41 protein-coding genes (2 of these 41 running past the window's edge) are annotated in these 57,671 nt (G+C 70.1%); 32 read left to right on the top strand and 9 right to left on the bottom strand.

Annotated elements, in window-relative coordinates; genetic code table 11:
• A protein-coding gene (locus M1203_RS30565) for an IucA/IucC family siderophore biosynthesis protein (RefSeq protein WP_374404384.1) crosses the window boundary here: on the top strand, positions 1 to 1,816 show its 3' portion. The gene continues 107 nt to the left of window position 1, outside the view; the window shows 1,816 of its 1,923 coding nt (coding positions 108–1,923); its start codon lies beyond the left edge, outside the window; it ends in the stop codon at positions 1,814 to 1,816.
• 38 nt (positions 1,817 to 1,854) lie between these two features.
• Positions 1,855 to 3,825 (top strand): ATP-dependent DNA helicase, encoded by a 1,971-nt coding sequence (locus M1203_RS30560; RefSeq protein ID WP_249953066.1) that lies wholly within the window; start codon positions 1,855 to 1,857, stop codon positions 3,823 to 3,825.
• 123 nt (positions 3,826 to 3,948) lie between these two features.
• Here the strand turns inward: M1203_RS30560 and lexA are convergent, their stop codons facing one another.
• Positions 3,949 to 4,734 carry a transcriptional repressor LexA gene (lexA, locus tag M1203_RS30555; protein ID WP_030350125.1) on the bottom strand — a complete coding sequence of 262 codons (786 nt, stop codon included), beginning with the start codon at positions 4,732 to 4,734 and terminating at the stop codon, positions 3,949 to 3,951.
• Between the two features lie 502 nt (positions 4,735 to 5,236).
• Here lexA and nrdR point away from each other — a divergent pair.
• Both nrdR and M1203_RS30545 read left to right on the top strand, forming a co-directional pair.
• Positions 5,237 to 5,746 (top strand): transcriptional regulator NrdR, encoded by a 510-nt coding sequence (gene nrdR / locus M1203_RS30550; RefSeq protein ID WP_249953065.1) that lies wholly within the window; start codon positions 5,237 to 5,239, stop codon positions 5,744 to 5,746.
• A 144-nt stretch (positions 5,747 to 5,890) separates the two neighbouring features.
• Entirely contained in the window at positions 5,891 to 8,788 is a 2,898-nt protein-coding gene (locus M1203_RS30545) for a vitamin B12-dependent ribonucleotide reductase (protein WP_249953064.1), read from the top strand.
• 112 nt (positions 8,789 to 8,900) lie between these two features.
• Here the strand turns inward: M1203_RS30545 and M1203_RS30540 are convergent, their stop codons facing one another.
• A complete protein-coding gene (locus M1203_RS30540) occupies positions 8,901 to 9,425 on the bottom strand; it encodes a TerD family protein (protein ID WP_249953063.1) in 525 nt (174 codons plus the stop codon).
• Between the two features lie 225 nt (positions 9,426 to 9,650).
• Here M1203_RS30540 and M1203_RS30535 point away from each other — a divergent pair, with 225 nt between their 5' ends.
• The 6 genes from M1203_RS30535 (at position 9,651) to M1203_RS30510 (ending at position 15,518) form a co-directional block, all read left to right on the top strand.
• On the top strand, positions 9,651 to 10,256 hold the full coding sequence (locus tag M1203_RS30535; protein ID WP_249953062.1) for a YdbC family protein: 606 nt from the start codon (positions 9,651 to 9,653) through the stop codon (positions 10,254 to 10,256).
• An 80-nt stretch (positions 10,257 to 10,336) separates the two neighbouring features.
• A complete protein-coding gene (locus tag M1203_RS30530) occupies positions 10,337 to 10,996 on the top strand; it encodes a histidine phosphatase family protein (RefSeq protein WP_249953061.1) in 660 nt (219 codons plus the stop codon).
• Positions 10,997 to 11,074: 78 nt separating this feature from the next.
• A complete protein-coding gene (locus tag M1203_RS30525) occupies positions 11,075 to 11,986 on the top strand; it encodes an ADP-ribosylglycohydrolase family protein (RefSeq protein ID WP_249953060.1) in 912 nt (303 codons plus the stop codon).
• 198 nt (positions 11,987 to 12,184) lie between these two features.
• Positions 12,185 to 13,873, top strand: coding sequence for a DUF4173 domain-containing protein (locus tag M1203_RS30520; RefSeq protein WP_249953059.1), 1,689 nt, complete (start codon positions 12,185 to 12,187; stop codon positions 13,871 to 13,873).
• Between the two features lie 158 nt (positions 13,874 to 14,031).
• A complete protein-coding gene (locus tag M1203_RS30515) occupies positions 14,032 to 14,742 on the top strand; it encodes a ribonuclease HII (protein WP_249953058.1) in 711 nt (236 codons plus the stop codon).
• 137 nt (positions 14,743 to 14,879) lie between these two features.
• Positions 14,880 to 15,518, top strand: coding sequence for a hypothetical protein (locus M1203_RS30510; RefSeq protein WP_249953057.1), 639 nt, complete (start codon positions 14,880 to 14,882; stop codon positions 15,516 to 15,518).
• 96 nt (positions 15,519 to 15,614) lie between these two features.
• On the opposite strand, the gene M1203_RS30505 is transcribed toward M1203_RS30510, so the two are convergent.
• On the bottom strand, positions 15,615 to 16,244 hold the full coding sequence (locus M1203_RS30505) for a hypothetical protein (protein ID WP_249953056.1): 630 nt from the start codon (positions 16,242 to 16,244) through the stop codon (positions 15,615 to 15,617).
• A 216-nt stretch (positions 16,245 to 16,460) separates the two neighbouring features.
• A complete protein-coding gene (locus M1203_RS30500; protein ID WP_249953055.1) occupies positions 16,461 to 18,632 on the bottom strand; it encodes a RecQ family ATP-dependent DNA helicase in 2,172 nt (723 codons plus the stop codon).
• A 110-nt stretch (positions 18,633 to 18,742) separates the two neighbouring features.
• On the opposite strand from M1203_RS30500, the gene M1203_RS30495 reads away from it, so the two are divergent.
• The 7 genes from M1203_RS30495 (at position 18,743) to M1203_RS30465 (ending at position 29,010) form a co-directional block, all read left to right on the top strand.
• A complete protein-coding gene (locus M1203_RS30495) occupies positions 18,743 to 20,035 on the top strand; it encodes a DUF4192 domain-containing protein (protein ID WP_249953054.1) in 1,293 nt (430 codons plus the stop codon).
• 115 nt (positions 20,036 to 20,150) lie between these two features.
• The gene (locus M1203_RS30490; RefSeq protein WP_249953053.1) at positions 20,151 to 22,211 is read left to right on the top strand and encodes a glycogen debranching N-terminal domain-containing protein; all 2,061 of its coding nucleotides are present in this window, start codon (positions 20,151 to 20,153) and stop codon (positions 22,209 to 22,211) included.
• 131 nt (positions 22,212 to 22,342) lie between these two features.
• Positions 22,343 to 23,107 carry an NUDIX domain-containing protein gene (locus tag M1203_RS30485; protein ID WP_249953052.1) on the top strand — a complete coding sequence of 255 codons (765 nt, stop codon included), beginning with the start codon at positions 22,343 to 22,345 and terminating at the stop codon, positions 23,105 to 23,107.
• A gap of 127 nt (positions 23,108 to 23,234) precedes the next feature.
• The gene (locus tag M1203_RS30480) at positions 23,235 to 25,073 is read left to right on the top strand and encodes an ATP-binding cassette domain-containing protein (RefSeq protein ID WP_249953051.1); all 1,839 of its coding nucleotides are present in this window, start codon (positions 23,235 to 23,237) and stop codon (positions 25,071 to 25,073) included.
• Positions 25,074 to 25,233: 160 nt separating this feature from the next.
• On the top strand, positions 25,234 to 26,121 hold the full coding sequence (locus tag M1203_RS30475; protein WP_249953050.1) for an FCD domain-containing protein: 888 nt from the start codon (positions 25,234 to 25,236) through the stop codon (positions 26,119 to 26,121).
• Positions 26,122 to 26,461: 340 nt separating this feature from the next.
• Positions 26,462 to 28,012, top strand: coding sequence for an RNA polymerase sigma factor (locus M1203_RS30470; protein ID WP_249953049.1), 1,551 nt, complete (start codon positions 26,462 to 26,464; stop codon positions 28,010 to 28,012).
• Positions 28,013 to 28,161: 149 nt separating this feature from the next.
• Positions 28,162 to 29,010 carry a serine protease gene (locus tag M1203_RS30465; RefSeq protein ID WP_249953048.1) on the top strand — a complete coding sequence of 283 codons (849 nt, stop codon included), beginning with the start codon at positions 28,162 to 28,164 and terminating at the stop codon, positions 29,008 to 29,010.
• 193 nt (positions 29,011 to 29,203) lie between these two features.
• Here the strand turns inward: M1203_RS30465 and M1203_RS30460 are convergent, their stop codons facing one another.
• A complete protein-coding gene (locus M1203_RS30460) occupies positions 29,204 to 29,434 on the bottom strand; it encodes a hypothetical protein (RefSeq protein ID WP_030350144.1) in 231 nt (76 codons plus the stop codon).
• Between the two features lie 455 nt (positions 29,435 to 29,889).
• On the opposite strand from M1203_RS30460, the gene M1203_RS30455 reads away from it, so the two are divergent.
• The 6 genes from M1203_RS30455 (at position 29,890) to M1203_RS30430 (ending at position 36,707) form a co-directional block, all read left to right on the top strand.
• Positions 29,890 to 32,013, top strand: coding sequence for a DNA topoisomerase IV subunit B (locus tag M1203_RS30455; RefSeq protein WP_249953047.1), 2,124 nt, complete (start codon positions 29,890 to 29,892; stop codon positions 32,011 to 32,013).
• A 149-nt stretch (positions 32,014 to 32,162) separates the two neighbouring features.
• A complete protein-coding gene (locus M1203_RS30450; protein ID WP_249953046.1) occupies positions 32,163 to 32,672 on the top strand; it encodes a CcdC protein domain-containing protein in 510 nt (169 codons plus the stop codon).
• Entirely contained in the window at positions 32,669 to 33,853 is a 1,185-nt protein-coding gene (locus M1203_RS30445; protein ID WP_249953045.1) for a histidine kinase, read from the top strand. Before M1203_RS30450 ends, M1203_RS30445 begins: the two co-directional genes overlap by 4 nt.
• Positions 33,850 to 34,518 (top strand): response regulator transcription factor, encoded by a 669-nt coding sequence (locus tag M1203_RS30440; RefSeq protein WP_249953044.1) that lies wholly within the window; start codon positions 33,850 to 33,852, stop codon positions 34,516 to 34,518. The genes M1203_RS30445 and M1203_RS30440 overlap by 4 nt, the downstream gene beginning before the upstream one ends.
• A 99-nt stretch (positions 34,519 to 34,617) precedes the next feature.
• Positions 34,618 to 35,121 carry a DUF485 domain-containing protein gene (locus M1203_RS30435; protein WP_249953043.1) on the top strand — a complete coding sequence of 168 codons (504 nt, stop codon included), beginning with the start codon at positions 34,618 to 34,620 and terminating at the stop codon, positions 35,119 to 35,121.
• Entirely contained in the window at positions 35,118 to 36,707 is a 1,590-nt protein-coding gene (locus M1203_RS30430; protein WP_249953042.1) for a cation acetate symporter, read from the top strand. The genes M1203_RS30435 and M1203_RS30430 overlap by 4 nt, the downstream gene beginning before the upstream one ends.
• A 73-nt stretch (positions 36,708 to 36,780) precedes the next feature.
• Here the strand turns inward: M1203_RS30430 and M1203_RS30425 are convergent, their stop codons facing one another.
• Both M1203_RS30425 and M1203_RS30420 read right to left on the bottom strand, forming a co-directional pair.
• Positions 36,781 to 37,458 carry a response regulator gene (locus tag M1203_RS30425; protein WP_249953041.1) on the bottom strand — a complete coding sequence of 226 codons (678 nt, stop codon included), beginning with the start codon at positions 37,456 to 37,458 and terminating at the stop codon, positions 36,781 to 36,783.
• On the bottom strand, positions 37,455 to 39,164 hold the full coding sequence (locus M1203_RS30420) for a sensor histidine kinase (RefSeq protein ID WP_249953040.1): 1,710 nt from the start codon (positions 39,162 to 39,164) through the stop codon (positions 37,455 to 37,457). Before M1203_RS30420 ends, M1203_RS30425 begins: the two co-directional genes overlap by 4 nt.
• Positions 39,165 to 39,484: 320 nt before the next feature.
• On the opposite strand from M1203_RS30420, the gene M1203_RS30415 reads away from it, so the two are divergent.
• The 6 genes from M1203_RS30415 (at position 39,485) to M1203_RS30390 (ending at position 50,047) form a co-directional block, all read left to right on the top strand.
• Positions 39,485 to 43,774 carry a discoidin domain-containing protein gene (locus M1203_RS30415; RefSeq protein WP_249953039.1) on the top strand — a complete coding sequence of 1,430 codons (4,290 nt, stop codon included), beginning with the start codon at positions 39,485 to 39,487 and terminating at the stop codon, positions 43,772 to 43,774.
• Positions 43,775 to 43,914: 140 nt separating this feature from the next.
• Positions 43,915 to 44,925 (top strand): LacI family DNA-binding transcriptional regulator, encoded by a 1,011-nt coding sequence (locus tag M1203_RS30410; protein ID WP_249953038.1) that lies wholly within the window; start codon positions 43,915 to 43,917, stop codon positions 44,923 to 44,925.
• A gap of 227 nt (positions 44,926 to 45,152) precedes the next feature.
• Positions 45,153 to 46,502, top strand: coding sequence for an ABC transporter substrate-binding protein (locus M1203_RS30405; RefSeq protein ID WP_249953037.1), 1,350 nt, complete (start codon positions 45,153 to 45,155; stop codon positions 46,500 to 46,502).
• A 7-nt stretch (positions 46,503 to 46,509) separates the two neighbouring features.
• Positions 46,510 to 47,466, top strand: a complete 957-nt coding sequence (locus M1203_RS30400) for a carbohydrate ABC transporter permease (RefSeq protein ID WP_249953036.1) — start codon at positions 46,510 to 46,512, stop codon at positions 47,464 to 47,466.
• A gap of 16 nt (positions 47,467 to 47,482) precedes the next feature.
• The gene (locus tag M1203_RS30395) at positions 47,483 to 48,403 is read left to right on the top strand and encodes a carbohydrate ABC transporter permease (protein WP_249953035.1); all 921 of its coding nucleotides are present in this window, start codon (positions 47,483 to 47,485) and stop codon (positions 48,401 to 48,403) included.
• Positions 48,404 to 48,442: 39 nt separating this feature from the next.
• Positions 48,443 to 50,047 carry a glycoside hydrolase family 13 protein gene (locus M1203_RS30390; protein WP_249953034.1) on the top strand — a complete coding sequence of 535 codons (1,605 nt, stop codon included), beginning with the start codon at positions 48,443 to 48,445 and terminating at the stop codon, positions 50,045 to 50,047.
• A 106-nt stretch (positions 50,048 to 50,153) separates the two neighbouring features.
• Here the strand turns inward: M1203_RS30390 and M1203_RS30385 are convergent, their stop codons facing one another.
• Positions 50,154 to 51,377 (bottom strand): citrate synthase, encoded by a 1,224-nt coding sequence (locus M1203_RS30385; RefSeq protein WP_249953033.1) that lies wholly within the window; start codon positions 51,375 to 51,377, stop codon positions 50,154 to 50,156.
• 86 nt (positions 51,378 to 51,463) lie between these two features.
• On the opposite strand from M1203_RS30385, the gene M1203_RS30380 reads away from it, so the two are divergent.
• Positions 51,464 to 52,711 carry a citrate synthase gene (locus M1203_RS30380; RefSeq protein ID WP_249953032.1) on the top strand — a complete coding sequence of 416 codons (1,248 nt, stop codon included), beginning with the start codon at positions 51,464 to 51,466 and terminating at the stop codon, positions 52,709 to 52,711.
• 36 nt (positions 52,712 to 52,747) lie between these two features.
• Positions 52,748 to 53,905, top strand: coding sequence for a GTP-binding protein (locus M1203_RS30375; RefSeq protein ID WP_249953031.1), 1,158 nt, complete (start codon positions 52,748 to 52,750; stop codon positions 53,903 to 53,905).
• A 12-nt stretch (positions 53,906 to 53,917) separates the two neighbouring features.
• Here M1203_RS30375 and M1203_RS30370 read toward each other — a convergent pair whose 3' ends face one another.
• A complete protein-coding gene (locus M1203_RS30370) occupies positions 53,918 to 56,368 on the bottom strand; it encodes a DNA topoisomerase (ATP-hydrolyzing) subunit A (protein ID WP_249953030.1) in 2,451 nt (816 codons plus the stop codon).
• A 201-nt stretch (positions 56,369 to 56,569) separates the two neighbouring features.
• On the opposite strand from M1203_RS30370, the gene M1203_RS30365 reads away from it, so the two are divergent.
• Positions 56,570 to 57,671, top strand: partial view of a pitrilysin family protein gene (locus M1203_RS30365; protein ID WP_249953111.1) — the 5' portion only. The gene runs 266 nt beyond the window's last position; only the first 1,102 of its 1,368 coding nucleotides appear in the window; it begins with the start codon at positions 56,570 to 56,572; its stop codon lies beyond the right edge, outside the window.

The following is a 57,671-nucleotide window of genomic DNA, read 5'->3' as shown; positions in this document are numbered from 1 at the left end:
GCTGTTCTCGCCACCCGAGCTGAACGCCCCGACCTGGAAGCGGGCCGCGGCCCGACTTCTCGCCAAGCTGCTCGGTGAGTTCGCGTACGAGGAGATCATCGAGCCCGTGCCTGTCCCGTCGGCCGACCAGGCCGCCGAGGGCCGGGACGCCGCCACGGGTGGTCTCCCGTACACCCTCGCGCTCGACGAGGGGGAGACGCTCGCTTTCCGCGCGACGCGTGGTGCCTACGGCAGCTGGCGCGTCGATCCCGGCTCCCTCGCCTGCGACGGCCGGCCCTTCACCGATCCCCTGCGCTTTCTGCTGCTGTCCCGTCGGCTGCTCGCGCTCGACGGCGCGACCCTCGGTCATCTCGTACGTGAACTCACCACCACCATCGCGGCCGACGCCAAACTCGCGCACACCGCGCTCAGCGCCGGACGCCTCGCCGACCTCGGCTACGCCGAACTCGAAGGACACCAGACCGGCCACCCCTGGATCGTCCTCAACAAGGGCCGGGGCGGCTTCTCCGCCACCGACGCCGACCGGTGGGCGCCCGAGGCCCGCACATCGACCGAGCTTCCCTGGATCGCGGCCAGCACCTCACTCGCCACCTACCGGGGAGTCGGCTCGCTGGGCACGCCCGAACTGCTCTACGCCGGCGAACTCGACGACGCCGTCCGCGAGCGCTTCGACTCCATACTCCGCGACCGGGGGCTCGACCCGGCCGGCTATCTCTACCTTCCTGTGCACCCCTGGCAGTGGGACGAGGTGCTGCTCCAGCTCTACGCCCCCGCCATAGCCGAGGGAGCGATCGTCCCGCTCCCCACCGACGGTGACCTCCGGCTGCCGCAACAGTCCATCCGTACCTTCCTCAATCTCGGCCGGCCCGAGCGGCACACCGTCAAACTGCCGCTCTCCATCCTCAACACCCTTGTCTGGCGCGGTCTTCCCACGGAGCGCACGCTCGCGGCCCCCGCCGTCACCGCGTGGATGCACGGGGTGCGCGACGCGGACGCCTTCCTCCGCGACGACTGCGGGGTCATCCTGCTCGGTGAAGTCGCCTCCGTAACGGTTGAACACCCCCTCTATGACCATCTCCCCGAAGTTCCCTACCAGTACAAGGAACTGCTCGGCGCGATCTGGCGCGAGCCACTCCAGGCCCGCCTGACAGCCGGTGAGCGCGCTCGTACGCTCGCCTCGCTCATCCATACGGATCCGCACGGCCGGGCGTTCACCGCCGAACTCGTCGCCCGCTCGGGACTCACGCCCGCCGACTGGCTCCAGCGGCTCTTCGCCGCGCTGCTTCCGCCGCTGCTGCATTTCCTCTACCGCTACGGAACGGTCTTCTCTCCGCACGGCGAGAACGCCATCGTGGTCTTCGACGCCCAGGACGTGCCGGTACGGCTCGCGATCAAGGACTTCGTCGACGATGTGAACATCAGCGCGCGGCCGTTGCCCGAGCACGAGTCGATGCCCGAGGACGTGAGGAGCGTCCTTCTGACGGAAGAGCCGTCCTTCCTCACCCAGTTCATCCATTCAGGGCTCTTCGTCGGTGTGTTCCGCTATCTCGCGCCGCTGTGCCAGGATCAACTGGGCGTGTCCGAGGACGAGTTCTGGTCCCTCGTACGGGCGGAGATCCTGCGCTACCAGGGCCGGTTCCCGGAGCTGAAGGAGCGGTTCGAGATATTCGACCTGCTCACGCCCCGTATCGAGCGTCTGTGCCTCAACCGGAACCGGCTGCATCTCGACGGCTACCGGGACCGCTCCCACCGGCCGCACGCCGCCGTGCACGGTACGGTTCCCAATCCGCTCGCCGTCCGGCGGCCGGGCGAGTGACCTCCGTTGTCAGCGGCGCCCCGTAGGGTGGTCGGGCTATGACGAAGCCATCACTCCCCGAGCTCCTCCACGCCGCCGTCAGCTCCGTCGGCGGCGTGGAACGGCCAGGCCAGGTCACCATGGCCGAGGCCGTCGCCGACGCCATCGACACCACGTCCCATCTGCTCGTCCAGGCCGGCACCGGTACCGGTAAATCACTGGGCTATCTGGTGCCGGCCCTGGCCCACGGAGAGCGGGTCGTGGTGGCCACGGCCACCCTGGCGTTGCAGCGGCAGCTCGTGGAGCGAGATCTGCCGCGTACGGTCGACGCGCTGCATCCCCTGCTGCGGCGGCGGCCCGAGTTCGCCATGCTCAAGGGCCGCTCCAACTATCTCTGTCTGCACCGGTTGCGCGAAGGGGTGCCGCAGGACGAGGAGGACGGCCTCTTCGACCAGTTCGAGGCGGCCGCGCCCACCAGCAAGCTGGGCCAGGACCTGCTGCGGATGCGGGACTGGGCGGACGACACCGAGACGGGTGACCGCGACGATCTGACGCCCGGCGTCTCCGACCGCGCCTGGTCCCAGGTCTCCGTCTCGTCGCGGGAGTGCCTGGGTGCGACGAAATGCGCCTATGGCGCGGAGTGCTTCGCCGAGATGGCCCGTGAGCGCGCCAAGCTCGCCGAGGTCGTCGTCACCAACCACGCGCTCCTGGCGATCGACGCGATCGAGGGCGCCCCGGTGCTTCCGCAGCACGAGGTGCTGATCGTCGACGAGGCCCATGAGCTGGTTTCCCGGGTCACCGGAGTCGCCACAGGCGAGCTGACCCCGGGGCAGGTCCACCGGGCCGTGCGCCGCTCGGCGAAGCTGGTGAACGAGAAGGCGGCGGACGCCCTCCAGACGGCGGCCGAGACCTTCGAGCGACTGATGGAGCTGGCCCTCCCCGGGCGGCTCGAAGAGATCCCCGAGGACCTCGGCTACGCACTGATGTCGCTGCGCGACGCCGCCCGTACGGTCATCTCGGCGCTCGGCTCGACCCGCGACAAGTCCGTGCAGGACGAGGATGTCGTACGGAAGCAGGCGCTCGCCTCCGTCGAGTCCGTCCACAGCGTGGCCGAGCGGATCGCCAACGGTTCGGAGTGGGATGTCGTCTGGTACGAACGGCACGACCGGTTCGGCGCGTCCCTCCGCGTCGCCCCGCTCTCCGTGTCGGGACTGCTGCGGGAGAAGCTGTTCACCGACCGCTCGGTCGTGCTCACCTCCGCGACGCTGAAGCTCGGCGGCGACTTCAACGGCGTGGGCGCCTCGCTGGGCCTGGCGCCGGAGGGCACCGAGGGCGACGAGGTCCCGCAGTGGAAGGGCATCGATGTCGGCTCGCCCTTCGACTACCGCAAGCAGGGCATCCTCTATGTCGCGCGCCATCTGGCCACGCCGGGCCGGGAGGGCTCGCGCGGCGACATGATGGATGAGCTGGCGGAGCTGGTGGAGGCGGCGGGCGGTCGTACGCTCGGGCTCTTCTCTTCGATGCGGGCCGCCCAGGCGGCCGCCGAGGAGCTGCGGGGCAGGCTCGACACCCCGATCCTGCTCCAGGGGGAGGAGACGCTCGGCGAGCTGATCAAGGCGTTCGCCGCCGATCCGAAGACCTGTCTGTTCGGCACCCTCTCCCTGTGGCAGGGCGTTGATGTGCCGGGCCCGAGCTCCCAGCTCGTGGTGATGGACCGGATTCCCTTCCCCCGTCCCGACGATCCGCTGATGAGCGCGCGGCAGAAGGCGGTCGAGGAGGCCGGCGGCAATGGGTTCATGGCCGTGGCGGCGACGCATGCCGCCCTGCTGATGGCCCAGGGCGCAGGACGTCTGGTGCGGGCGAGCGGGGACCGAGGCGTTGTGGCCGTACTGGACCCCAGGCTGGCCAACGCGCGGTACGGCAGCTTTCTCCGTGCTTCACTGCCCGACTTCTGGTACACGACGGACCGTAATCAGGTACGGCGCTCCCTCGCGTCGATCGACGCGGTCGCACAGGCCGATGGACGCTGAGGGTCCCTCCGGGGTGGTGGGCGACAGGTCCTGGAGGCAGGCATAAGCCCTGGGAGCAGGCATAAAGCAGGGCCCCGGAACCGGCGCAGGGGTTCCGGGGCCCGGTCGGAGCCGGTGGAGTACTCACACCCGGCGCAGGACCGCCACCACCTTGCCGAGGATCGTCGCCTCGTCACCGGGGATGGGTTGGTACGCCGCGTTGTGCGGGAGCAGCCAGACATGGCCGTCCTCCCGCCGGAAGCGCTTGACCGTCGCCTCGCCGTCCAGCATCGCGGCGACGATGTCGCCGTTCTCCGCGACCGGCTGGCGGCGGACCGTCACCCAGTCGCCGTCGCAGATCGCGGCCTCGATCATCGAGTCACCGACGACCTTCAGCACGAACAGCTCTCCGTCACCCACCAGCTGGCGGGGGAGCGGGAAGACATCCTCGACGGACTCCTCCGCGAGGATCGGTCCGCCGGCCGCGATCCGGCCGACCAGCGGGACATACGAGGCGGCGGGCTTGCCGGTCGTGTCCGTCTGCTGGGTGCTCGGCTGGTCGGAGCCGCGTACCTCGTACGCCCTCGGCCGGTGCGGATCACGGCGCAGGAAGCCCTTGCGCTCCAGGGCCATCAGCTGATGGGCGACCGACGACGTGCTGGAGAGGCCCACGGCCTGGCCGATCTCCCGCATGGATGGCGGGTATCCGCGCCGTTGCACGGAGTCACGGATGACCTCGATGACCCTTCGCTGCCGGTCCGTGAGTCCGGAGCTGTCCGCCCTGATTCCTGGAGGCCGACCGGGCAACGAACGCGTGGGCTTGGCGCCCTCCGGGTTCGTGAGTACGTCATTCATGGCATGCACCGGCTCGAGTCGGCTCTGGGAGCGGTCCTGGGCAGTGATGGTGGCGCTGTCTGCGGTGGTGGTCACGTCGGCCCCTCTCGAAATGTTCTCCCTAGCTGGACAACGGTAGTAGCTTTCGAAAGGTTGCGCCAAACACACGTTCGAGTGAAAAATTGCGGAGAGTCCGCCTTGAGCATCTGACTGGGTGTATAGGCAGGCTCCATGGCCGCGGTACGGGGCCGCTCGCCACCGTACCCTCCGGCTCCCGGCCGCTGCTCTCCGTGGCGGGGACCAGTGTTCCACCGGGCGGCCCGGAAGGCCGCGCGCCGCGCCCTTCCCGTACTCTCGTGGCCGGTCCGAGAGGCCCGGGACGCTTGCCCCGGCACCCGCCTCGACACGCGACACGCGCTGGGGCATAGGATGCAGTCAAACCCCAGATCTAGTGGTTGGATTGTCGCAGCCACCCAGAAGTTGTGGTCCCCCCGCTTCCGGGGGTGAGGTCATCGCCTATGCTGGGGGTGCTTCGAAGGGCTCGTTTCCGGGCCCCGACGAGGCTATTCAGTCGCGCTGTGAAGGAGGGTAGGGAACCATGCACTGTCCCTTCTGCAGGCACTCCGACAGCCGAGTCGTCGACAGTCGCACCACCGACGACGGGACGTCGATCCGCCGCCGCCGTCAGTGCCCCGACTGCTCCCGCCGTTTCACCACGGTGGAGACCGCCTCACTGATGGTGATCAAGCGCAGCGGCGTGACCGAACCCTTCAGCCGTACCAAGGTCATCTCCGGCGTGCGCAAGGCGTGCCAGGGACGGCCGGTCACCGAGGACGCCCTCGCGCAGCTCGGCCAGCGGGTCGAGGAAGCGGTACGCGCCACCGGGAGCGCCGAGCTGACCACCCACGATGTGGGGCTGGCCATACTCGGCCCACTGCAGGAGCTCGACCTCGTCGCGTACCTGCGCTTCGCATCCGTGTACCGGGCGTTCAACTCGCTCGAAGACTTCGAGGCCGCCATCGCGGAACTGCGCGAGCGGCCCCCTTCAGAGGAAACCGGCGTCGACGGGGCCGGCCACGTCCCCGTGCCCGCCACCGCCGCGGACTGACCGGCCGGCTCGATCCTGGCCGCTCCGCGGTGGCAAAGACCTGTCACGGGTGCCCTGTGCGCACCCGAGGCATCAGACACACACGCCGTGCCACGGGAAGAACATGGCACGTCAGCGCGTTTTTGTACGTATATGGGAGGCGGCATGACAGAGACGGCGAGCGGCTCGGCACGAGGTTCCCGGGCCAAGGGGACCAAGGGCGGCAAGGGGCTGCGTATCGAGCGCATTCATACGAGCCCCGGCGTGCACCCGTACGACGAGGTGGTCTGGGAGCGCCGTGACGTCGTCATGACCAATTGGCGCGACGGCTCGGTCAATTTCGAGCAGCGTGGCGTCGAGTTCCCCGACTTCTGGTCTCTGAACGCGGTCAACATCGTCACCAGCAAGTACTTCCGCGGGGCCGTCGGCACCCCGCAGCGCGAGACCGGTCTCAAGCAGCTCATCGACCGGATCGTGAAGACGTACCGCAAGGCCGGTGAGGAGTACCAGTACTTCGCCTCGCCCGCGGACGCCGAGATCTTCGAGCACGAGCTGGCGTACGCCCTCCTGCACCAGGTCTTCAGCTTCAACTCGCCGGTGTGGTTCAACGTCGGCACGCCCCAGCCGCAGCAGGTCTCCGCCTGCTTCATCCTGTCCGTCGACGACTCCATGGACTCGATCCTCGACTGGTACAAGGAAGAGGGGATGATCTTCAAGGGGGGCTCGGGCGCCGGTCTGAACCTCTCCCGGATCCGTTCCTCCAAGGAGCTCCTCTCCTCCGGGGGCAATGCCTCGGGCCCGGTCTCCTTCATGCGCGGTGCCGATGCCTCCGCCGGAACGATCAAGTCCGGTGGTGCCACCCGCCGCGCGGCCAAGATGGTCATCCTCGATGTCGACCACCCCGACATCGAGGACTTCATCCAGACCAAGGTCAAGGAGGAGGAGAAGATCCGCGCCCTGCGTGACGCGGGCTTCGACATGGACCTGGGCGGCGACGACATCACGTCCGTCCAGTACCAGAACGCCAACAACTCGGTCCGGGTGAACGACGAGTTCATGAAGGCCGTCGAGGCGGGCGGCAAGTTCGGTCTGCGCGCCCGGATGACCGGCGAGGTCATCGAAGAGGTCGAGGCGAAGTCCCTCTTCCGCAAGATGGCCGAGGCGGCGTGGGCCTGTGCCGACCCGGGCATCCAGTACGACGACACCATCAACCGCTGGCACACCTGCCCGGAGTCCGGCCGGATCAACGGCTCGAACCCGTGCAGTGAGTACATGCACCTGGACAACACCTCGTGCAACCTGGCCTCGCTGAACCTGATGAAGTTCCTCAAGGACGACGGCAAGGGCAACCAGTCCTTCGAGTCCGAGCGCTTCGCCAAGGTCGTCGAGCTGGTCATCACCGCGATGGACATCTCCATCTGCTTCGCGGACTTCCCGACGCGGAAGATCGGTGAGAACACCCGCGCCTTCCGTCAGCTCGGCATCGGTTACGCCAACCTCGGCGCCCTGCTGATGGCGACGGGTCACGCGTACGACTCCGACGGCGGCCGTTCGCTGGCCGGGGCCATCACCTCACTGATGACCGGCACCTCGTACCGCCGCTCCGCCGAGCTGGCCGCGGTCGTCGGTCCGTACGACGGCTACGCCCGCAACGCCGAGCCGCACAAGCGCGTCATGAAGCAGCACTCCGACGCCAACGCCACCGCGCCCCGGGTCGACGACCTGGACACCCCGGTCTGGGCCGCGGCCACGGAGGCCTGGCAGGACGTTCTCCGGCTGGGCGAGAAGAACGGCTTCCGCAACGCGCAGGCCTCGGTCATCGCGCCCACCGGCACCATTGGTCTCGCGATGTCCTGCGACACCACCGGTCTGGAGCCCGACCTCGCGCTGGTCAAGTTCAAGAAGCTGGTCGGCGGCGGCTCGATGCAGATCGTCAACGGCACCGTCCCGCAGGCCCTGCGCCGGCTGGGCTACCAGGAGGAGCAGATCGAGGCGATCGTCGCCCACATCGCCGAGAACGGCAATGTGATCAACGCGCCGAGCCTGAAGACCGAGCACTACGAGGTCTTCGACTGCGCGATGGGCGAGCGCTCCATCTCCGCGATGGGCCATGTCCGCATGATGGCGGCGATCCAGCCGTGGATCAGCGGCGCGCTGTCCAAGACGGTGAACCTGCCGGAGACCGCCACCGTCGAGGACGTCGAGGAGGTCTACTTCGAGGCGTGGAAGATGGGCGTCAAGGCGCTCGCGATCTACCGCGACAACTGCAAGGTCGGCCAGCCGCTCTCCGCGAAGAAGAAGGACGAGAAGGTCGCGGAGAAGGCCGAGGAGACCATCCGCCAGGCGGTGGAGAAGGTCATTGAGTACCGCCCGGTCCGTAAGCGTCTCCCCAAGGGCCGTCCCGGTCTGACCACCTCCTTCACGGTGGGCGGCGCCGAGGGCTATATGACCGCCAACTCCTACCCCGACGACGGTCTCGGCGAGGTCTTCCTCAAGATGTCCAAGCAGGGCTCGACTCTCGCGGGCATGATGGACGCCTTCTCGATCGCGGTCTCGGTCGGTCTGCAGTACGGCGTCCCGCTGGAGACGTACGTATCGAAGTTCACCAACATGCGCTTCGAGCCGGCCGGTATGACAGACGACCCGGACGTACGGATGGCGCAGTCGATCGTCGACTACATCTTCCGCCGTCTCGCGCTGGACTTCCTCCCCTTCGAGACCCGCTCGGCCCTCGGCATCCACTCCGCCGAGGAGCGCCAGCGTCACCTGGACACCGGTTCGTACGAGCCGTCGATGGAGGATGACGGTATCGACATCGAGAATCTGGTCCAGTCGGCCCCGCGCCGGCAGGAGACGCTGAAGGCGGTGACCCCGACCCCCGCCGCGCCGGCGGCGGCCGTGGTCCCGGCGCCCAAGGAGGCGCACACCTCGGCCGAACTGGTGGAGATGCAGCTCGGCATCAGCGCCGACGCACCGCTCTGCTTCTCCTGCGGTACGAAGATGCAGCGGGCCGGGTCCTGCTACATCTGCGAGGGATGCGGCTCCACCAGCGGCTGCAGCTGAGCACTGGAGCGATAACCCCCGAGGGGCGGCGGCCCGAGTGACCGCCGCCCCTCGGGGCCGTAGGGCGAACGCCGCCCTCGGGGCATGGATCGGACGCCGCCCACGCCGTCGGTCAGGCGCCGCCCATCAGGGTGCCGAAGGACTGAAGCTCGGTGTCGAATCCGCGGACCGCCGACTGGAAGTGCCAGGCACCCGAGGAGTCCCGGGTGAACTCCGCGAACGTCGCCGCCGTGGAACCCGCTATCCCGGCGAAGCCATGGGCGGCCAGCTCCGTGTATCCCTCCCGGACGCGGGCCGCGGCATTGACTATGTCGCCGAACGTCCGCCGCCCGTCGCGCTGCTGAATGACCACGCCCACCACCACGCGGGTGAAAGACGGTGCCAGCCGCACCAGCTCCAGCGTCATCTCCTCGTCGGTGCCGTAGCCCTGGCCCGTCCGGCTCTGCCGGCTCAGCGTGATCGTGCCGTCCGGTGAACGGCTGTCGAAATGGACGAGATAGGCGGGGGCGCCGCTCGGGGTGCCGGAGGTGTACGTCGCGGCGACCAGGTCGAGATCGTGCGGAGGCGCGCCCAGCGGACTGGGGTCCCATTTGAGCGTGACCTCGATCTTCTCCACCCCTCTGTTGAGGCTGCTCACCAGTCTTCCCCTCTTTCCGAACCCGGGCCGGATCTCCGAGCCTTGGACACAAGGCTAGTCCCGGGCACCGACAACCCGCCTCGCGATCAGTCCAGTTGACGCCACGTTGGCCGATACTCGCCTCGTTCGAAGTCCGTTGCGCGTCCCTCCCACGCCTCTCCCATGTCTTTCCCCCGTCCACGACAGGCGTGACCGATGCCACGTTCCGCGCCGTACGATGGCGCGGTGCTGGTCAAGTGGATTCGCTGCACCGTGACCGACCGTCGAGGTTTCGAGCGCGGGCAGCGGAAATGGGCGGGGTTGCTCGGTGAGCCGGGGTTCAGGGGTCAGAGCGGAGGATGGAGCAGAGCGAGGCCGGGCGTCGCGCACGTCTTCTCGTTCTGGGAGAGCCGCGCGTTCTACGACTCGTTCATGGCGCGCTCACACGACCGGCTCGCCGCCGCACAGGTGGGGACGCACCGTGACATCCAGGTCAAACTCTTCGACTACCGCTTCGATGTGAAGACCGGTTTCGAGCCGCGTTTCACCGACGCAGATGTGGTGCGGGTCGCGCACTGCAAGGTGCACGAGGACCGGGTCGAGCATTTCGCGCTGATGCAGGAGAAGGTCTGGAACCCCGCGATGGCGGGGTCACCCGGGATGGTGCGGGGGCTGTTCGGGGAGGCGCCCGGCCAGGAGTTCATAGTGCTGTCCATGTGGCAGTCGGCGGCCGAGCACGGAAAGTACCGGGTCGAACGCGTGGAGCGGCTGACGCTGCGCGCGCAGACGGCCGCGGATGTGGCGGCGCTGGCGGGAGATGTCGTCGACCTCGAATCGACATGGACGGTCTGACGCCGCCGGGCCCCGTACGGCCCCCGCGGCCGGGCACGGCCTGTCGGGAGGGGCACCGGGAGGGGCACTAGGGTCTTGGCATGGCACGACCACGGCGCATCGTCCTCGTCCGGCACGGCGAGTCGGTAGGCAACGACGATGACACGGTGTACGAACGCGAGCCCGACCATGCCCTGAAGCTCACCGAGAAGGGGCGGCGGCAGGCCCTGGAGACCGGCGTTCGGCTGCGTGAGCTGTTCGGCCGGGAGCCGGTCAGCGTCTTCGTCTCGCCCTATCGCCGCACCCACGAGACGTTCGAGGCGTTCGGCCTCGATCCGGAGCTGGTGCGGATACGGGAGGAGCCCCGGCTGCGTGAGCAGGACTGGGGGAACTGGCAGGACCGCGAGGACGTACGGCTGCAGAAGGCCTACCGGGACGCGTACGGGCACTTCTTCTACCGGTTCGCGCAGGGCGAGTCGGGCGCCGATGTCTACGATCGGGTCGGCGCGTTCCTGGAGTCCCTGCACCGGAGCTTCGAGACGCCCGACTCGCCGGAGAACGTCCTGCTGGTGACCCATGGACTGACCATGCGGTTGTTCTGTATGCGGTGGTTCCACTGGTCGGTGGCGGAGTTCGAATCGCTGTCGAACCCGGGCAACGGGGAGACCAGAACACTGCTGCTCGGCGCGGACGGCAGATACACGCTGGACCGGCCGTTCGCGCGCTGGCGCACCCCCGAGCCCTACGGGCGAACTGGATAGAATGACCATGCGATGACCGCTGATTCCACACCCTCTGATTCCACCCCCGCTGAACCCGCGCCCCCTGGATCCGCAGCCATGGGATCCACCCCCGGCCGGTCCATCGATCCGCGCTACGCACGCGCCCTGGCGAGCCTGCGCGGACTGGCCGTGGGAGACGCCTTGGGCTCCCAGTTCTTCGTCCCCTCGAACTATCCGATGCTGAAACGGCGCGAGCTGCCGCCGGGGCTCTGGCAGTGGACCGACGACACCGAGATGGCCGCGTCGGTGCTGGCCGTACTGGCCGTCCATCACCGTATCGACCAGGACGCGCTGGCCCGGTCCTTCGCCGAGCACCATGACTTCGACCGCGGCTACGGCCCGGCCGTGAACCGCATGCTCCGGTTGATCCGGGAGGGCGGCGACTGGCGTGAACTGGCCGCCGCGTTGTTCAACGGGCAGGGCTCGTGGGGCAATGGGGCCGCCATGCGGATCGCACCGCTCGGTGCCTGGTACGCGGGCGATCCGGAGCAGGCCACGCATCAGGCCGAGATCTCCGCGTACACCACACACCAGCATCGCGAGGCCGTGGTGGGCGCCATGGCGGTGGCGGCGGCAGCGGCTCTCGCCGCGGATCCCTCGGGACCACCGGCGCCGGCGGCGCTGCTCGACGGAGTGGTGGCGCTGGTGCCGCGCAGCGCGGTCGGGGCGGGGCTGCGCCGGGCGCGGGACATGCTGGACTACGACGACGCGGGCACAGTGGCCGCGGTTCTCGGCTGCGGGCGGCGGACGAGTGCGCACGACACGGTGCCGTTCGCCCTCTGGTCGGCGGCGCGGGCTCTGGGCGATTTCGAAGCGGGGTTCTGGACCACGGCCCAGGTGGGCGGCGATGTGGACACGACATGTGCCATCGCCGGGGGAGTGATCTCCGCGGCGAGTACCGGGGCGCCGCCGGCGCGTTGGCTGGAACGGACAGAAGTGCTGCCGGGCTGGCTGTCGTCGCCGCTGTAGTCGCCATCGCTAGAGGTGTCACGGCTGTGGTTGTCACGGTCCTGCCACACCTGGCCCCGGAATCGGGGAGGGGCGGGAGCGCGCGGTTACTCTGTCCGCCACGCCGCCCCGGTGATCTTCGAGGGGCGTGCGCCGACGAGACGCCGGGCCGTGCGCGCCGCTCCACTGCCGCGAGGGACCCGGCCGGGAGGGGGTCCCGTGACAGATTCGGGCAGAACGCAGAGATCCGACGGAGAACGGGGGCAGGGGCAGGGGCAGGCGCGAGAGCGGGCCGGCAGCCACGGGCAGGGCGGCGCGCGAGGGCCGGGGGAACCCGCCCGTCGGTCCTCCGCCGGACCCGTACTCACCAAGCAGCGTCAGGGCGCACCGCCCCCGCCCGACTGGCAGCAGTGGCAGCCGCAGCGCAGCGAGCCGCCCCGCTGGCTCACCGAGATCCAGCCGCGCGCCGCTGCCCCGATCCGTGTCGCCACGCTCTGGTCGGTCCTGGCGTCCGCCCTGCTCAGCGCCCTGCTGCTGGGTGACGGACTCGGCCTGAATCTGCTGATCGTGGTGGTGCCACCGGCGCTCGCCGCCTACTTCGCGGCGCAGGCCGCCGGCCGTCGGCCGCGCGCCTGGACACTGGCCTGGGCTTTCGGTGGCATCGCGCTGCTCGCCGTCCCCGTGCTGCGGGACGCCGGACTGCCGACCTTCCTCGCGGTCGTCTCCGCGCTGGCGCTCGGCTCGCTCGCCCTGCATGGCTGCCGTACCTGGCCGGGGGTCGTGTTCGGCCCGCTGGGCCTGCTCGGTTCCCTCGGACCCGGCACGGTCTGGGGGTGGCGCGGCCTGCGGGCACGCGTCGGAGGATCGCGCGGTCGCTTGATGCCGGTCGTCCGCGCCGTGGGGGTCGCGGCCGTACTGCTGATCGTGTTCGGCACCCTCTTCGCGAACGCCGACGCGGCGTTCGCCGATCTGCTCGGCCAGTTGAGCCCCGATGTCTCGGTCGGCGACGGGCCCTGGCGGTTCCTGCTGTTCGTGATCGGGCTCGTCGGCGCGCTCGGCGCCGCCCACACCGCCGCCGCGCCGCTGCGCTGGGACCGGATCACCGTCCCCCCCGGGCGGGCCCGCGGCCGGATGGAATGGGCGCTTCCGCTCATCGTCCTCAATCTGCTGTTCGCGGCCTTCATCGCCATCCAGCTCGCCGTGCTCTTCGGTGGCTACGACAAGGTCCTGCGGGAGACCGGGCTGACGTACGCGGAGTACGCGCGCCAAGGCTTCTGGCAGTTGCTCTGGGCCACTGTGCTCGTCCTCCTGGTGATCGGGCTCGCCCGGCGATGGGCCCCGCGCGACGGAGCCGGTGACGCCACCCTGGTCAGGGCCGTGCTCGGTGTCCTCTGCGTGCTGACCCTCGTCGTGGTCGCCGCGGCGCTGCGCCGGATGGATCTGTATGTCGACGCCTACGGGCTCACCCGGCTGCGCGTCTCGGTGGCGGCGATGGAGCTGTGGCTCGGTGTGGTGATCGTCCTGATCCTGGTGGCCGGGGCTGTCGGCGGACGGTGGCTGCCGCGTGCCGTCGCCGCGAGCGCGGGCGCCGCCGTGCTGGCCTACGGTCTGATCTCGCCGGACGCGCTCGTCGCGGAGCGGAACGTGCAACGGTACGAGCGTTCGCACAAGATCGATATCGAGTACTTCCAGGAACTCTCGGCCGATGCCGCGCCGGCGCTCGACCGGCTGCCCGAACCGCTGCGTTCGTGCGCCCTGGCCGGTATCGCCCGGAATCTGGGGGACGCGTCGGAGCCCTGGTACGCGACGAGCTGGTCCGAGAGCAGGGCCCGCGAGATCGTGGCGACGCGGAAGATCGACCCGTCCTCCACCTGCTACGGGCTGGGGCGCCAACTCGACAGGCCCTGAACGTCGGTGGGTACGGGACGTCCCCTCCGAACGTCCCGTACCCGGCGTCCCGTACCGGCTGGACTTCCCGTACCCGGCGTCCCGATGTAACGGGCGGACACCACGGCCGGTACCCGGTCTGTCGCGCGGCGTCCGCGCGGCGTAACCTTGCTGGTGCCATGCCGTACGAACCACCCACGCACACCGTTGAGCGCTCGCTGCGCGCCACCACCGAAGCCAGGATCATCGCCGGCGTCGACGAGGTCGGGCGCGGAGCGTGGGCCGGTCCGGTCACGGTATGCGCGGCCGTCACGGGGTTGCGCAGACCACCGGCCGGCCTCACCGACTCCAAGCTGATCACCCCCAAGCGCCGTACGGAGCTGGCCGATGAGCTGGAGAGGTGGGTCACCTCGCACGCGCTGGGGCACGCCTCCCCGGAGGAGATCGACGCCCTCGGGATGACCGCGGCGCTCAGGCTCGCCGCCGTACGCGCCTTGGAGGCGCTGCCGGTACGGCCCGACGCGGTGATCCTCGACGGCAAGCACGACTATCTCGGAGGATCCTGGCTGGTGCGTACGGTCATCAAGGGCGATCAGTCCTGTGTCTCGGTGGCTGCCGCCTCGGTACTCGCCAAGGTGCGCAGGGACGCCATCATGGCCGAACTGGGCGCGTCGGCCCAGGAGTACGTTCCCTACGCGTTCGGCGCCAACGCGGGCTACCCCTCACCGGTGCACAAGGCGGCACTGGAGGAGTGGGGGCCCACACCGCACCACCGGCTCTCGTGGGCCTATCTTGACGCGCTGCCCCAGTGGCGGCACCTCAAGAAGGTCCGAATCTCCGTGGAGGCCGCGGCTATGGAAAGCGGGGGCCAGCTCGGCTTCGACTTCTGAACTGCCGATTTCTGGAAGGTCCCACTTCCGGAACTTCCGGTGAACCTTGGGTCTGTGTGGCTCGCGCCCGCAGACATGGGTACAAATATCCCCACCTGCCGATGCTTTTCGCACCGGTGTTTGATAGACATCCAGTCATGCCTCTCATCCCTCAGGAGCCTCAGATTCACGAGAGAGCCCAGGGTGCCAGCGCCACTCCGGCCACCGGCCGTACGGCGCCGACCCCTCGTCCTGTACCCGGTCCGCGTCCCGTCCCCGGGCCGCGCTCCGCGGCGACGCCGCGGCCCGGACGTCCGGGCCCCGGTCCCGCGAGGCCCGCGCCGCCGGCGCAGCGCTCGCACAACTCCGCCGGCCAGCCCCAGGCTTCCGGCACCACCACTCCTTCCGTCCCCCAGATCCAGCTGATTCCGGCTCCGGCCGGCGGTGCGCTCGACGCCGCAGAAGAGGCGGTCGATCTGCTGCTCGACTCGGGGCGGGCGCCGGGCGACATCCTGGTGCTCACCACCGGGGAACAGCATCCGTGGGCCACCCACGAGCTGTCGTTCGGCGAAGCCGCCTACTGGGCTCAGCACGACGCCCGCGAGGACGTGTTCTTCGCGGACGGCGGCGCGGCGGCCCGTGCTCAGTCGCGGCCTGTCGTGGTCGTCGCCGTCAACGGGGGCGGTGACGATGCCGTCGCTCGGGTGCTTCCCCTGGCCAGGGAGCGAGCCGCCGCGCTGCTCGTGGTGTGCGGTGACTCGAAGCGGATCAACACCGTGCTGGGCGCGGGCGTCTGAGCCGTACGACCGCCGGTCCGGCCGTGACCCGGCTGCCCGTTCAGGGGGCGGCCGGGCCGCTGTGACGTGCCCGGCGAGCGGTGGCCGCCCGGCTGCTCAACGGGCAACCGTGCGGCGCATTACCTCCACCGCTCCGCCGCCTCCATGCGTGGGCGGCGCTTCCGGATCGGCCAGTGTCTCGGCCAGAGCGGCAGGCGGTGACTCGGAGTTGGGCCGTCGGCCACCGCGGCCCTCGCCCAGCACCTGCCAGCCGCCACGGGTCAGCGTGATGTACGCGCCACAGCGCAGTCCATGGAGGGTGCAGGCGTCCCGCAGCCCCCACATCCAGGCCCCGTCCTCCTCCGTCCAGCGTTCGTCGCCCTCACGGCAGTAGAGCAGGACGGCGGTGCGCACCGGCGTACGACGGCGCAGGTCGTGCGGGATGACGCGGCGCAGATGTGCCAGCAGTGCGTTACGGAACTCCCAGCCGTCGACCGGCGCGGCTCGCGGTGCGAACGAGGCGCTGGCGGCGAGGCGTTCCTCATGGTCGAGTACGGCCACGACGGCGGTCGACAGGGTCGGCCGGTGCCTGCTGTGCAGACCGCTGACCACCTCACGGGGGTTGCGCAGCAGCGGTATGCCGGCTTCCGCCCATTCGGCGGGTTGGAGCATTCTGGCGAGGCGGCTGGCGGAATCGGCGGGCGTACTGACCGAAGTGGCTGCGGACGGAGCGAATCCGAAGGTCACGTTCCTCCCTTCGCATACGCGCCCACAGTGCGGGCTGGGTCGGACGGGGGCGACGCCGCGGCACGGCCTTGATGGGCCGCGTGGGGCCGTGCGGGGACGGTTCCAATTCTCGCTGGCGTATCGGCGTGCGGCAACGAGCAATTGACGCCGTCGTCCGCAATGCGGGTATATGCCTGCCATATCCCTGCCCGAACGCGCCACTGGTACAGCCCCATGTCACGTCTGAACGGCCAGGACCAGCGGAAACACCCCCTCCGCACCAGCCCTGCGCAGCAGCCGCGCCGCCACCGCGAGCGTCCAGCCACTGTCCGAGAGGTCGTCGACGAGCAGCACCGGGCCGCCCGCGGAGACCAACGCCTCGGCCAGCTCGGCCGGCACGGTCAGTGTCTCGTGCAGCGCCCGTACGCGCTGCGCGCTGTTGGTGCGCGAGATCCGCGAGTCGCCCGCCCCGGGCGCGTACGCGACCGTACCGAGCAGCGGCATCCTGCCGACCTCCGCGATCCGGCTGCCGAGCGAACCCACGAGCCGGGGTCTGCTGTGCGACGCCACGGTGACCACCCCGACGGGCCGGGGCGGCGCCTCGGGCTCGCCGGAGGCCCAACCACCGGGCCCCTTCGCCCAGTCGGCGAGCACACTCACCACGGCGGTCACCACATCGTCCGGTACCGGTCCGTCGTGTGCCTGTGCCGAGAGCATCGGCCGCAGCCGGTTGCCCCAGCCGATGTCCGACAGCCGTCCCAGCGCCCGGCCCGGGAAGTACTGCTCGCCTTGCGGGATACGGCCCTTGAGATCGACGCCGACCGCGGTGAGCCCGGTCGGCCACATCTTCCTGGGCTCGACCTCCACGCCCGGCCTGCCCAGCTCGCCGCGCGCCGCGTCGAGTGCGGCGGCGCTCACCTTGTCCTCGAACCGCGCCCCCGCGCAGTTGTCGCACCGCCCGCAGGGGACCGCCTCCTCGTCGTCCAACTGGCGCCGCAGGAACTCCATCCGGCACGCGGTCGCGGACGCGTAGTCGCGCATCGCCTGCTGCTCGGCCTCCCGCTGGCGCGCCACCCAGGCGTACCGCTCGGTGTCGTACACCCATGGCCGGCCGGTGGAGGTCCAGCCGCCCTTCACCCGGTGCACCGCCCCGTCCACATCGAGGACCTTGAGCATCGTCTCCAGCCGCGTACGCCGCAGCTCGACCAGCGGCTCCAGGGCCGGCAGCGACAGCGGCCGGTCCGCCCGGCCCAGCACATCGAGCGTGCGCCTGACCAGCTCCTCGGGCGGAAAGGCGACCGAGGCGAAGTACTTCCAGATCGCCTCATCCTCCCGGCCGGGCAGCAGCAGCACCTCGGCATGCTCCACCCCACGGCCCGCGCGCCCCACCTGCTGGTAGTAGGCGATGGGAGAGGAGGGCGAACCGAGATGCACCACGAATCCGAGGTCCGGCTTGTCGAACCCCATGCCCAGCGCGGACGTGGCGACCAGGGCCTTGACCCTGTTCGCCAGCAGATCGTCCTCGGCCTGCTGCCGGTCGGCGTTCTCGGTGCGGCCGGTGTACGAGGCGACCGTATGCCCGCACTGCCGCAGATACGCCGTGACCTCCTCGGCCGCGGCGACCGTCAGTGTGTAGATGATCCCGGAGCCGGGCAACTCGCCCAGATGGTCGGCGAGCCAGGCCAGCCGGTGCGCCGCGTCCGGCAGCTTGAGGACATGGAGGCTGAGACTCTCCCGGTCCAGCGGCCCGCGCAGCACCAGCGCGTCCGTCCCCGCCCCCGTCCCCAACTGCTCGGCCACATCAGCGGTCACCCGGGCGTTGGCCGTGGCGGTCGTGGCGAGCACGGGAACCCCCGCCGGCAGCTCGGCGAGCATCGTGCGCAATCGCCGGTAGTCGGGCCGGAAGTCATGGCCCCAGTCGGAGATGCAGTGTGCCTCGTCGACCACCAGCAGGCCCGTGGCCGCCGACAGCCGGGGCAGGACCTGATCGCGGAAGTCCGGATTGTTCAACCGCTCCGGACTGACCAGCAGGACATCGACATCGCCCGCGGCCACTTCTTCCTGGATCGTCTCCCACTCCTCCGCGTTGGAGGAGTTGATCGTCCTGGCCCGGATCCCGGCCCGCGCCGCCGCCTCCACCTGATTGCGCATCAGCGCGAGCAGCGGCGAGACGATCACGGTCGGGCCCGCGCCGAGCTCGCGCAGCAGGGAGGTCGCGACGAAATACACTGCCGACTTGCCCCAGCCCGTGCGCTGGACGACCAGCGCCCTGCGCTTGTCGGCGACGAGCGCCTCGATGGCCCGCCACTGGTCCTCGCGCAGCCGGGCGCTGCCGGTGGTGTCACCGACGAGGCGGGCGAGTACGGAGTCGGCCGAGGCGCGGAGAGCCGTGCGGTCTGCGTTGGTCATGCCCCCATGCAACCCGATGGCTCCGACAAACCGCGAATGCGCCGCCCAGCCTGTGGATAAAGTTATCCACAGGGGTCGCGGGATCTGGCCCGGCGCGGGACCGTCGAGCCATGAACACGCACCACGAACCGACCGGATCCGCCGACGAGCAGCAGATCACCCTGCGCAGTCCCGCGGAACTCGCCGACGCTCTCCCGTATTTGCTCGGATACCACCCCACCGATTCCATTGTGATGGTCGCGCTCCAGGGCGAGCGGGGACGCTTCGGCGGACGGCTCAGGCTCGGCATCCCGCGCGCGCCGATGGAATGGCCACCGGTGGCCGATCAGCTCGCCGAGTGCTTGATCGAGGGCAGCGAGCGGCGCGGCGGCCGACCCGAGGGAATCGTCGTCTTCCTCTGCCAGGACCCGGCGGCGGGGGAGACGGGCCGACAGGTGATGGAGCGGCTGCGCCCCCTGGCACAGCGGCTGCGCACCGCGTGCGGAAGCCTCGACGTTCCCGTGCACGAGGCGCTCTGTATCTCCGACGGGCGTTTCTGGTCCTACTGCTGCCCCGATGTCCGCTGCTGTCCGCCCGAGGGGACCGGGCTGGCCCTGCCCGGTACGTCGGTGATGGCCGCGGCCGCCGCGTACGCCGGAGTCCAGGTGCGGGGATCGCTGCGGGAGATGGAAGCCCGACTGGAGCCCTGGCGTACGCCGGCCGCTGAGGAACAGGAGCGGGCGCTGGACGACGCCGGCGCGGCGCTCGTACCCCGAATCCTGGGCGCCGGAAGCCGGGAGCGGGTCGGCGAGGAGACACTGCGGCTGGCGCGGACTCTGATCGGGCGGCTGAAAGACATGCCGAGCGGGGGACCGGCCGCCACGGACGCCGAGGACGACCGGCTCATCACCCACGAGGAGGCGGCCACCGTCATCCTCGGACTCCAGGACAGGGAGACCCGCGACCGCGCCGCGGAGTGGATGGAGGGACCCGAGGCCGCGCCGGCCCTGCGGCTCTGGCGCGCGTTGTCCCGGCGCTGTGTCGGTCCTTACGCCGAGCACGCGACCGCCCCGCTGACCCTGGCCGGCTGGGTCTCCTGGTCCACCGGCGACGAGCCCGGCGCGCGGGTCGCCCTGGGACTCGCGTTGCGACTCGATCCCCAGTATGTCTTCGCGCGATTGCTCCACCAGGCGTGCAACGAAGGGCTGGACCCCGAGACGCTGCGCCGCTGTCTGCGTGAGGAGCGCGGCGCACGGGCCCTCGGGGGCCCGCACGGGACGAGCGGGCGGCCCAAGCTCCGTCCGGTGCGCAGGCCCGTCCCCCGCAAGAGCCTCCCGCCCAAGGGGCCCGCGTCCGGTGCGCGGGCCGCGCACCGCCGAGGTGCCGGGCGCGGCGGCCGACGCGGGACCAGGAGTGGCCGATGAGAGCCGTGACCCGGTCACCCGGGCAGCCGTTCACCTCTGTGGCGAAGTCGTACGAGCCGCGTCGCCGTACACAGCGCGGCTCTCCGGAGCGCACAGAAGGCAGAGCAGATTCCCCATGGCCCTCACCGCCCTTCCCTCAGGCACCCCTGGCAGCTCGAACGGCGACACGTCGCATGCCGCACAGTCGCGTGCCGCACCGGCCGGGACCGTACGGAGCGGGACTCTCCCGCACGGCGAACTGCCCGATGTACACCGCGCCCTCCTGTGCGTCGCCCTGCCGCGTCTCGCCGTCTCGGCCGAGCACGGCCAACTCACCGGTCAAGGGCTTGAGGGCTTCTACCAGTCGGGCCGTCGGCTCCTCTCCCGCTGTCTGTTGCGCGTCGCCGGACGGGAGCCTCTCCCCTTGCAAGGCAGGCTGGTCGCGGCGGACCGGGCACGGTTCGGCGCGGTGGTCCGTACCCCTGCGGACGCCGGACCCGATCCCGAGATCAGTGTCGAACGGCTGCGGGACGCCGACGGCACCGAACGCATCACACTGCACAGCTCGGCCCGCGGAGTCCGCCGGTTCCCGGTGGAGATCTTTTTGGGCACGGATCTGGCGGAGCTGGCCGCGATCGCGGTCGGCCGCGGCGGCCCCGAACTCCCGGCGAGCGTGCACGCCGCGGGTCTGCGCTGGGCCGCGGCCGGCCGCGGACATGCCGTCGTCTCCGCCGACCCGGCACCGCAGGACGCCTTGGCCTCTGCCGGACTGCTCCGCTGGGACATGGAGCTGGCTCCCGGGACCTCCCGCACCATCGAGCTGCGGATCCGCGCCGACCGGGTGGCGCGGCCGACCGGCCGCACCGCCAGTAATCCCCTGCCGGAAGCGAGCGCTGAGGGCGACGACCCCCGGGTGCGCCCGCTGTTCGCCGCGAGCCTCGGTGATCTCAAGGCGCTTCTGCTGCGCGGGCCGGGCGGTTCCACGGATGTCCACCTCGCCGCCGGCGTGCCCTGGCGCTGTGGGCCACCGGCCGCGGAAGCGCTCTGGGCGGTACGGATGGCTCTCCCGCTCGGCACCCGGCTCGCCGTCGGCACGATGCTTACGCTCGCCCGCACCCAGTTCCGCGGCCCTGGACGCGACTTCGGGCGTATCCCCGGCCCCCTGCGGGACGCCGGGCCTCATGTGCCGCCGAGCTGTACGGGAGTTGAGGCGACGCTCGCCTTCCCCACGGTCCTCGCCGAAGCACGCCGCTGGGGGCTGCCCGAGGGTGACCTCGCCGAGCTGCTTCCCACGGCGGAGCGCTGTCTGCACTGGCTGCGCACCGCTCTTGGTGCCGATGGGCTGCTGGGGGAGCCGGGCCCCACCGGGCCCCGGCGCGTCGAGACCCAGGCCCACGCACACCGCGCCGCGCTGCTCGGTGCGGATCTGCTGGAGTCCTGCGGCAGGCCGGGAGCCGACGGCTGGCGGGAGTGGGCGAGCGCCCTGCGGATGCGATTCCGCCAGACGTTCTGGGCCGACGACTCCCACGGCGGGCGCCCGGCCGCGGCGCGGTGCGCCAACGGCCGACTGCTGCCCCACGCCGGCGCCAGCGCCGCCCATCTCCTGGACACGGGATTGCTCGGCGGCGGGAAGCGGGCCCCGGGACTGCTGGATACGTCGGAGACCGAGCGGCTGGTCGCCATGGTCGGGGGAGCGGACCTCGACTCGGGGTGGGGGCTGCGCGGCCTCGGAGCCAAGGAGCTCGGACACAATCCCTTCGGCCACCGCGCCGGGGCGGTACGGGTCCACGAGACGGCCGTCGCGATCGGGGGCCTGATCGCGGCCGGATACGACGAGGAGGCGGGCTCCCTGCTCAGGGGTCTGCTGGACGCGGCGGAGGCGTTCGGGCACCGGCTGCCCGAGATGTACGCGGGGGAGCGGCGCACCGCGGGCGGTGCTCCCGTACCGCACCCCGCGGCGTGCCGTCCGGCGGCCGTGGCCGCGGCCGCCGGGATCCATCTGCTCACCGCGCTCGCCGGTATCCGCCCGGACGCGCCCGCCCGCACCGTCGCGCTGCGCCCGGTCCGCGGCGCCCCGCTCGGGGCCGTGCAGCTCACCGGGCTGCGGGTGGCGGAGGAGCCCTTCTCCTTACGGGTCAGCGCGCTCGGGCTCGGCATGATCGAGGAGGCGGCCCCCGGCCTTCAACTGGGGGTCTGAGCCCGGGTGGGCGGGCGGGCGGGTGGGCCGGGGCCGGCTGGGGACGCGAAGATCGTGAAGATGGCGAAGAAGTAGGGAGCGCGAACGACGGAAGGAGTGTTTATCGTCAGGCAGACGACTAAGATCGCGGCATGTCGCCCTACGACCCGTCGGCCTTCCCCGCGTTCGCTGTCACCGTCGACCTGGTCGTGCTCACCGTGCGCCGCCACGCGCTCTGCGCGCTGGTGGTGCGGCGCGGGGAGCCGCCGTTCCAGGGCCGGTGGGCGCTGCCCGGCGGTTTCGTCAGGGCCGACGAGGACCTCGCCGGCGCCGCCGCGCGTGAACTCACCGAGGAGACCGGCCTCTGCGCCCACGACCCGGTCTCCCCGGCGCCCGGCAACGCGGCCCATCTCGAACAGCTCGCCACCTACGGGGATCCCGGGCGCGATCCCCGGATGCGGGTGGTCAGCGTGGCCCATCTGGCGCTCTCGCCCGACCTTCCCGCGCCCCGTGCCGGAGGTGATGCCAACAGCGCCCGCTGGGCCCCGGTGGACGCGCTGCTCAACCAGGAGGGCGGTTTCGCCCGCGAGGACGAACAGCCCGCCCAACTCGCCTTCGACCACGCCCGGATCCTCGCGGACGGGGTGGAGCGGGCCCGCTCCAAGATCGAGTACTCCTCGCTCGCCACCGCGTTCTGCCCGTCCGAGTTCACCGTCGGGGAGTTGCGCCGGGTGTACGAGGCGGTGTGGGGCGTGGCGCTCGATCCGCGCAACTTCCACCGGAAGGTGACCGGCACCCCGGGATTCCTCGTCCCGTCGGGCGGCACCACGACCCGGCAGGGAGGCAGGCCCGCCCAGTTGTTCCGGGCCGGCGGGGCGACCGTACTCAACCCGCCGATGCTGCGCCCGGAGGTCTGACGGGGCCACGTGCCGGACGTCTGACACCCGGGGGCGCCACCCTGCGCCACAAGTCGGACATGTCGCGTTATCTTGCTGCGGTAACGACCCTGCCGCCGAGCGGTCTCACCTCCCCGCGAGAGAAGCGATGCTCCAGGCCATCGGACTGACCAGCAACCCCCGTCGAGAATTCCCGCCCGCCGTGGACGATCTGACCTTCGAGGCGCGGCCCGGCTCCGTCACGGCGCTTCTCGGCGCCCCCGGCGCGGGCAAGACCACCGCGCTCCGGCTGATGCTCGAACTCGAACCAGGACGCGGCGTCACCTACTTCCGCGGTCGCCCCCTCCACCGAATCGCCCATCCCGCGCGCGAGATCGGGGTGCTGCTCGGCGATGTGCCAGGCCATCCCGCACGTTCCGTCAAAGGCCAGCTCCGGATGCTGTGCGCCGCCGCCGGAGTGCCCGCCTCGCGCGCCGACGAACTCATCGATGTCGTCGGCCTCGGCGCTCTGCGCGACGAACGGCTCGGCTCGCTCTCGCTCGGCATGGACCGCAGACTCGGGCTCGCCTCCGCGCTGTTGGGGGATCCGCACACCCTGCTGCTCGACGCGCCGTCCGTCGATCTGTCGCCCCGCGAGAGCGGCTGGCTGTTCGGACTGCTGCGCGCGCACGCGGAGCACGGAGGCACCGTCCTCTACACCACGCAGGACGCCAAAGAGGCCGCGCGCACCGCGGATCATGTCGTCACGATCGACGAGGGCCGGCTCGTCGCCGACCAGGACGCGGCCTCCTTCGCCCGTACCCGGCTGCGTCCCCGCGTCGCCGTCAGGACCCCGCACGCCGCACGTCTCGCCGACGCGCTCAGCCGCGAGGCCCGCGCCGGCCGGCGCTCCGTCGAAGTGGTCTCCGAGCCCGGTGTGGGCAGTCTGCTCACCGTCTACGGCAGCAGCTGCCCGGAGATCGGTGAGACCGCCTTCCGCAACGGCGTCCTTGTCCATCAGCTCGCCGACGAGTTCGGCGACACGGGTCCCACGCCGGTCTCCGTGCCCCTTTCCGTACCGGTACCGCTGCCCGCGCCTGCCCCCGCCTACGACGCCGCCCGCGATCCCGATGACGCGTACGGCTACGACGACGGCCTCGACCGCGGCTGCACGGACGGCGAGGCTCCGGATCACCACCGCGGTCCCCTCCCGGCGCCGCTGCCGACGGGGCCGGCCCGCAGTCCTCTCCGGCCGCTGCGCTACGAACTCCGCCGCACGTTCGGGATCCGTACCACGGCGGTGATCGCCGTCACCGTCCTCGTCGCGTCCGTGGCCCTCGCCGTGCCGCTCGCCCGCACCGGCGGGACTCCGCTCCCCGGTCTGCTCAGCGCCTGGCCCGCGCTCCTTCCCCTGCCGCCCGCGGCCCTCGGCGCCGGGCTGCTCGGCGCGTACTCGTTCGGCGACGAGTTCCGCTACCCCGCGCTCGCCGGTGCGCTGGGCACCGTCCCGCGCCGTCTCGGCCTGCTCCTCGCCAAGCTCGTCGTGACAGCCGCGGCGTCGCTGGCGCTCGCGTCGCTGACCGTGGCCGTCGACGCCGGGGTGCTGCGCCTGGTGTACGGCGCCGATGCCGTGCCCGTGCCGGGCAACTGGTTCGCGCTGAGCGCCGGTTGGGCCGGACTGACCGTCGGCTGCGCCTGGGCGGGGCTGCTGGCGGCCGGGGTCTTCCGGGTCACCGCCGCCGGGGCGGCCGCGGTCGTCGCCGTACCGACCCTGGTCGTACCGCTGATCCAGCGGGCGCTGGTCGGTCCGTCCGCGCGTTCGGTCGTCGGACTCCCGGGCCGGTTGCGCGAGCTGGCCTGGCTGGACTGGCCCCGTCAGGTCGACCACTGGCTGATGGCCACGTTCCGGCTCGTCGCCCAACCGGTCGCCGCTGCCCTGATGTTGTCGCTCTCGGCCCTGCTCTGCGCATATCTGCTCACCGGCCTTCGTCGTAGGGCCCGTTGGTGACCGCGCAACGACCGGACCGTTTCGCCGTGTTCGCAACTCCCCTGATAACGCCCACTTCTTTCCGATAAGGCGTCAATCGAAGGGCGGGCGCCGATCACCCTTTCGTGTGCTTTTCACCAAAGACCTCAAGGGTCGCGGGAGCAACGCCGACAAAGGATGCGTGAGTACCCTTGCGCACACCATGATGACCGCCGCCCGTTCCGTCGAGTCCGGCCTCGCCGAGCCGGGTGAACTCGACCGCTACCCCTTCGCGGAGGCGCCCGGCGCCGACCGCGTCGCCGCCCCCGTCTGGGACGGCGCAGACACCGACTTGGGCCGGGTGGGACGACGCACGACGAGCAGCCGCGGCCGCGGGCTGCACGGCCAACTCGTCCAGCAGCTCGGCCAGATGATCGTCTCCGGTGATCTGGGCGCCGACCGGCCGCTCGTACCCGAGGAGATCGGCCAGCGCTTCGAGGTCTCCCGCACCGTGGTGCGGGAGTCGCTGCGCGTGCTGGAGGCCAAGGGCCTGGTGAGCGCCCGGCCCAATGTCGGTACCCGTGTCCGTCCGGTGAGCGACTGGAATCTGCTCGACCCCGACATCATCGAATGGCGGGCTTTCGGGCCGCAGCGCGACGATCAGCGCCGCGAGCTGAGTGAGCTGCGCTGGACGATCGAGCCCCTCGCCGCGCGGCTGGCGGCCGGCCATGGCCGGGCGGATGTCCAGCAGCGGCTCACCGACATGGTGGGGATCATGAGCCACGCCCTCGCGCAGGGTGATTCGATCACCTTTTCGCGTGCGGACGCCGAATATCACTCCCTGCTGATCCAGCTCGCCGGCAACCGCATGCTGGAGCACCTCTCGGGGATCGTCTCGGCGGCCCTCCAGGTCTCCGGCGGCCCGGTCACCGGATGCGACAGGCCCACCGAGGCGTCGCTCTCCCATCACGCGCGGATCGTCGACGCCCTCGCCGCCGGTGACGCGCACGCCGCCGAATCGGCCATGCGTCAACTTCTCACCGTCCAGCCTGAAGTGGAGCGTGTCGTTCCGGCACCGCGCGAGCACTGAGCGCCGCCGAGGGGCGGGCGTACGGGGAGGTACGCGTCGTGTGTCGCCGGACCCGGGGGGTCCGGCGACGCGATTGTGGGGCCTTAAATCCGCCTTCTGGTTATTTTGTCGCAAATGGAGTGTGACTCGGGCCACGTGGAATGGGCGTAACACTCCTGGAGACAGCGCGATGACCTAAGAGGTGACAGCCGAGGAGGGAATACGTCCGCCACGCATGGCGCTGTATTCACCTCTGAGGCCCAAGCCCGCGCCGTCGGCACATCCCCAGCCGTCGGTCGTCGGCTCCGGTCCGATCCTGGGCGGGGCCGGAAGCCGTTTCCATCGTTCCGAGAGGTTGTTCGTGTCGGCCAGCACATCCCGTACGCTCCCGCCGGAGATCGCCGAGTCCGAGTCTGTGATGGCGCTCATCGAGCGGGGAAAGGCTGATGGGCAGATCGCCGGCGATGACGTGCGTCGGGCCTTCGAGGCCGACCAGATTCCGCCAACCCAGTGGAAGAATGTTCTGCGCAGCCTCAACCAGATCCTCGAGGAAGAGGGTGTGACGCTGATGGTCAGTGCCGCGGAGTCGCCGAAGCGCACCCGCAAGAGCGTCGCAGCGAAGAGCCCGGTCAAGCGCACCGCCACCAAGACCGTCGCGGCCAAGACGACCACGACGAAGACCGTCGCGGCCGCCACCTCGGCTCCGGCGGCAGAGATCGTGGAAGCCACGGCCGACGAGGCCGGCGCCCCCGCCAAGAAGGCGGCCGCGAAGAAGACGGTGGCCAAGAAGGCCACGGTCAAGAAGACCGCCGCGAAGAAGACGACCGCCAAGAAGGCCGTCGGCAAGAAGGACTCCGACGAGGCCGCCGAGGGCGAAGAGCCCATCGATGAGGTGCAGGCGGGCAAGGGCGAGGAGGAGGAGACCGAGGGCGAGAACAAGGGCTTCGTACTCTCCGACGACGACGAGGACGACGCGCCGGCCCAGCAGGTCGCCGTCGCCGGTGCCACCGCCGACCCGGTCAAGGACTATCTGAAGCAGATCGGCAAGGTCCCGCTCCTCAACGCGGAGCAGGAGGTCGAGCTGGCCAAGCGCATCGAGGCGGGTCTCTTCGCCGAGGACAAGCTGGCCAACTCCGACAAGCTCGCGCCGAAGCTCAAGCGCGAGCTGGAGATCATCGCCGAGGACGGCCGCCGGGCCAAGAACCACCTGCTGGAGGCCAACCTCCGACTGGTGGTCTCGCTGGCCAAGCGCTACACCGGCCGCGGCATGCTTTTCCTGGACCTGATCCAGGAGGGCAACCTCGGTCTGATCCGCGCGGTCGAGAAGTTCGACTACACCAAGGGCTACAAGTTCTCCACGTACGCCACCTGGTGGATCCGGCAGGCGATCACCCGCGCCATGGCCGACCAGGCCCGCACCATCCGTATCCCGGTGCACATGGTCGAGGTCATCAACAAGCTCGCGCGGGTGCAGCGCCAGATGCTCCAGGACCTGGGCCGCGAGCCCACCCCGGAGGAGCTGGCCAAGGAACTCGACATGACCCCCGAGAAGGTCATCGAGGTCCAGAAGTACGGCCGTGAGCCGATCTCGCTGCACACTCCGCTGGGCGAGGACGGCGACAGCGAGTTCGGAGACCTCATCGAGGACTCCGAGGCGGTCGTCCCTGCCGACGCCGTGAGCTTCACGCTCCTCCAGGAGCAGCTGCACTCGGTGCTCGACACCCTCTCCGAACGTGAGGCGGGCGTGGTCTCCATGCGCTTCGGTCTCACGGACGGCCAGCCCAAGACGCTGGACGAGATCGGCAAGGTCTACGGCGTGACGCGCGAGCGCATCCGTCAGATCGAGTCCAAGACGATGTCGAAGCTGCGCCACCCCTCGCGTTCGCAGGTTCTGCGCGACTACCTGGACTAGTCGCTGAGCCCCAGGGGGCGCGCGAAGCACGAGTGAAGGCCCGGATGCCACCGAGGATCCGGGCCTTCGCGTCGTGCGCGGGGGTGCGAGACTCGACCGGTGGGATGACTCTGGGTAGATCGGAGTCCACCGGAGAGTCAGGAGACTGTATGCGTCGTTCCGTTGCCCGAGTGCTGACCGGCGGACTGGCCGTGATCACCACCGGGGCGGTGCTGCCACTCGTCGCGGCTGTCCCCGCCGCTGCCGAACGGGTGATCGTCGGCGGTCAGGAGGTACGGATCGCCGACAGTCCATGGGTCGTGGCCCTGTCCAGTCGTGACCGTTTCGGGGGTACGCGTGCGGGCCAGTTCTGCGGAGGTGTGGTGGTGGCGCCGACGAAAGTGCTGACCGCCGCCCACTGTGTGGGCAGGGACGTCCTCGGGGCGGCCCCCAAGGACGTACCGGACCTCCGCGTCATCGCGGGCCGTGAACGGCTGCGCGGCTCCGGCGGGCGTGAGGTCGCCGTACGGTCCGTCCAGGTGGATCCGGCGTACGAGCCGCGTACCAACGCGTCGGACCTCGCCGTACTGACGCTCGCGCGGGCACTGCCCGAGGAGTACGCGATCCGGCCGGCGGAGCCGGGGGACCCGGCCGCGGCGCCGGGCACCGACGCGACGGTCTACGGCTGGGGTGATACCTCGGGAGACGCCGAGTACGCGCAGACGCTGCGCTCCGCGCGTGTGAAGGTGCTGCCGGACTCAAGCTGCGAGCGGGCGTACCCGGGCGGCTCAGGGGACCGTTACGAGCCTTCCACGATGCTCTGTGCGGGCGATCCCCAGGGCGGGCATGACGCGTGCCAGGGGGACAGCGGCGGGCCGCTGGTGGCCCAGGGGCGGCTTATCGGGCTCGTCTCCTGGGGGAGTGGCTGCGGGCGCGCCGACAGTCCGGGCGTCTACACCAGGATCACCATGGGCGCGCGTGCCGTCGCCGACGCGGTGGGCGCACGGGCCCGGCGGTGATCGGCGTCGGATTCCGGCCCTGACGCGGGGACCCGGGGTTCGCACGCCGACGTGCGGTCTCCACGTCGAACGGGACGGCCACGACGAAACGGGACGGCCACGACGACGAGAACGGGCGGTCACCCTGCGGTACAGGGGTGGCCGCCCGTCGGCCGGCTCGGGCCGGCCCTTGGCTCGTCGTGGATGCGAGGTGTCAGTGTTCCTCTTCACCGCCGCCGGCCGGTACGGCCGTCAGTCGGTCGGTCTCATCCTGTATTTCCGCGGCGATCTTCTTGAGTTCCGGCTCGAACTTGCGTCCGTGATGGGCGCAGAAGAGCAGTTCACCACCGCTGGACAGGAGGACGCGCAGATAGGCCTGGGCGCCGCACCGGTCGCAGCGATCAGCCGCGGTCAGCGGGCTCGCGGGGGTCAGAACAGTAGTCACGTCGCCTCTTCTCTAGCTCGACGAGCTGTCGTACCAGGGTCAACATCCAACCAGGCCGAAAACGTTCCCGCTCTCGGCTTTTCCTCGAAAGTTTCTTCCGTTGTGGCTGACTGCTGACGATTGGCGGCGAATGGGCCGTATTGCTCGCGGGGCTTCGCACTACGGGTTTCGCGTTGCTTGACGTCGCTTGTCAGGGTGATCGCCCTCGCCGGCCGGCTTGCCGGTTGTTGATGAGGACGTGCCCGGAGCCTAAATGGTTCATGCCTGGAAGGGAACGTGATGTGTGCTTCACTCCATCGAAGGATCGAACACCTATGCGACCTTGGACTAGCATGAGAATTCGCGAGGGTGGCGTGACAACGGCTCTACCAGGCCTCTGTACCCTCTGACCGGTGACAGACGCCGGGCCTTTACCCCACGGGGGCCCATCTCAAATTCAGCGAGGAGCGAACCGCGTGACCGCCGATACGTCCGTGCCGTCCACTGCGCTGCTGACAGCAGACCGTGACGGCTCCAACTACACCGCGCGGCACCTGCTCGTCCTTGAAGGGCTCGAAGCGGTCCGCAAACGCCCCGGAATGTATATCGGCTCGACCGACAGCCGCGGCCTGATGCACTGCCTCTGGGAGATCATCGACAACTCCGTCGACGAGGCCCTGGGCGGCTACTGCGACCACATCGAGGTGATCCTCCACGAGGACGGCTCGGTCGAGGTCAAGGACAACGGCCGGGGTATCCCCGTCGATGTCGAGCCCAAGACCGGTCTCTCCGGCATCGAGGTCGTGATGACCAAGCTGCACGCCGGCGGAAAGTTCGGCGGCGGCTCGTACGCCGCCTCGGGCGGCCTGCACGGCGTGGGCGCCTCCGTCGTCAACGCCCTCTCCGCCCGGCTGGACGTCGAGGTGGACCGCAACACCACGCACTCGATCAGCTTCCGCCGCGGTGTCCCCGGAATGTTCACCGAGCAGGGCCCCGACAGCCCCTTCGATCCCGCGAGCGGGCTCCGCAAGGGCAAGCGGGTGCCCAAGGGCCGCACCGGCACGCGCGTGCGCTACTGGGCCGACCGGCAGATCTTCCTCAAGGACGCCAAGCTCTCCCTGGAGACGCTCCACCAGCGTGCCCGGCAGACCGCCTTCCTGGTCCCCGGACTGACGATCGTCGTCAGGGACGAGCGGGGTCTGGGCGAGGGCGAGGACGGCGGCGTCAGCGAGGAGACGTTCCGGTTCGACGGCGGCATCAGTGAGTTCTGTGAATATCTCGCGCAGGACAAGGCCGTCTGCGATGTGCTGCGGCTGACCGGACAGGGCACCTTCAAGGAGACCGTGCCGGTCCTGGACGACCGCGGGCACATGACCCCCACCGAGGTCACCCGCGAGCTGGGCGTCGATGTCGCCCTGCGCTGGGGCACCGGATACGACACGATCGTCAAGTCGTTCGTGAACATCATCGCCACCCCCAAGGGCGGCACCCATGTGAGCGGATTCGAGCGTTCTCTGACCAAAACGGTCAATGAGGCGCTGCGCTCGACGAAGATGCTGCGCGTCGCGGAGGACGACGTCGTCAAGGACGACGCCCTGGAGGGCCTGACGGCCGTGGTCACGGTTCGGCTCGCCGAGCCGCAGTTCGAGGGCCAGACCAAGGAGGTCCTCGGTACGTCCGCGGCCAACCGGATCGTCGCCAATGTCATCGCCAAGGAGCTCAAGGCGTTCCTGACCTCGACGAAGCGCGACGCCAAGGCGCAGGCCCGCGCGGTGCTGGAGAAAACCGTCGCCGCGGCCCGTACGCGGATCGCGGCCCGTCAGCACAAGGAGGCGCAGCGCAGGAAGACGGCGCTGGAGACCTCCTCGCTGCCGGCCAAGCTCGCCGACTGCCGCAGTGACGATGTCGACCGCAGCGAGCTGTTCATCGTGGAGGGCGACTCCGCGCTCGGTACGGCCAAGCTCGCCAGGAACAGCGAGTTCCAGGCACTGCTGCCGATCCGGGGCAAGATCCTCAATGTCCAGAAGTCATCCGTCTCGGACATGCTCAAGAACGCCGAGTGCGGGGCGATCATCCAGGTCATAGGGGCCGGCTCGGGCCGGACGTTCGACATCGACGCGGCCCGTTACGGCAAGATCGTGCTGCTGGTCGACGCCGATGTCGACGGCGCCCATATCCGCTGTCTGCTGCTCACGCTCTTCCAGCGCTACATGCGGCCGATGGTGGAGGCGGGCCGGGTCTTCGCCGCCGTGCCGCCGCTGCACCGGATCGAGCTGGTCCAGCCCAAGAAGGGCCAGGACAAGTACGTCTACACGTACTCGGACAACGAGCTGCGGCAGACGCTGCTGGAGTTCCAGCGCAAGAACGTGCGCTTCAAGGACTCCATCCAGCGCTACAAGGGCCTCGGTGAGATGGACGCCGACCAGCTGGCGGAGACCACGATGGACCCCCGCCACCGCACCCTGCGGCGGATCAACATCGGGGACCTGGAGTCGTCCGAGCAGATCTTCGATCTGCTGATGGGCAATGAGGTGGCTCCCCGCAAGGAGTTCATCACCAGCTCCGCGGCGACGCTGGACCGCTCGCGCATCGACGCCTGACGCGGATGTCAGGGGCTTACGGGAGCATGGTCTCCACCCACGGGTGGAGACCGCGCCTCCACCCGCGATCAACCTCCGCGCTGATGCTCTGACCTGGTATTTCTCCGTAGCGTCGAAGTCGTTGAACTTCGTCGTCCCCGGAGGCCCTGATGTCCTTGCTCGTCAACGTGCTGGTGGTCGTCGCGGTGGTCGTCCTGATCGCCGCCCGCCAGCTCAAGCCCCAGCGGGTCACCGCCGACGGGCACCGCTGGCTGGTGCTGCCCGTCATCCTGGTCGTGATCGCGCTGCGCGAGCCCGGTCCTCTCGATCCCCGGGAACCGTCGCTGTCGGCGCTGCTGCTCGGCGCCGAGCTGGTCGTGGGGCTGCTGATGGGCTACGGCTGGGCCCGGACCAGCCGTATCTGGACCGAGCGGGACGGCTCGGTGTGGTCGAAGGGTACGAAGGCGACCGCCGGGGTCTGGGTCGCGGGGATCGCCCTGCGGCTGGGGCTCATGGGCGTCGGCGCGCTGCTCGGCGTCCACCAGGGCAGCGGAGCGGTGCTGCTCGCGCTCGCCGCCTCGGTGCTGGTCCGCAGGGGGCTGCTGGTGTGGTGGGCCCGCGCCGGCCGGCCGTCGTACGGTGACGACGTAGCCGCCGCAGCGTGGAAGGACCGTGTGTGACCCCCGAGGCCTGGAGCAACTGGCCTTCCCGGGAAGCTCTCTCCCGGGAAGGCCGCACCGATACCCGGCGATGGCTGTACCGCGGTGTACGTGTGCTGGCCCTCGGCGCCCTGCTGTGGGCCGTCTTCAGCGAGCGCCGGGTGACCGGCTGGGGCGCGGTCGCGGCTGTCGCCGCGGTGCTGTTCATCGGATTCCTCGCCTGGTGCTTCTTCCGCGCCACGCTGCGCAACGATCTCTGGTCGTCGGTCGGGCTGCTCGTGCTGCTGATGGGCGGGGCGGTCGTCGCGCGGCACGCCGGGTTCGCGGTCCCGGCCACGGTGCTGTGGTGGGGCTGCGCGGTCGTCGCCATGGCGCGGCTGCCGCTCGTCGCCGCGCTGCCCACCACCCTCGCGGCCCTCGGCGGCTTCGCGGCGTACAACCAGGACAGCTGGCTCACCACCACGATCACCACCGCCGGGCTGCTCCTCGCCGGGTACGTACGGCGGCTCGACGCGGAGGCGCGCGGCAACGGCCGGCGGCTGCTGGCCCAGGAACGCGCCGCCCTCGCCGCCGAGGCGGAGTCGGCCGCCCTCACGGAGCGCGCCAGGATCGCCCGGGACATCCATGACGTCCTGGCGCACAGCCTCTCGGCGCAGCTCGTCCATCTGGAGGCGGCGCGGTTGCGGATCGAGCGCGAGCCGCACGGCCCCTTCCGCGACCAGATCCTGGAACGGGTCGTCGCCGCCCGCTCCATGGCGCGCGAAGGGCTCGCCGAGACCCGTCAGGCGCTCTCCGCGCTGCGTGGCGATATGCCGCCCCTCGGCGACTACCTGCGTGAACTGGCCGCGATGGACGGTGCCGAGGTCGAGATCGCGGGCGAGCCCCGGCCGCTGCCCGCGGAGGCGTCCCAGACGGTGCGCCGGGTGGTGCAGGAGGCGCTGACCAACGTACGGAAACACGCCCCGGGCGCCCGGGTGCTGATCCGGCTCACGTACGGCGCGGACGAGGTGACGCTGGACGTACGGGACTCCGGCGGGAAGGGCGCGGCCCCGGCCGGGCTGGGCGCCTCGGGCTCCGGGTACGGTCTGCTGGGGATGAAGGAGCGCGCCGAACTGCTCGGCGGCACTCTGGAGGCCGGTCCGGGAGGCCCGGACGATCCGGGCGAGAAGGGTTTCAACGTGCGTTTGCGAGTGCCCGCATGACGGCGAGGTTGATCGTCGCCGACGATCAGGCCGTGGTGCGCGAGGGCATCGTGATGCTGCTCGGGCTGCTGCCGGGCATCGAGGTCGTCGGCGCCGCGAGGGACGGGGAGGAGGCCGTGGCGCTCGTCGCCGAACTCGCCCCCGATGTGGTCCTGATGGATCTGCGGATGCCGCGCTGCGACGGCGTGGAGGCCACCCGCCGTATCCGCGCGGAGCACCCGGGCACGCAGGTCGTGGTGCTCACGACGTATGCCGACGACGATTCGCTCTTCGCCGCGCTCCGGGCCGGCGCCCGCGGCTATCTCACCAAGGACGCGGGGGGCGAGGAGATCGTCCGGGCCGTCGACGACGTACTGGCGGGGCAGGCCGGACTGGCGCCCGCCGTGCAGCGCCGGCTGCTGGAGCGGGTCACGGACCCGCCCGCCGATCCCGCCCCGGCGGAGCTGCCCGACGGGCTCACCGCCCGCGAGGCGGAGGTGCTCTCGCTGGTCGCCGAGGGGCTCTCCAACAAGGAGATCGCGCAGCGGCTGCATATCGGGACGGCCACGGTGAAGACCCATATCAACAACCTCTTCGCCAAGACCGGTGTGCGCGATCGCGCACAGGCCGTGCGCTACGCCTATCAGCGCGGTCTTATCCCGCCACCCGGGACAACCATCACCTGATGGAGTGAAGCCCCGAGGGAGAGGAGTCCGGGATCTCCCCACTCTGCCCATCCTTCTTGCACGCGGCCGAAACGGTTCGCCGACAAGGAGAGTTGACCGGTGGAGAAGCAGGAAGGGCGTGACGCCGCGGCGGTGCGGTCCGACGCCCCGTGGTATGCGGCGCTGTCCCCGGACTGGGGCGACTGGGGAGACTGGGGCGGTACGGGCGGCTCCGCGGCGCCCGCCGCAGGGGCCCCCGGCTCCCGGGGCGCGACCGAGGCCGCCGACATCTACGCGGAGATCCGGCGCGGCGCGGCCTTCCAGGAGGTGCGCGGTCGTTACCGCCGGTTCGTCATTCCCGCCTCGCTGGCCTTCCTCGGCTGGTACGTGGTGTATCTGGTGGCGGCGACGGCCGCCCCGGAGCTGATGGCCCGGCCGGTCGCGGGCGCGGTGAATGTGGCGATGGTCGCGGGCCTCGGCCAGTTCCTCTCCACCTTCCTGCTGACCTGGGCGTACGCGCGCCATGCCCGGCTGCACCGGGACCGCGCGGCGCTCGAACTGCGCTGGGCCGTGTTCGACCGGCGGACGCGCGGCGCCGAGGAGGACGAGGGGGACGAGCGGTGAGCGGCGACCACCAGACCCTGGCGCTCTCGCTGTTCAGCGTGTTCGTCGCGATCACGCTGGGGATCACCACGTGGGTGAGCCGCCGCCGGCGGGGTTCCGTCGAGGAGTTCTACGCGGGCGGCCGGCTCTTCTCGCCCATGGAGAACGGATTCGCCATCGCCGGGGACTATATGTCGGCGGCCTCGTTTCTCGGGATCTCGGGTCTGATCGCCCTCTTCGGCTATGACGGCCTGCTCTACTCGGTCGGCTTTCTCGTCGCCTGGCTGGTCGTGCTGTTCCTGGTGGCCGAACTCGTCCGTAACGTCGGCCGGTTCACCCTCGCCGATGTGGTCGCGGCCCGGATGCGCGAACGTCCCGTACGGATCGCCGCGGGCATCTCCTCGGTCACCGTCTCCGTGCTCTATCTGGTCGCGCAGATGGTCGGCGCGGGCAGTCTGGTCGCGCTGCTGCTCGGCGGCACGAGCGGCGCGGCGCGCACCTGGACCGTGATCGGTGTGGGCACGCTGATGGTCGTCCATGTCTCGCTCGGCGGGATGCGCGCCACTACCTGGATCCAGATCGTCAAGACGGTCCTGCTGATGGCGGGCGCGATCGCGCTGACCGTGCTCGTCCTGATCCGCTTCCACGGAAACATCGACGAGCTGCTGAACACGGCGGCGGCCCGGAGCGGCCACGGCAAGGACTTCCTCGCGCCGGGACTGCGGTACGGCGGCGACTGGACCGCGCGGATCGACTTCATCAGCCTCGGCCTGGCGCTCGTTCTCGGCACGGCCGGACTGCCGCACATCCTCTCGCGCTTCTCCACCGTGCCGACCGCGCTCGCCGCCCGCCGCTCGGTCATCTGGTCCATCGGGCTGATCGGCGGCTTCTATCTGATGACGATCGTGCTCGGGTTCGGCGCCGCCGCGCTGGTCGGCACGGACGCGGTACGTGCCTCCGACGCGGCAGGGAACACCGCGGTCCCGCTGCTCGCCCTCGACCTCGGCGGCGGGGCGGGATCGACCGGTGGGACGGTGCTCTTCGCGGTGGTCGCGGCGATCGCCTTCGCGACCATCCTCGCCGTCGTCGCGGGCATCACGCTCGCCTCCTCGGCCTCCGTCGCCCACGATCTCCACGCCTCGCTCAAGCGCGCGCACACCGACCTGGGTGAGGTGGCCGTGGCGCGGCTGGCGGCGGCCGGAATCGGCGCGGTGGCGATCGCGCTCGGTCTGCTGGCCCAGAACCTGAACGTGGCCTTCCTGGTCGGGCTCGCCTTCGCGGTCGCGGCCTCCGCCCATCTGCCTGTGCTGCTCTACTCGCTGTTCTGGCGGAACTTCACCACGCGCGGCGCGGTCTGGTCGGTGTACGGGGGGCTGATTCCGGCGGTCCTGCTGGTGGTGGTCTCGCCGGTCGTCTCGGGGAGCCCCGAGTCGCTCTTCCCCTGGGCGGATTTCGCCGTCTTCCCGCTCCAGAACCCGGGGGTGGTCTCCATCCCGCTGGGCTTCCTTGCGGGCTGGCTCGGTACGGTCACCTCCTCCGAACCGCCGGACGCGGCGAAGCACGCGGAAACCGAGGTCAGAGCGCTGACGGGGGCGGGCGCGGTCTGAGGTCCCTCGTGCGGGGAGGGCGGCTGTGCGGAGGGCGGCTCAGGCCGGGGACACGGGCCGGGAAACGGACCCGTCAGCCGCTCGACGCCCAGGCGTAGCGGTGCTCCGGGCGCCCCGTCTCCCCGTACCGCAGGGTGAGCCGTACCCGCCCGGCCCGCTCCAGCAGCTTGAGATAGCGCTGCGCGGTCTGCCGGCTCATCCCCGCGCGCTCCGCGATCTCCTGCGCGGAGAGCGGTCCGTCGGCGCCCATCAGCACCTTGCGCACCACCTCGGCGGTGGTGGGGGAGTGGCCCTTGGGGAGGGCGGGGGCGGTCGCGGCGGAGAGGGCCCCGAACATCCGGTCCACTTCCGACTGTTCCGCCTCGCCGCCGCCCTCCAGGGTGCGGCGCAGCGTCGCGTACGCCTCCAGCTTGGCCCGTAGCCCGGCGAAGTTGAACGGTTTGACCAGGTACTGGAGCGCGCCGTGGCGCATCGCGGACTGGACGGTGGCGACATCGCGCGCCGCCGTGACCATGATCACGTCGGTCTGATGGCCGAGCCGCCGCAACTCCCGCACCACGGCGAGCCCGTTCTCGTCCGGGAGGTAGTGGTCGAGAAGGATGAGATCTACGGAATGTTCGGCGATCAGGCCCAGTGCCTCGGCGGCGGTGTGTGCCTGGGCCACCACCCGGAAGCCCGCGACCTTGGCCACATAGGCCGTATTGATCTGCGCGACCCGGATGTCGTCGTCCACGACCAGTACGTCGATCATCGTGTCTCCCCTGCCGTGGCCTGCTCGCGGGCCGTTCCGGGTGACTCCCCGCCGCCGGTGCTCCCGTCGCGCTCCATGCTCCCGCCGGGTTCCGCTTCCGTCAGCGCCTCCGGCAGGACGACCGTGAACTCCGCGCCGCCGTGCGCCCCCGCGCCGACCCGCGCGCTGCCGCCCTGCCGCTCGGCGAGTCTGCGCACCAGGGCGAGCCCGAGACCGCGTTTGCCGTGCGCCGGGGGTTCCTTGGTCGACCAGCCCTCGGAGAAGACCAGTTCACGCTGGTCGGGCGGGACACCGGGGCCGCTGTCGGAGATCACGAGAACGACCGTACGGCCTTCGGCGCGCAGCTCCACCTCGATCCGCGGGTCCTCGGAGCCGGCCGCCGCGTCGAGCGCGTTGTCGACGAGGTTGCCGACGACCGTGACCAGGCCCTGTGGATCGATCAGCCGGTCCGGCAGCAGCGTGCCGGGGGAGAGCCGCAGCGAGACGCCGCGCTCCGCCGCGACCGTGGCCTTGCCGACCAGCAGCGCGGCCGGCAGCGGATCATGGATCCGCTCGGTGATCTGCTCGGCGGTGGCCCGGTGCACCCCGACGACCTCGGTGACGAACTCCACCGCCTCCTCGTGCATCTCCAGCTCCAGCAGCCCCAGCAGCGTATGCATCCGGTTCGCGTGCTCGTGGTCCTGGGCGCGCAGGGCGTCGATCAGCCCCTTGGTGGCGTCCAGCTCCCGGCCGAGCCGCTCCAGCTCGGTACGGTCGCGGAGGGTCACGACGGCGCCCCCGTCGTCGGTGGACATCCGGTTGGCGACCAGGACGCGGCTGCCCTGGACGGCCAGCAGATCCTCGCCCACCACCCGCCCCGCCAGCACCTCGGTGGTGCGTCCCGCACCGAGCACGTCCTCCAGCGGCCGTCCGATGGCCTCGGGGCCGAACCCCAGCAGCCGCTGCGCCTCGTCGTTCATCAGCCGGATCCTGCCGGTCCCGTCGAGCGCGACCACGCCTTCCCGCAGGCTGTGCAGCATGGCCTCGCGCTCGGTGAGCAGCGCCGAGATATCGGAGAAGGCCAGGTCATGGGTCTGCCGCTGAAGGCGTCTGGAGATCAGATACGCGGCGAGCGCCCCGGCGGCCAGCGCGCCGCCCGCGTACGCGAGCAGCCCGGGGATCGCGGCCAGGAACCGGTCGCGGACGCTGTCGTACGCGATACCGACCGAGACGGCCCCGACGATCTGCCCGCTCTCGTCCCGCAGTGGCACCTTGCCCCGCGCGGACCGGCCGAGGGTGCCGCTGTCCAGCTCCATGACCTCCTTGCCCGCGAGCGCGTCGCTGGGATCGGTGGAGACCACCCTGCCGATCTGGTCCAGGTCGGTGTGCGACCAGCGCACCCCGCGTCTGTCCATGATCACCACATACTCGGCGCCGGTGGACTGTCTGATGCGCTCGGCCTCGGCCTGTACGGGGCCACCGGCGGTGGGGTCGGTGGCCACGAGATCGGCGGCCACATCGGTGGAGGCCGTGGTCTCGGCGATCGCCAGCGCGCGACGCATCGCCTGGTCGTCCAGTTCGGCGCTGAAGGGCGCGAGAAAGAGCCCCGTGGCCAGCACGGTGACGCCCGCGGCGATGGCGAGCTGCATCAGCAGCACCTGCGAGAAGACCCGGCGTGGCCAGCCGAATCGCCGTCGTCTGCCCGCGGTGCTCGGTGCGGCGTTCATATGTACGAACGGTAGAGGGCCGGACGCCCTTTCCGAAACTTCCACATTGACGCAAATGGCTTGCAAGATTTGCGGCGCGCTTACGGTTCCCTGCTGAGCGGCCGGAAACCGGGGTGTGTGGCGCATTGGCGGCCAACCCGGCTGAGGAACCTGGGGATTTGGTTCTGTCCGAGCGGTGGACGACCTCGCATTTCTCTGCAACTCTCTGACCGCTAAACGCAAAAGACTCTGTTCAGCAGTGCAGAAACGCCTGTCCTACAGGTACGCAGCCAGAGCCGCGCCCTCGTCGCCCCCGCGCCGAGGCCGAAGATCGGGGATCCATGAGATCGCTACGCCGGAGATGGCGGGTCCTCTCCGCCGCCATAGCCACCAGTCTTTTGATGATCGGCTGGCCGTCGATGACCGCTGCGGCGGCCGACGGTCCCAATGTCGCCGCGGGGCGGACCGCGGCGGCGAGCACGACTTCGGGCGACGGGACCGCCCGGAACGTGACCGACGGGGATCAGTCCACGTACTGGGAGGGCGACGGCAAGAAGTTCCCCCAGTGGGTGCAGTCGGACCTGGGGTCGAGCAAGCGCGTCGACCAGGTGGTGCTGAAGCTCCCCGCGGGGTGGGAGTCCCGGAAGCAGACGCTCTCCCTCCAGGGCAGCGCGGACGGCACCAGCTTCTCGACGCTGAAGTCCTCCGCCACGTACACCTTCAGCAAGGGGGCGGGCAACAAGGTCACCGTGTCCTTCCCGGCCACCAAGGCACGCTTCGTACGGGCGAACATCACGGGCAACACGGCGGGGAAGAAGGCCCAGCTCTCCGAGCTGGAGGTGCACACCGCCGCCGCGGCGTCGGTCAACCTCGCCCTCGGCAGGACGCTCACGGCGAGCAGCTTCACCGAGGTCTACGGGCCGGGCAACGCCAATGACGGCAACAAGGCCAGCTACTGGGAGAGCAGGAACAACGCCTTCCCGCAGTGGATCCAGGCCGATCTCGGCACCTCGGTCCGCGTCAACCAGGTCGTGCTGAAGCTGCCGGACGGCTGGGGCGCCAGGGACCAGACGCTGAAGATCCAGGGGAGCGAGAACAACTCCACCTTCTCGGATCTGACGGCGTCCAAGGCGTACACCTTCAACGCCGCGGGCGGCCAGGCGGTGACGATCCCCTTCGACGCCGTCACCACGCGCTACGTCCGCGTGCTGATCACCGCCAATACCGGCCAGCCCGGCGGCCAGCTCTCCGAGCTGGAGATCTACGGACCCGAGACCGGTGACACGCAGGCGCCCACCGCGCCCACGGAGCTGGCCTACACCGAACCGGCCACCGGTCAGATCAAGCTGACCTGGAAGGCGTCCACCGACAACACGGGCGTGACCGGCTACGACATCTACGCCAACAACGAGCTGCGCACCAGCGTCGCCGGCAATGTGACGACGTTCACCGACACCCAGCCCACCGGTTCGACCGTCGCGTACTACGTACGGGCCAAGGACGCGGCCGGAAATGTCTCGGGCAACAGCAACACCGTCACCCGCCAGGGCAACACCGGTGACACGCAGGCGCCCACCATCCCCGCCAACCTCGCCTTCACCGAGCCGTCCTCCGGTCAGATCAAGCTGACCTGGGGCGCCTCGACGGACAACACGGGCGTGACGGGGTACGAGATCTACGCCAACAACGTGCTGCGCCAGACCGTGGCAGGCGATGTCACCACGTACACGGACACCCAGCCCGCCGGGACGACCGTCTCGTACTACGTACGGGCCAAGGACGCGGCGGGCAACCGGTCCGGCAACAGCAACACGGTCACCAGGAACGGCAGCAGCGGCTCGGCGTCGAACCTCGCCGTCGGCAAGCCCATCAGCGCGTCCTCGGTGATCCACACCTTTGTCGCGGAGAACGCCAACGACAACAGCGTCACCACCTACTGGGAGGGCGCGGGCGGCAGCTACCCCAATACCCTCACCGTGAAACTGGGCGCCAACGCGGACACCCAGAGCGTGGTCGTCAAGCTCAACCCGGACAGCAGCTGGGGACCGCGGACCCAGAACATCCAGGTACTGGGGCGTGAGCAGAGCGCGTCGGGCCTCACCAGCCTGGTGGCCGCCAAGGACTACGCGTTCAGCCCGGCGACCGGCAACGCGGTGACCATCCCGGTCAGCGCGCGCGTCGCCGACGTCCAGCTGAAGTTCACCTCCAACACCGGCGCGGGCGCCGGACAGGTGGCGGAGTTCCAGGTGCTCGGCGACCCGGCGCCCAACCCCGACCTCCAGGTCACGGCGGTCAGCGCGGCCCCCGCCGCGCCGGTCGAGTCCGACCCGATCACCCTGTCGGCGACCGTACGCAACGCCGGAGCGGTCGCCGCGCCGGCCAGCACGGTCGATTTCCAGCTCGGCGGCAGCAAGGCGGGCAGCGCTTCGGTGGGCGCCCTGGCGGCAGGCGCCTCGGCCACCGTCACGGCGAACATCGGCCCGCGTGACGCCGGTTCGTACCAGCTCGGCGCGGTCGCGGACCCGGCCAACGCGGTCATCGAGCAGAACGAGACCAACAACTCCTACACCAGCCCCACCCCGCTGGTGGTGAAGCCGGTCTCCAGCTCCGACCTGGTCGCCTCGACCGTCTCCACCTCACCGTCCTCGCCCTCGGCCGGGGACACCGTCACCTTCTCGGTGGCGATCAAGAACCAGGGCACGGTGGCCTCCGCGGCCGGCGCCCATGGCATCACGCTCTCCCTGCTCGACTCCAAGGGCGCCACGGTCAAGACCCTGACGGGCGCGTACAACGGCACCATCGCGGCCGGGGCGACCACCCCGCCGGTGGGCCTCGGCACCTGGGCCGCGGCCAACGGCTCGTACTCCGTGAAGGTGGTACTCGCCGACGACGCCAACGAACTGCCGGTCAAGCGCGCGAACAACACCAGCACCCAGCCGCTGTTCGTCGGGCGCGGCGCCAATATGCCGTACGACATGTACGAGGCGGAGGACGCCACCACGGGCGGCGGCGCACAGGTCGTCGGCCCGAACAGGACCATCGGTGATGTGGCGGGCGAGGCGTCGGGCCGTAAGGCCGTCACGCTCAACAACACCGGCAACTACGTCGAGTTCACCACCAGGGCCAGCACGAACACGCTGGTCACGCGATTCTCGATACCGGACTCGGCGGGCGGCGGTGGCATCGACTCCACCCTGAACGTCTATGTCGACGGCACGTTCCTCAAGGCGATCGACCTCACCTCGAAGTACGCGTGGCTGTACGGAGCGGAGGCCGGCCCCGGCAACTCGCCGAGCTCCGGCGCCCCCCGGCACATCTACGACGAGGCGAACCTGATGCTGGGCAGGACCGTCCCGGCGGGCAGCAAGATCAGGCTCCAGAAGGACGCGGCCAACACCACCACGTACGCGATCGACTTCATCAACCTGGAGCAGGTCACGCAGATCGCCAACCCGGATCCGGCCACGTACACGGTCCCGGCCGGATTCACCCACCAGGACGTGCAGAACGCCCTGGACCGGGTCCGGATGGACACCACGGGGAAGCTGGTCGGTGTCTATCTGCCGCCCGGTGACTACCAGACGTCCAGCAAGTTCCAGGTGTACGGGAAGCCGGTGAAGGTCGTCGGCGCGGGTCCCTGGTTCACCAGGTTCTACGCCCCGGCGACACAGCAGAACACCGATGTCGGCTTCCGCGCGGAGGCCGCGGCGAAGGGCTCGTCCTTCACCGGCTTCGCGTACTTCGGCAACTACACCTCGCGCATCGACGGTCCAGGCAAGGTGTTCGACTTCTCGAATGTCACCGACATCGTGATCGACAACATCTGGAACGAGCACATGGTCTGCCTCTACTGGGGCGCCAACACGGACAACATCACGATCAAGAACTCCCGGATCCGCAACATGTTCGCCGACGGCATCAACATGACCAACGGCAGCACGGACAACCACGTCGTCAACAACGACGCGCGGGCCACGGGCGACGACAGCTTCGCGCTGTTCTCGGCGATCGACGCCGGGGGCGCGGACATGAAGAACAACCTCTACGAGAACCTGACCTCGACCCTCACCTGGCGGGCCGCGGGTGTGGCCGTGTACGGCGGCTACAACAACACCTTCCGCAACATCCATATCGCGGACACGCTCGTGTACTCGGGCATCACGGTCAGCTCGCTGGACTTCGGCTACCCGATGAACGGCTTCGGGACCGATCCGACGACGATCGAGAACGTGTCGATCGTCCGGGCCGGCGGCCACTTCTGGGGGGCGCAGACCTTCCCGGGGATCTGGCTGTTCTCGGCGTCCAAGGTGTTCCAGGGGATCCGGATCAACAATGTCGACATCGTCGATCCGACCTACAGCGGCATCATGTTCCAGACCAACTATGTGGGCGGTCAGCCGCAGTTCCCGATCAAGGACACCATCCTCAGCGACATCTCGATCTCCGGGGCCCGCAAGAGCGGTGACGCGTTCGACGCGAAGTCCGGCTTCGGACTGTGGGCCAACGAGATGCCGGAGGCGGGCCAGGGCCCGGCCGTCGGTGAGGTCACCTTCAACGGTCTGACGCTCAACAACAACGCCGTGGACGTGAAAAACACCACGCCCAACTTCAAGATCAACATCAACCCGTAGGAGGGGCCTCGGGGCCCCCACGGGGCCGTAGTGTGGTGCCGGCCGGTCGCTACCGGCCGGCACCTCGCTTACCGGCTCCTTTACGCTCGAATTACGCTCTCAAGCAAGTAGCTTGCATGCCTTGCGATAGTCTTGCGTGTATGACGCGACGACTTGCTCAGGTGGCGAAGAAGGTTGGGGTCAGTGAGGCCACGGTCAGCCGGGTGCTCAATGGCAAGCCCGGGGTCTCCGAGTCCACGCGCCAGTCGGTGCTGACCGCGCTGGACGTCCTGGGTTACGAGCGGCCGACGCAGCTGCGCGGCGAGCGCGCCCGACTCGTCGGTCTGGTGCTTCCGGAGTTGCAGAACCCCATCTTCCCGGCGTTCGCGGAAGTGATCGGCGGAGCCCTGGCCCAGCAGGGCCTGACGCCGGTGCTCTGCACCCAGACGAAGGGCGGCGTCTCCGAGGCGGACTATGTGGAACTGCTGCTTCAGCAGCAGGTGTCCGGGGTGGTCTTCGCCGGCGGGCTGTTCGCGCAGGCCGACGCCCCGCACGACCACTACCGGCTGCTCGCCGAGCGCAAGATCCCGGTCGTCCTGATCAACGCGCCCATCGAGAACCTCGACTTTCCCTGTATCTCCTGCGACGACGCCGTGGCGGTCGAGCAGGCCTATCGCCATCTCGCCTCGCTCGGCCACGAGCGCATCGGTCTCGTACTCGGCCCCTCCGACCATGTGCCCTCCCGGCGCAAGCTCGCCGCGGCGCTGGCGGCGGCGAAGGCCGCCCGGGTGAAGCTGCCCGACGAGTGCGTCGAGCGGGCCATGTTCTCGCTGGAGGGCGGGCACGCGGCGGCGTCGCGGCTGCTTGACCGGGGCGTCACGGGCATCATCTGCGCGAGTGACCCGCTGGCGCTCGGCGCGGTACGGGCCGCCCGCAGGCGCGGTCTCGACGTACCGCGCGAGGTGTCCGTCGTCGGCTTCGACGACTCCGCTTTCATGAACTGCACCGAGCCTCCGCTGACCACCGTCCGGCAGCCCATCGAGGCCATGGGGCGGGCGGCCGTGGAAATGCTGAGCGCCCAGATCCAGGGCGGCGCGGTGCCGCCCGGTGAGCTGCTGTTCGAGCCGGAGCTGGTGGTACGCGGTTCCACGGCGCAGGCCCCGCGCGGCTGACCGGCGCACACGTCCGAATCCGGGCCCCGCACGCGAACGGCGTGCGGGGCCCGCCGCGTTGCCGGGCCCTTCCGCATACAGATGACCGGACATGCGCACCAACTGTCAAGTATTTGCGAAATCGGGGCGACATATTGCGGACATCCGTAGTTGGTGGTTGAGTGAGCGCCGCCACACAGCGAGCAGCTGTGGGTTTCCCACGCTCCTGCCCAAGAGGGGTCCCACCGATGAGACGTTCCGGGTTCCGCCGCACCTGCACCGCAGCCATAGCCTCCGCGCTCGCCCTCACTGGTCTGGCCGCGTGCGGCTCGGACAGCGAGGACGCCGCCGGTGGCAAGACGAGCATCACCGTGAACTGCATGCCGCCGAAGAGCGCCAAGATCGACCGGCAGAACTTCGAGGACGACATCAAGACGTTCGAGAAGGCGAATCCGGACATCGACGTCGTCGGGCGCGACGCCTTCCCCTGCCAGGACCCGAAGACCTTCGACGCGAAGCTCGCGGGCGGTCAGATGGAGGACGTCTTCTACACGTACTTCACGGACGCCAAGCATGTCGTCGACATCAACCAGGCGGCGGACATCACCTCGTACGTCAAGGAGATGAAGGGCTACAGCGACATCCAGCAGTCGCTGCGCGACGTCTACACCGTTGACGGCAAGGTCTACGGCGTTCCGCGCACCAACTACTCGATGGGCCTCCTCTACAACAAGAAGCTCTTCCAGCAGGCCGGTCTCGACCCCAACAAGCCGCCGGCCACCTGGGAAGAGGTCCGCGCCGCCGCCAAGAAGATCGCGGAGCTCGGCGAGGGCTATGTGGGATACGCCGATTACAGCGCGCAGAACCAGGGCGGCTGGCACTTCACCGCCGAGATCTACTCGCAGGGCGGCGACGTCGTCACCGCGGACGGCAAGAAGGGGAGCGTCGACACCCCCGAGGGCAAGGCCGTCCTGCAGACCCTCAAGGACATGCGCTGGACCGACAACTCCATGGGGACCAAGCAGCTCCTGATCCTCAACGACGTCCAGCAGATGATGGGCTCCGGCAAGCTCGGTATGTACATCTCCGCGCCGGACAACGTGCCGATCCTGGTCAAGGAGAAGGGCGGCAAGTACGAGGACCTCGCGCTCGCCCCGATGCCCGGCGGCAAGGGCACGCTCATCGGCGGCGACGGCTACATGTTCAACAAGAAGGCCTCCCCCGAGCAGATCAGGGCCGGCCTGAAGTGGCTGGAGTTCCAGACGAACGCCCCGGGCACCGGGCTCAACAACTGGAAGCGCGCGGCCGATCTGAAGGCCCCGGTCGGACTCCCCGAGCCCCGGCTGTGGAGCGGCGCCACGGACGCCAAGGACCAGGAGCTGAAGAAGCAGTACGCCAACGTCCCGGTCGAGAACTACCAGGCGTTCCTGGACGGCAGCCAGCAGCTCACCGCGAAGCTGGAGCCCCCGAAGGCCCAGCAGATCTACTCGGTCCTCGACGGGGCGGTCTCCGCGGTCCTCACCAAGAAGGACGCCGACATCGACGGTCTCCTCAAGGACGCGCAGTCCAAGATCGACGGAATCCTGGCGCGAGGCTGACGCGTCGATGAAGACTGCCCAGGCCCCCCACCGGTCCGCCGCCGCGCCGCCCGCCACTCCGGGGCCGCGCCCGGCGGGCCGCGCCGCCGCGGGCCCCCTCCGCCGCAAGCTGTCCCACCAGGCGCGCGCCTACGCGTTCCTGATCGGCGGCCTCGTCTGCTTCGCGCTGTTCTCCTGGTACCCGGCGATCCGCGCGGTGATCATCGCCTTCCAGAAGTACACCCCCGGGTCGGCTCCGGAGTGGGTGGGGACCGCGAACTTCACCCATGTCTTCGACGACCCCGAGTTCGGGGCGGCCTGGCGCAACACCCTCACCTTCACCCTGCTCGCCCTGCTGATCGGGTTCGCGGTCCCGTTCGTGATGGCGCTCGTCCTCAATGAACTGCGCCACGCGAAGGCGTTCTTCCGTGTGGTCGTCTATCTCCCGGTGATGATCCCGCCGGTGGTCAGCGCCCTGCTGTGGAAGTGGTTCTACGATCCGGGCGCCGGTCTCGCCAACGAGGCGCTGCGCTTTCTCCATCTGCCCACCTCGAACTGGACCAACGGCGCGGACACCGCGCTCCTCTCCCTCGTCATCGTCGCGACCTGGGCGAACATGGGCGGCACGGTCCTGATCTATCTCGCCGCGCTCCAGGGGATCCCGGGGGAGCTGTACGAGGCGGCCGAGCTGGACGGCGCCAACATCTGGCAGCGGGTGCGCCATGTGACCGTCCCGCAGACCCGCTTCATCATCCTGATGCTGATGCTGCTCCAGATCATCGCGACGATGCAGGTGTTCACGGAGCCCTTTGTGATCACCGGCGGCGGGCCGGAGAACTCCACCGTCACGATCCTCTATCTCATCTACAAGTACGCCTTTCTCTACAACGACTTCGGCGGGGCCTGCGCCCTGAGCGTGATGCTGCTGATCGTGCTCAGCCTCTTCTCCGCCCTCTATCTGCGGCTCACCCGCACCGACGACTGAGAGAGGAGCGCGACGCATGATCCGACGTACCTCGGCCGTACGCACCCCCGCTGTACGCACCCCGGCCGTACGCACCCTCGTCTCCCCCCTCGCGCTCGCGAGCACCCGCGGCAGGACGCTCTACTGGATCGTCTTCTGCGGGGTCGTCCTCGCGTTCGTCCTGGCCTTCCTGTTCCCGGTGTACTGGATGGCCTCCGGGGCCATGAAGTCGCCGGACGAACTGGTGCGGACGCCGCCGACGCTGATCCCCGACGCCTGGCATCTCAGCGCGTACACCGATGCCTGGGACCTGATGCAGCTCCCCACGCATCTGTGGAACACCGTGGTCCAGGCCGCCGGAGCCTGGATCCTCCAGATCGTCTTCTGTACGGCGGCGGCCTACGCCCTGTCCAAACTGAAGCCGGCGTTCGGGAAGGTGATCCTGGGCGGCATCCTCGCCACCCTGATGGTCCCCGCCCAGGCGCTGCTCGTACCGAAGTACCTGACCATCGCCGATCTGCCGCTGATCCACACCAGCCTGCTCAACGACCCGCTGGGGATCTGGCTGCCGGCCGTGGCCAACGCGTTCAACCTCTATCTGCTGAAGCGATTCTTCGACCAGATCCCGCGCGATGTGCTGGAGGCGGCGGAGATCGACGGCGCGGGAAAGCTCCGTACCCTCTGGTCGATCCTGCTGCCCATGTCACGGCCGGTGCTCGGCGTGGTCTCCATCTTCGCGCTGGTCGCCGTGTGGCAGGACTTCCTCTGGCCGCTGATGGTCTTCTCGGACACCGACAAACAACCCATCAGCGTCGCGCTGGTCCAGCTGTCGCAGAACATCCCGCTGTCGGTACTCATCGCCGCCATGGTGATCGCCAGTATCCCGATGGTCCTGATGTTCCTGGTGTTCCAGCGCCACATCATCGCCGGTATCAGCACCGGCAGCACCAAGGGCTGACCAGGACCCCCAGGGCCCAACATCGTGAAAGGAAGTCGTATGGAAGGCAGCCCTCTGGTGCCCGCCGACACGAATTGGTGGCGCGACGCCGCCATTTACCAGATCTACGTACGCAGCTTCGCCGACGGTGACGGAGACGGCACCGGAGATCTCGCGGGCGTACGGGCGAGGCTGCCGTATCTCGTGCGACTCGGGGTGGACGCCATCTGGTTCACCCCCTGGTATCTCTCCCCCCTCGCCGACGGTGGCTACGACGTGGCGGACTACCGCTCCATCGACCCCGCCTTCGGCACCCTCGCCGAGGCCGAGAAGCTCATCGCCGAGGCGCGTGAACTGGGTATCCGCACGATCATCGACGTCGTACCCAACCATGTCTCCGACCAGCACGCCTGGTTCAAGGCCGCGCTGGCCGCCGGCTCCGGCAGCCCCGAGCGCGAGCTGTTCCACTTCAGACCCGGGCGCGGCGAGAACGGTGAGATCCCGCCGAACGACTGGATCTCCGAATTCGGCGGCACCCCCTGGACCCGGCTGGACGACGGCGAGTGGTATCTGCATCTCTTCGCCTCCGAGCAGCCCGACCTCAACTGGGCCCATCCCGCGGTGCGCCGGGAGCACGAGGACGTGCTGCGCTTCTGGTTCGAACGGGGCGTCGCCGGCGTACGGATCGACTCGGCCGCGCTGCTCGCCAAGGACCCGGCGCTGCCGGACTTCACCGCGGGCCGCGACCCGCATCCCTATGTCGACCTCGACGAACTGCACGACATCTACCGCTCCTGGCGTGCCATCGCCGATGAGTACGACGCCGTCTTCGTCGGCGAGGTCTGGCTGCCCGACACCGAGCGGTTCGTGCGCTATCTGCGCCCGGACGAACTGCACACGGCGTTCAACTTCAACTTCCTGGCCTGCCCCTGGGACCCGGACCTGCTGCGGACCGCGATCGACGAGACGGTCGCCGAGCACGCGCCCGTCGGCGCCCCGGCCACCTGGGTGCTCTGCAACCACGATGTGACCCGCACGGTCACCCGCTACGGGCGGGAGTCCAGCGGCTTCGACTTCGCGGCCAAGGCGTTCGGCACCCCGACGGACACCGAGCTCGGCACCCGCCGGGCGCGCGCCGCCGCGCTGCTCTCGCTGGCGCTCCCCGGCGCCGTCTATCTCTACCAGGGCGAGGAACTGGGGCTGCCCGAGGTGGAGATCCCGCGCGACCGGATCCAGGACCCGATGCACTTCCGCTCCGGCGGCACGGATCCGGGGCGTGACGGCTGCCGGGTGCCGCTGCCCTGGACGGCCGACGCGCCGTACGCGGGGTTCGGCTCGGAGACCGAACCATGGCTGCCGCAGCCGGAGTCATGGGGCTCGTACGCCGCGGATCTCCAGGGGGCCGATCCGGCGTCGATGCTCACCCTCTACCGCGAGGCCCTGCGGCTGCGCCGTACGGAACCGGGCTTCGGGGACGGGCCGATGAGCTGGCTGGAGGCCGCGGCCGGGGTGCTGTCCTTCGCCCGCACCGACGGTCTGGTCTGTGTCGTCAACCTCGCGGAGGAACCGGCGGAACTCCCCGCCCACACACGTGTCCTGCTCACCAGCGGCCCGCTGGACGGCGGGCGCCTCCCGCGGGACACGGCGGCCTGGCTGCGGCGCTGAGCCACTGGACGGGCAGGTCCGCGACGGGACCGCGGACCTACCCGTCCTGGCAACCGCGACGGCCATGCCGTACAGCCCTCGTCCGCCCAGCCCGGATCCGTCCCGCTCAGGGCAGGTCCCTGGGCGGACGAGGGCCGTCGTACCGGCCGCTCGGCCGCATCCGCAGCGGCCGTTCGCCGTACTCCTCGATGGCGTGCGCGATCCACCCCGCCGTACGGGCCACCGCGAAGACCGTCTCGCCCGCCTCGGCCGGCATCCCGGCGGTCACCGACAGCGCCGCCAGCGCCAGATCGACATTGGCGTGCGGAGCGACATGACGGGCGGTGGTCGCCTCCACCTCGCGCGCCGCCGCCAGCACGGGACCCGCGCCCGGCAGCTCGGCCACGACGGTGAACAGCGCCTCGGCGCGCGGGTCCCGCCCCGGATAGAGGCGGTGGCCCAGCCCCGGCACCGGGCGGCCGGCCCGTAGATGGTCCGCCACCACGGCCGCCGCGCTGCCCCGCTCCAGCACGTCGGTCAGCATCCGGTGGGCGAGGCCGCTGGCCGCGCCGTGCAGCGGTCCCTCCAGCGCGCCGAGACCCGCGGACACCACGGCATACGGGTGCGCGCGGGCGGAAGCGGCGACCCGGACGGCGAGCGTGGAAGCCGCCAGATCATGGTCGATGAGCAGAGAAAGCGCCATGTCCAGGGCGCGTACGCCCGGTTCACCCGGCTCGCGCGCGGTCAGCCGCGACCACAGCCGGCGGGCCAGCAGACCGTCACCGTCCCGGGGCGGGCCGACCGCGGGGAGCGCGTCCACGAGCGTGGGGATGAGCGTACGGGCGGTGGCCAGTACCGCGTCCCGCGAGAGGTCGAAGCGCAGCGGATCGGCCACCGACGCCGCGATGGCGGCCACCCGCAGGCGGTCCGTCGGGCCGCTGTGCGCGGGCAGGGCCCCGACCGCGCGCCGGGCGGCGGCAAGGGCCTCGGCCGGGGCGGTGAACCGTACCCCCGTCCGCATCGTGTCCGTCCAGAGCCAGTCGGCGATCTCCTCGTAGTGGAAACGCCGCGCCAGCTCCGTCGCGTCCACACCCCGGAAGTAGTAGCGGTCCGTGTCGATGAGCGTGATGCCGGTACGGATCTGGAATGCGTCGGGGCCCGCCGAGGGCTCGCGCCTGCCCTTGCGGACGAGCGCGTCGACCTCTCGAGTGTCGAAGGTGCTGCCGCGTCCCGCCGGGTCGCGGCGGCTGGAGAGCTGGCCCCGGCTGACATACGCGTAGACCGTCTCCGGCTTCACCCCGAGCCGCTCGGCCGCCTCCCGGGTGGTCAGCCGCTGTTCCTCGTCGTCCATGACCTCACCGTACATGTATTGATTCAATCAACATTGACAGTGATTGAGTAAAGCATGGACAGTCGAATCAAGCCCAAGGAGGAACCATGCCGACCACCGGGACCACCGGGACCACGGGGGCCACCACTCCCGCCACCACGCCTGCCGTCACCACGCCTGCCGTCACCCCGGCCCAAGCCCCAGCCAACGCTCCGGCCCCCGCCGCCGTACCGCGCGGACTCGCCGGCGTCGTCGTCACCGACACCGCGCTCGGGGATGTCAGGGGAGCCGAGGGCTTCTACCACTACCGCCAGTACTCCGCCGTCGAGCTGGCCCGGAAACGGGGCTTCGAGGACGTCTGGTACCTGATGTTCCACGGCGAACTGCCGGACGCCGCCAGGCGGGCGGAGTTCACGGAGCGGACCGCCCGTCTGCGCCGGCTGCCCAAGGATGTCCGAGCGGCACTGCCCGTCATCGCCGGGGCCTGCGCCCGGTCAGGACCGCTCGCCGGGCTGCGCACCGCCCTCTCGCTCTTCGGCGCCCGCGCCGGGATGCGCCCGCTGTACGACATCGAAGCCGACGCCCGCCGTACGGACGCCCTCGCGGCCTGCGCCGCCGTACCGACGATGCTGACGGCCCTCTACCGGCTCGGCCAGGGGCTGGAACCGGTCGAACCGCGCGACGATCTGCCCCACGCCGCCAACTACCTCTACATGCTCACCGGTTCGGAACCGGACCCCGAGCGGGCGCGGGCGATCGAGCGCTATCTGATTTCCACCATCGACCACGGTTTCAACGCCTCCACCTTCACCGCCCGGGTCATCGCCTCCACCGGGGCCGATCTGGCCGCCGCTCTGGTGGGCGCCGTCGGGGCGCTCTCGGGGCCGCTGCACGGCGGCGCGCCGAGCCGGGCACTCGACACGCTCGACGCCATCGGGACCGTGGACCGTATCGATCCCTGGATCAGGGAACGCGTCGGCGCGGGGGACCGGATCATGGGCTTCGGCCACCCCGTCTACCGCACCGAGGACCCCCGCTCCCGCATGCTGCGCGAGATCGCCGAGAGCTTCGGCGGCCCGTTGGCCGACTTCGCCGTCCAGGTCGAGTCACGGGTCGAGGCGATCCTCGCCGAGCTCAAGCCGGGCCGTGAGCTGCACACCAATGTGGAGTTCTACGCGGGCGTGGTCATGGAGCTGTGCGGGCTGCCGCGCGCGATGTTCACGCCGACCTTCGCCGCCGCGCGGGTGGTCGGCTGGAGCGCCAATATCCTGGAGCAGGCGGCGGACTCCAAGATCATTCGCCCGGCGGCCCGCTATGTGGGACCGCCCCCGCCCCAGCCGGTGCCGGCCGGCTGAGCGGGACGGAACCCGACCCGGCACGGAGGCGCGCGCGTGAGCAGGAAGCAGATCCCGGTGGTCGTCCTCACCGGCTTTCTGGGATCGGGCAAGACGACCTTGCTCAACCATCTGCTGCGCCGCCGCGCCGGCAACAGGATCGCGGTGGTCGTCAATGACTTCGGCGCCATCGAGATCGACACCATGACGGTCGCGGGACAGGTCGGCTCGACGGTCTCGCTCGGCAACGGCTGTCTGTGCTGCGCCGTGGACGCGAGCGAACTCGACGGCTATCTGGAGCGGCTGACCCGGCCGTCCGCCCGGATCGACATCGTCGTCATCGAGGCCAGCGGACTGGCGGAACCGCAGGAACTCGTCCGGATGATCCTCACCGGCGACCATCCGCACGCCGTGTACGGGGGACTGGTCCAGGTCGTCGACGCCGCCGAGTTCGATGCCACCCGGGCGCGCCATCCCGAGATCGACCGGCATGTCTCGATCGCCGATCTCGTGGTGCTCAACAAGACCGACCGGGTGGCGGAGACGGAACACCGGCGCGTCCTCGCCACCCTGGAGCGACTGGGTCCGGGGACGCCGGTGGTCTCCGCCTCGTACGGGCGGATCGACCCGGAGCTGCTCTTCGACCCGGCGGTCCTGCCCGACGAGGAGGAGAAGGCGCGCCAGCTCTCCTTCGAGGACCTGTACGAGGAGACGCACGCCCAGGAGACACACGGCGCCCATGGCGATCACGCGTCCCACGACGGGCATCTCCACGCGGCCTACGAGAGCGTGTCCTTCACCGCCGGGGCACCCATGAACCCGCGGCGGCTCATGGCCTTCCTCGACTCCCGGCCCCCGGGGCTCTACCGGATCAAGGGATTCGTCGACTTCGGGTCGGCCGACCCGGCCAACCGCTACGCCCTGCACGCGGTCGGCCGGGCGCTGCGCTTCCACCCGGCGCCCTGGGGCCGCGGTGAGGAACGCCTCACCCAGCTGGTGCTGATCGGCTCGGGAATCGACCGGGAGGCCCTGCTCAAGGAGCTGGACGCCTGTCAGGAGACGGAACCGCGGGACGCCCCCGCCGTCGACCGGAGCGGCATGTGGGGCGTCCTGCGCTACGTACCCGACCTGACCGAGCCCGAGCCCGGGTACGGGTCCGAGCCCGAAAGCCTGGACTTGGACCCGTACCCGGACCCGTACCCGGACATGCCGTGAGCGGACCGTCCGTCAGTGCGCGGGGCCGGCCAGTGTCTCGACCGCCTTCGTGAACGGCGTGCCCGAACCGTCCCGGCGCGGATCGGGCGCCGGCAGCTCCACCGGAGCCCCGGTCTTCGTGGCCGCCCGAGCCGGACTCGCTCCCGCCCAGGCCAGGACCAGCATGTCCTCGCCCTTCAGGAACCGGTGACAGCGCACACCGCCCGTGGCCCGCCCCTTGCGCGGGTACTGGTCGAACGGGGTGAGCTTGGCCGTACGCGCCGAATCGTCCAGCGTGCCGTGTGAGCCGGTGAGCGTGAAGACCACGCCGTCCACCGCCGGATCCACCGCGGTGAAGGAGATCACCGAGGCGCCCTCGGCGAGCTTGACGCCCGCCATACCGCCCGCGGGCCGGCCCTGCGGCCGTACCTGCGAGGCCGGATAGCGCAGCAGTTGGGCGTCGGAGGTGATGAACACCAGGTCCTCCTCGCCGGTCCGCAGCTCCGCGCCGCCGACGATCCGGTCGCCCTCCTTGAGACCGATGACCTCCAACTCGTCCTTGTTGGACGGATAGTCGGGCACCACCCGCTTGACCACACCCTGGAGCGTGCCCAGCGCGAGCCCCGGGGACGACTCGTCCAGGGTGGTCAGACAGACCAGCTCCTCGTCACCCTCCAGCGAGAGGAACTCCGAGACGGGCGCCCCGCCGGACAGGCTCGGCGCCGAGGCCGTGTCCGGCAGCTGGGGCAGGTCGATCACCGCGATCCGCAGCAGCCGTCCGGTGGAGGTCACCGCGCCGATGTCGCCGCGCGCCGTCGCCGGCACGGCGGAGACGATCACATCGTGCTTGACGCGCTTGCCGTCACCGCCCTCCAGCGGCTCGCCATTGACCGTACGGGCCAGCAGACTGGTGGACGAGAGCAGCACCCGGCACGGGTCGTCCGCGACCTCCAGCGGCACCGACGCGACGGACGAACTCGCCGACTCCAGCAGCACCGTGCGCCGCGGGGTGCCGAATTTCTTTGACACCGCGGCCAGTTCGGACGAGACCAGCTTGCGCAGCTCGGCGTCCGACTCCAGGATTCCGGTCAGCTCGTCGATCTCGCCGTTGAGCCGGTCGCGCTCGCTCTCCAACTCGATCCGGTCGAACCGGGTGAGCCGGCGCAGCGGCGTGTCCAGGATGTACTGCGTCTGGATGTCGCTGAGCGAGAAGCGCTCGATCAGCCGCTCCTTGGCCTGCGCGGAATTGTCGCTGGACCGGATGAGCCGGATGACCTCATCGATGTCGATGAGCGCGACGAGCAGTCCCTCGACCAGGTGAAGCCGGTCGCGCCGCTTCGTCCGCCGGAACTCGCTGCGCCGGCGCACCACGTTGAAGCGGTGGTCCAGATAGACCTCAAGCAGCTCCTTCAGGCCCAGCGTCAGCGGCTGGCCGTCGACCAGCGCCACATTGTTGATCCCGAAGGTCTCCTCCATCGGCGTGAGCTTGTAGAGCTGCTCAAGCACCGCCTCGGGCACGAAACCGTTCTTGACCTCGATGACCAGGCGCAGTCCGTGCGCCCGGTCCGTGAGGTCCTTGACGTCCGCGATGCCCTGGAGCTTCTTGGCCGAGACCAGATCCTTGATCTTCGCGATCACCTTCTCGGGACCCACCGCGAACGGCAGTTCTGTGACGACCAGGCCCTTTCGGCGCGCGGAGACATCCTCGACCGTCGCGGTGGACCGGATCTTGAACGTCCCCCGGCCCTTCTCGTAGGCGTCCTTGATGCCGGCCAGCCCGACGATCCGGCCACCGGTGGGCAGATCGGGACCCGGCACGAAACGCATCAGCGTGTCCAGGTCGGCGCCCGGGTGCTTGATCAGATGGCGTGCGGCCGCCACGACCTCCCCCAGGTTGTGCGGCGGCATGTTCGTCGCCATCCCGACCGCGATCCCGGAGGCGCCGTTGACCAGCAGGTTCGGATACGCGGCCGGAAGCGTGACCGGTTCCTGCTCCTGGCCGTCGTAATTCGACTCGAAATCGACGGTGTCCTCGTCGATCGACTCCGTCATCAGTGACGTGGCGTCGGCCATCCGGCACTCGGTGTAACGCATGGCGGCCGGCGGGTCGTCGTTACCGAGCGAACCGAAGTTGCCATGGCCGTCCACCAGCGGCAGCCGCATGGAGAACGGCTGTGCCATACGGACCATGGCGTCATAGATCGACGCGTCTCCGTGCGGATGGAGCTTGCCCATCACCTCACCCACGACGCGCGCGCACTTCACATAGCCGCGGTCGGGGCGCAGGCCCATCTCGTTCATCTGGTACACGATGCGGCGGTGTACGGGCTTCATACCGTCGCGGGCGTCCGGCAGGGCCCGGGAGTAGATCACCGAATAGGCGTACTCAAGGAAGGAGCCCTGCATTTCATCGACCACGTCGATGTCGAGGATCTTCTCCTCGAAGTCCTCCGGCGGCGGGGTCTTCGTGCTGCGGCGGGCCATCGCGGCTGCGGCTCCTTCACAGTTCTGAACGGCAACTTCTCTGACTGACGCGGACCATTGTGGACCGCGCCGCTGACAACCCCGACCTCGACCCGTCGTTGAGCACGCGTCGGGGGTGCCCGGCACCGGGAACTTCGCCAGGTGCGAGCACGCTTGCATACAGTGGCAGGACTTCTCCATATCGCGATCGAAGGGACGTACATGCCCATGGGTCACACGGCCACAGCGCAGGCCGGTTCCGGCGGCCTGACAGCGACCGAGCACCGCCTGGCCAACGGCCTGCGCGTGGTGCTCTCCGAGGACCACCTGACCCCGGTCGCCGCGGTGTGCCTCTGGTACGACGTCGGCTCACGGCACGAGGTCAAGGGCCGTACGGGACTCGCCCACCTCTTCGAGCACCTGATGTTCCAGGGCTCGGCGCAGGTGCAGGGGAACGGCCACTTCGAGCTGGTGCAGGGGGCGGGCGGCTCCCTGAACGGCACCACCAGCTTCGAGCGCACCAACTATTTCGAGACGATGCCCACCCACCAGCTGGAGCTGGCGCTCTGGCTGGAAGCCGACCGGATGGGCTCGCTGCTCGCCGCGCTCGACGACGAGTCCATGGAGAACCAGCGGGACGTCGTCAAGAACGAGCGCCGCCAGCGGTACGACAATGTGCCCTACGGTACGGCCTTCGAGCGGCTGACCGCGCTCGCCTACCCCGAGGGCCACCCGTACCACCACACCCCGATCGGCTCGATGGCCGACCTGGACGCGGCGACCCTGGAGGACGCCCGCGCCTTCTTCCGTACGAACTACGCGCCCAACAACGCGGTGCTCTCGGTCGTCGGCGACATCGACCCCGAGCGGACACTCGCCTGGATCGAGAAGTACTTCGGCTCGATCCCGTCCCACGACGGCAAGCAGCCGCCGCGCGACGGCTCGCTCCCGGACACCATCGGTGAGCAGCTGCGCGAGGAGGTCCACGAGGAGGTCCCGGCGCGCGCGCTGATGGCCGCCTACCGGCTGCCGCACGACGGCACCCGCGAGTGCGACGCCGCGGATCTCGCGCTGACCGTCCTCGGCGGCGGCGAGTCCTCCCGGCTCCACAACCGGCTGGTGCGCCGTGACCGGACCGCGGTCGCCGCGGGCTTCGGGCTGCTGCGCCTGGCGGGCGCGCCCTCCCTCGGCTGGCTGGACGTGAAGACGTCCGGCGGCGTCGAGGTCCCGGAGATCGAGGCCGCGGTCGACGAGGAGCTGGCACGCTTCGCCGCCGAGGGCCCCACCGCCGAGGAGATGGAGCGGGCCCAGGCCCAGCTGGAGC

It is taken from the genome of Streptomyces sp. 35G-GA-8 (genome assembly GCF_023534745.1).
Taxonomy (GTDB): domain Bacteria; phylum Actinomycetota; class Actinomycetes; order Streptomycetales; family Streptomycetaceae; genus Streptomyces.
This window is presented reverse-complemented; position numbering and strand designations above follow the sequence as displayed.

Coding starts and splice junctions, on each gene's coding strand:
- M1203_RS30490 (WP_249953053.1), top strand. CDS start 20,151: ATGGCCCTCACCGCCCTTCCCTCAGGCACCCCTGGCAGCTCGAACGGC.
- M1203_RS30485 (WP_249953052.1), top strand. CDS start 22,343: ATGTCGCCCTACGACCCGTCGGCCTTCCCCGCGTTCGCTGTCACCGTC.
- M1203_RS30405 (WP_249953037.1), top strand. CDS start 45,153: ATGAGACGTTCCGGGTTCCGCCGCACCTGCACCGCAGCCATAGCCTCC.
- M1203_RS30480 (WP_249953051.1), top strand. CDS start 23,235: ATGCTCCAGGCCATCGGACTGACCAGCAACCCCCGTCGAGAATTCCCG.
- M1203_RS30385 (WP_249953033.1), bottom strand. CDS start 51,377: ATGGACGACGAGGAACAGCGGCTGACCACCCGGGAGGCGGCCGAGCGG.
- M1203_RS30425 (WP_249953041.1), bottom strand. CDS start 37,458: ATGATCGACGTACTGGTCGTGGACGACGACATCCGGGTCGCGCAGATC.
- M1203_RS30545 (WP_249953064.1), top strand. CDS start 5,891: ATGACAGAGACGGCGAGCGGCTCGGCACGAGGTTCCCGGGCCAAGGGG.
- M1203_RS30395 (WP_249953035.1), top strand. CDS start 47,483: ATGATCCGACGTACCTCGGCCGTACGCACCCCCGCTGTACGCACCCCG.
- M1203_RS30525 (WP_249953060.1), top strand. CDS start 11,075: ATGGGATCCACCCCCGGCCGGTCCATCGATCCGCGCTACGCACGCGCC.
- M1203_RS30560 (WP_249953066.1), top strand. CDS start 1,855: ATGACGAAGCCATCACTCCCCGAGCTCCTCCACGCCGCCGTCAGCTCC.
- M1203_RS30510 (WP_249953057.1), top strand. CDS start 14,880: ATGCCTCTCATCCCTCAGGAGCCTCAGATTCACGAGAGAGCCCAGGGT.
- M1203_RS30440 (WP_249953044.1), top strand. CDS start 33,850: ATGACGGCGAGGTTGATCGTCGCCGACGATCAGGCCGTGGTGCGCGAG.
- M1203_RS30400 (WP_249953036.1), top strand. CDS start 46,510: ATGAAGACTGCCCAGGCCCCCCACCGGTCCGCCGCCGCGCCGCCCGCC.
- M1203_RS30500 (WP_249953055.1), bottom strand. CDS start 18,632: ATGACCAACGCAGACCGCACGGCTCTCCGCGCCTCGGCCGACTCCGTA.
- M1203_RS30415 (WP_249953039.1), top strand. CDS start 39,485: ATGAGATCGCTACGCCGGAGATGGCGGGTCCTCTCCGCCGCCATAGCC.
- M1203_RS30495 (WP_249953054.1), top strand. CDS start 18,743: ATGAACACGCACCACGAACCGACCGGATCCGCCGACGAGCAGCAGATC.
- M1203_RS30465 (WP_249953048.1), top strand. CDS start 28,162: ATGCGTCGTTCCGTTGCCCGAGTGCTGACCGGCGGACTGGCCGTGATC.
- M1203_RS30380 (WP_249953032.1), top strand. CDS start 51,464: ATGCCGACCACCGGGACCACCGGGACCACGGGGGCCACCACTCCCGCC.
- nrdR (WP_249953065.1), top strand. CDS start 5,237: ATGCACTGTCCCTTCTGCAGGCACTCCGACAGCCGAGTCGTCGACAGT.
- M1203_RS30410 (WP_249953038.1), top strand. CDS start 43,915: ATGACGCGACGACTTGCTCAGGTGGCGAAGAAGGTTGGGGTCAGTGAG.
- M1203_RS30530 (WP_249953061.1), top strand. CDS start 10,337: ATGGCACGACCACGGCGCATCGTCCTCGTCCGGCACGGCGAGTCGGTA.
- M1203_RS30370 (WP_249953030.1), bottom strand. CDS start 56,368: ATGGCCCGCCGCAGCACGAAGACCCCGCCGCCGGAGGACTTCGAGGAG.
- M1203_RS30450 (WP_249953046.1), top strand. CDS start 32,163: ATGTCCTTGCTCGTCAACGTGCTGGTGGTCGTCGCGGTGGTCGTCCTG.
- M1203_RS30390 (WP_249953034.1), top strand. CDS start 48,443: ATGGAAGGCAGCCCTCTGGTGCCCGCCGACACGAATTGGTGGCGCGAC.
- M1203_RS30515 (WP_249953058.1), top strand. CDS start 14,032: ATGCCGTACGAACCACCCACGCACACCGTTGAGCGCTCGCTGCGCGCC.
- M1203_RS30420 (WP_249953040.1), bottom strand. CDS start 39,164: ATGAACGCCGCACCGAGCACCGCGGGCAGACGACGGCGATTCGGCTGG.